Genomic DNA, 55067 nt, shown 5'->3' on the forward strand with positions numbered 1-55067 from the left:
ACCAAAACGGATACGCCAAGGGGGACCTGGTGGATGTTTACGTTCTTTCTGAAGATGGTGCGGTAGTGGGTGTGTACTCCAACGGCAAATCCTTACCTCTTTATAGGGTGGCCATAGCTGTTTTCTCCGATCCGGAGGAGCTTATAAAGAAGGGTGCTAACCTTTACACTTCCATCTCAACACCCACAATAATGATGCCGAGCGGTGCAGAAAAAGTCCGCTCTGGTATGTTGGAGATGTCAAATGTGGATATAGCTACGGAATTTATTAATCTAATATCGGCTCAAAGGTCCTATCAAGCTAACTCCAGGACTATAACAGCTACAAATGCCATACTTGATGATACAATAAACTTAGTTAGATAATTTTTAGAAGCTGGGTTTATGGGAAAGGGAGGCTAGTAAGGGGAAGGTGGGGGAGGGTTTTTAAGCTAGTATATAAAAACTCTAAGTCTTCCTCTGTGTATCTGAGACTTGCTGTAAGTCTGAGCCTTGCTTCTCCTTTTGGCACTGTTGGATATCTGATGGCTTGCAAAAGCACACCTTTTTCGAAAAGTGCCTCGGACAGGCTAATAGCCTTCTCTTCTGAGTATAGCATAATGGGTAGGATGGGTGTGTGATGAAATTTTACAGAAAACCCAATTTTTGATAGTTCTTTGTAGATGCTCTCTGCTAGGTTTTTCACCCTCTGAACCCTCCATGGCTCACGCTCCGCAATCTCAATAGCCTTTTTAGCACCTGCGCAAATTGCAGGCGGTAATGATGTGGAAAAGATAAAACTTCTTGCCTTGTTTATTAAGTATTCAATCAACTTCTCTGAACTGCAAACAAAAGCACCATAAGAGCCTACAGCTTTGGACAGTGTCCCCATCAAAATCACTCTTTCCTGCCATTTTAGGTTAAACTCTTCAAAAATACCTTTTCCCCTTTGTCCAAGTATGCCCGTAGCATGCGCTTCATCCAGAAAGAGCATACAATCGTATTCATCTGCCAATCTTAGTAGGGTGGGAAGGTGCGCCACATCACCATCCATGCTAAAGACGCTGTCTGAGACTATAAGACACCTTCTGTAATGCTTTCTGTTTTCTTTTAAAAGCTCCTCAGCATTCTGATAATCCAAGTGAGGAAAGACCAAAACCTTAGCCTTTGACAACCTACAGGCATCTATTATGGATGCATGGTTTAGCTGGTCGCTGAGTATTAAGTCTCCTTCGGAAGCTAAGGCGGGTATGGTTCCTATGTTTGCAAGGTATCCAGAACCAAAAAGAAGGCAGGAGGGAACTTCTTTGAAGCTGGAAAGCTTTTCCTCTAATGCCTTGTGCTGTTTTGTATATCCAGAAACTAAGGCAGAGGCTCCACTACCCAATCCGTAATCCTTTAAAGTTTTTATTACTTCTTCCTTCACTTCAGGATGGTCCCTCAGAGCAAGGTAATCGTTAGAACAAAAATCCTTTAAACTTTCTCTAAGCTTTCTTTTTCGGAAAAGATGCTGCTCTTGTATTCTTCTTAGCTCTTCTTCTAACCACTGCATCACCTTATAATAAGTTTAGCACCGTTCTCAAGTCTTATAAAGCCTTCTTCTGAGAAAACTAAACGATCCTTTGGAATGTAAATATGAATTCCAGGGGGGATACGATCTCCTCTTATATGGGGGTTTAAGTCTCTAAAGACACTTTCTCTCACGTTTACTCTTTTTGTAACTTTTTCAACTGTTGTCTCTTCTTCTAATTTCTCCGCCTTAAGATTTAAACCCTGGACGTTCAAGCTTAGCCCATATTTCTCCGGATACCTTGCCAAAAGTAGCACCGCAAAGAATGCGGGTACATAGTTTCTGGTCTCTGCTGGTAAAAAACCTTGAGTTAGCCAAAAGTCCATACCACCCGTTCTTCTGATTATACAGTTTTCTCCACAGTTGTACGCCGCAAGAGCCAGCTCCCAACTCTTAAACATTTCATACAGATCCTTCAAGTAAAGCGCAGCCGCTTCTGTAGATTTGATAACATCAAACCTCTCATCCACATCCTGATCTATCCTAAGACCATACCTTCTTCCGGTGGAAGGGATAAACTGCCACAGACCAGCCGCACCTGCACGTGAAACCGCAAAAGGATTAAAACCACTTTCTATTGCAGGCAAAAGTGCAAGCTCTTCTGGAAGGTTGTGTTTTTTAAGGATGGGTTTTATGACTGGCATGTAATAGTTGGCCCTTTGCATCATCCTCTCAAATTCTTGCCTGCTTGCTAAGAAATAATTTACGAACCGCATTATCTCTTGCCTATCTGGAATATTAATGTTGAAAGTTCTGGCTTCTTGCTCTATAAATCTTTCTTCTTCTTCAGAAAATCCAAAAGCACCTTTTTTTACCAGCTCTACGTTGCTGTTCTTTGATAAAAGGGTATTCCTCACAGTAGGTGTGCAGGAGGTTAAAAAAACCGCAAATAAAGTTAGGACAATTCCTAATTTCATAACCCCTCCAGATATATATTATTATTATTGGTGATAGACAAGAATTGTCCAGTTTGTAAAGGCACCGGCTTTGTGGACAAAGGGAAGGTAGTGGAGATATGCACTTGTAGATTTCGGCAAGAAGACTTTCAAAGCAGGCTGAACATTCCAAAGAGGTTTTGGACTGTGGAGCTTGAAAATTACCAGCCTATCTCTCCAGCCCAACGGAGAGCGTACGAAGTATGTAAAGAATTCGTTCATAACTTTGACCCAGAGGAAGGGAAGGGTATTACCTTAGTTGGTCCTACGCAGATGGGTAAAACCCACTTGATGGTAGGCGTTTTGAAAGCCCTATACAGGGAGAAAAGGGTAAGAGGCTTTTTCTTTGATACAAAAGAAATGCTATTCCAGCTCAGGTTCTACATGAACAATGAGGAAGACAAATATAGCAGATTTTTAAAATTCCTCATGAACGTGCCCGTTCTTGTGTTAGATGACTTAGGCAGTGAAAGGCTTTCCGATTGGAGTGTGGAGACAATCTCACTTATTATCACATACAGATACAACCATCAGCTTAGCACCTTAATAACCACAAATTACCAACTAAAAAAATCAGAAGACGATTTCCTAAACAGCTTAGAAGAGAGAATATCCCCAGCGGTGGTAGGCAAAATCTTCCAGATGAACGAAGTGGTTTATCTTTACTGAACGCCTACCAGCTCCTCTCTTAGCTCTTGCGCAACCTCTACCATGTTTTTGAGAGAAGGCACTACCTCTTCCCATCTTCTGGTCTTTAGCCCACAGTCCGGATTGACCCACAGAAGCTCTACCGGTAAAACCTTTATAGCCCTTTCCAGCACCTGTCTTATACTCTGCTTGTCTGGAATGGCTGGAGAGTGAATATCATAAACACCTATACCTATCTGTCTGTCCCAACCCTTAAAGCTCTCAAAGGCAGATATTATCTCTCCTTTACTGCGGGATGCCTCTATGGATATAACGTCAAAGTCCATTTGGTGAATATACTCTATAACCTCGTTAAACTCCGAGTAGCACATGTGGGTGTGTATTTGAGTTTGAGCCTTTGCGTTGGAGCACAGTCTAAAGGCCCTTACTGCCCACCTAAAGTAGTCTTCCCAATCCCTTCTCTTAAGTGGTGCCCCTTCCCTAAAGGCGGGTTCGTCTATTTGAATTACCTTTATACCTGCTTCTTCTAAGTCTTTCACTTCATCCAGTAGAGCCAAGGCTATCTGGTAAGCTATTTCCTCCTTTGGCATGTCCTCTCTGTAGTAGCTCCAGTTAAGTATGGTAACTGGACCTGTGAGCATACCTTTTACGGGCTTTTGGGTTAGGGACTGGGCATAGGTAATTTCCTTTAGGGTCATGGGTTCTGGTCTGTAGACGTCACCGTATATTATGGGTGGACGGTAGACTCTTGAGCCGTAGGATAGGACCCATCCGTGCTTTGTGGTCGCAACCCCTCCGAGCTTTTCCGCAAAAAACTCCACCATATCGGTCCTTTCAAACTCTCCATGAACGAGCACGTCCAAACCTATCTCTTCTTGAACCCTTATTACGTGCTCTATTTGCTTTTTGATAAATTCTTCGTATTCAGCAGCGCCTATCTTTCCGCTACGGTACTCTGTCCTTTTCTTTCTTACCTCTTCTGTTTGTGGGAAGGAGCCGATGGTAGTGGTAGGCAAAAGAGGAAGCTTTAATATTTCTTGCTGTAGCTTTATCCTTTCTGAATAGGGCACGCTTCTTACAAAGTCCTCTTCCCTTAGCTTTCTGATCCTTTCTTTTACCTCCTGCACCTCTCCAAAGTTTGAGGAGAGGATATTCTTAATTCTTTCTACTTCCATCCTTGCCTGCTGATCTCCTTCTATGGCAGACTTTATAATCTTTAGCTCAAAGAGCTTTTCCCTCGCAAAAGCAAGCCTTTCTTTTAGCTCCTGCTCCATATCACTCTCAAACTCTACGCTAACTGGAAGGTGAAAGAGTGGACAGGAGTTGGTAATTATCACATCCCTTGCGTATCTGCTTAGCTCCTCCACAAGCCTTATCTTTTCGTCCAGGCAAGCTCTCCAAACCTGTCTTCCGTTTATCACACCGGCTATCAGCTCCTTTTCCTTGGGAAATCCAAACTTCCTTATGTTTTCAAGGTTTTCCCTGTTGGAAACAAGATCAAAGCCAAGAGCTTTTACGGGAAGGCTTACGTATCTTTGATAGTTAGACACACTATCGTAGTATGTTAGCACGTTAATATCCACATACTTAGACATGCAAGAATACATCTCTTCTACGATGTCCCACTCGTAGTCCTCCAGCTCCAAACATAAAGCTGGGTCTTCTATCAGAATTTCCTTTACCCCCTCTTCTTTGAGTTTTTTCAGAACTTCTTCATAGACGCCAAAGACTGCGTTAAAGTAAGCTTCAAAGTCCTGCTGGCTTTCCAACTTAGAAAGCTCAAAGAACGGAAGCCCCTGACCCTCCACTTTTCTTATAGCCTTTGAAAGTTTTAGGAAGGTAAAGGGAGAAAGCATCTTTGGAACGGTTTCTATCCCTTTTCCTTTGAAATAACGGTATTCTTCAAGGGGATAGTTCTTTAAAAGTTTAAAGTTTGTTCCCTCAAGCTCGGGCACAAGGTAGTGATAGTTTGTGTTGAAGTATTTGGTCATTTCCAGCGCCTGCTTGCCCCTTGCCATTTCAAAGTAGGTTTTGAGTCCCTTATACTCACCAAAGCGGGAAGGTATAGCTCCTAACATGACCGCAGTGTCAAGCACGAAGTCGTAGTAAGACAGCTCGTTGGAAGGTATAACGTCCACGTGCTCTTGGTAGTTTGCCACCATCCAATCGCGCAGGGAGTTCATCCCTTCAACAAACTGAACCTCGTCTATCTTATTCTTCCAAAAGTTTTCAAGCAGAGACTTAAACTCCCTTCTTTCCCCCAACTTGGGAAAGCCATAGGCTAAGGTTTTCATAGCGATCACCTCCTACTTTTAGATGGTCTATAAATTATACCTGAAATTTTCCAAACTCCAGCTTAGGCTTTCTCTGTAGGGTATAGGTTCCCTGTCGCAGAGCTTGTTTATTCCTTCAGTTTCTACATCCTGGTCCAATCCGCACACGTTGTCCCTCCACATCATAAGCATTTGGTCTGAACTAAAAGGTGGAGGGCTAAGAAGCTTCTCCGCTATCTTTCCGGCAAAATACATGAGTGGTTTTGGCGCGGGTATCAGTAAAACTTTCCTGTTCCACTTAGAGAATATATCTTCCAAAAGCTCTTTAAAGCTTACCGTCTCACTTCCACAAAGCTCATAGACCTTACCTTCAGATTCCTGTCTTTCCAAACTATTTACAAAGGCGCATGCTACATCTCTCACATCCACAGGCTGGAAAAGATAACTACCACCACCAGGAAGGGCAATGACCGGTAAAAGCTTGGTGATTTTCCACATGTCAAAGAAAAGTCTTTGCTCTGGACCCAAAATCAGGGAAGGTCTAAAGATAGTGTATTTAAGTCCAGAAGCTTTTAGGAATTCCTCGGCCATATACTTGGTTTTGTGATACTCAGAAGGGGCTTCTTTGTGGGTCCCAAGAGAACTCATGTGGATAACCCTATTTACTCCATGATCCTCACAAACTTCGTATAGGGTTTTTGAAAGTAGATAATGGACCCTGTAAAAGGTTATGTTTTTACGCCTGTCTTCTGTAAGAATGCCTATAAGGTGTATGATTGCATCGGGCTTTATCTCTTCAAGGGCTTTTTTTATACTGTCCTTCTTATAAAAATCCACCTTTACACCCACCACCTTATCGGAAAAAAGACCCTTTAGCTTATCCACATTTCTTACCAAGGCAAAAACCTTGTATTTTCTCTTTAAAAGCTCATCAACTATATACCTTCCTACAAAACCAGTAGCCCCAGTTATAGCTACCCTTTCCATTCTTTTAACACCTCTACAAACCTACTTTTGTGCTTATCATCCTCTGCATGAAGTACGCCAATTATATGCCAACGCTTTTCTTTTCCATAGGTAAAGTAAATTCTGCCACCTTTGGGTTTTAACTTAAATACATTTTTAGCATCCTTGATGTTTTCAAAGACTTCTCCCAAGTCCTTCATGTTTAGCAAGAGCAATTCTTTCAGGAATTCTTTTTTTCTATCCACATCAAGCTGGACAAAGTCTTCAAGAGCCTTTTCTTCCCAGCTTATGTTTTCAAGGGCAATCTCCAAGATCTCTTTGTATATTTCTTTTTTGCTCGTTTGGGATCTTTTATACTGCTCCAACTCTAACTCAAAAAGCTGAAGTTTTCTTACGGTATTCTCTAAATTTTTTTGCGTGCTGTCCCTTTCCTCCCTCAGTTTGGCATTCTCCTTTAAAAGATCGTCTAACATCTGCTCCATATCAAGCATATCTTTTATTAGTCTTTTTCTTTCACTTCTTAGTTTTGATAGCTCTTTGTTTTCAGGCGTGGCAGACCTTTTTTCCTGAACCTCTATCAGTTCAAAAAGCTTTCTGTTTGCCTGGGTGAGCCGTTCTATCTTCTCCTCATAAACCTTCAAAGTTCCCTTATATGAGTCTAGTTTTTTGACTATATCTTCCTTCTCCTTTAAAAGCTGTTGTCTTTCTTTTTCTTGCTCGGATAATCTCTCTATCTTTTTTTCCAGCTCTTCTTTCTCCTTGTTCAACTTCGTTAGGATTTCATCGTATAACTGTCGGATTTTTAGAGCTTCCGTAAGCTCCTGCTGGTTTTTTGCAAGCTCTTCCTCCAATTTTTGCTTGGTTTCTTGGAGTAGCCTAAGGCGTTTTTCTGCTGGAGATTCAAAGAGTTTTATAACAAAGAGTGTTATAAGAAAGGCGGGTATCTGCTCAAGTATAACGCTTGGTTCTTCTTTCAAAATGGCTTGCATAAGCACGTTTAAAACAAAAATAGTTCCTATCCAAGCTACAGTCCTTAGTCTTTCACCAAAGAGCCATGCAACATAAAGGGCGGATAAGAAGAACAGCAAGTAAAGCTTTTCTGAAAGGGAAACAGGATAAAGCCTAAAGCCCAGTATATTTGATATTTGAATGAGTGCAAAGTTGTAAGATACGATCAAAAATGCCAATAGGATGGGTTCTCTTAAAAACTTCAGCATTCATTTAAAATATAAGCTGTGGGACTAAGGTTCGCATGTACGGTAATTGCTATCTTCGTTGCTTTAGCTCTTTTTGCAGATTTTGTAGCTCCTTATCCTTACGATCTTCAAAACAGACAGGCACCATACCATCCCCCTACGCGTATTCACTTTTTCAAGGATGGCAGGATTACCTTACCCTTTGTTCATAAATATGAGCTAAAAGACCCACTCTTTAAGATATACGAAGAGAGCGAGCTAACCTGTAGGATCAAAGTCTTTGGTAAGACTCCCTACGGTTTTAAGTTGTTTTCCGTAGAAGAGCCTTGTAAGCTCTACCTTTTTGGCACGGACAAGCTGGGAAGGGATGTGTTTTCAAGATTGCTGTATGGCGCCCGCGTTTCTATGATAATAGGATTTGTGGGTGTTTTGACTACGTTTATTCTTGGTTCTGTTATAGGTGGTGTGTCTGGCTTTTTAGGTGGCAAGGTGGATACTACTATCATGAGACTTGTGGAAGTGCTCTTGTCCATTCCAACCTTTTACCTTATGCTTTCCCTTAGGTCTGTGTTTCCTTTAAACATGGGCAGCTTTGAGCTTTTCTTGGCTATAGTCTTTATCCTTTCTTTCGTTGGATGGGCTGGACTGGCAAGGGTTATAAGGGGTATGGTGCTCTCTCTTAGAGAAAAAGAGTTTGTTTATGCGGCTAAAACCTACGGGGCAGGCACTTTCCGCATACTTTTTAAACACATCCTCCCAAACACGTATTACTATCTTATCGTCTCCGCCACGCTATCCTTTCCAGGGTTTATACTTGGTGAATCTGCTCTGAGCCTTTTGGGCTTGGGAGTGCAGGATCCAGTGCCAAGCTGGGGAAACATGCTATCGGAAGCCAGAAACATTCCACTCATAAGCGCCTATCCTTGGATATTAACTCCGGGCGTTGCTCTATTTTTGGTAGTTTTCTCCTTCAACCTGCTCGGAGATCAACTACTTAAAAGACAAAGATGAAGGAATTAATTTGTAAAGTCATAAAAAACCAAAAGGTTGGACCTTACACCTATCTAATGGAGTTGGAGTTTCTCAACACAGAAGCCATAAAGCCTGGACACTTTTTGATGATAAGAGCTTGGAACGGTTTAGATCCGCTTTCAAGAAGAGCTTTTGCGGTGGCAGACAAAAGAAAAGACAGCGTGAGTATATACTACGACGTGGTAGGCAAAGGCACAGCCCTTATGAGCAAGCTAAGAGAAGGTGAAAGCATCAGAGTTTTAGGACCATTGGGGAAAAGGCTTTTCCCAATGGATGGGCAAAAGCACCTTCTCTTAGGAGGTGGTATAGGTCTTTCTGGGCTATCTCTTTTGGCAAAAGAGTTAAGAGACCTTGGAAAAGAGGTTTTTGTATGCTACGGAGCGAGAAACTCCGAAGGGCTTTCTATGAAGGAATGGCTCAAAGAGAGTGGTTTAAGTTTTAGGATCTTTACGGACGATGGCAGTGAAGGGGAAAGGGGCTCTGTTTTGGATGCTCTAAAGGACTTTGATAAAGACTGGATAGTGCATGCGTGCGGTCCAATGGGTATGCTAAGAGCTCTACAGCGTATGTTGGAGGGTAGAAAAGTTTATCTTTCCTTAGAGGCTCCCATGGCCTGTGGCTGGGGTGTGTGCCTTGGTTGTGTGGTCAGATCCAAAAATGGTGAGTTCTTGAGAGTATGCTACGATGGTCCGGTTTTTGACGCAGAGGAGGTAGTGCTTTAATGTTCTCTGGTTTGGTGGAAGAAGTGGGAATAGTGGAGGAGCTAAAGCTCCTTTCGGGCGGAGCCAAGCTCACTATTAGAAGCACGCTGGGGGATATAAAAATCGGCGACAGCATAGCAGTTAATGGAGTTTGCTTGACAGTAGTAGATACACACAAAGGCACCATCAGCTTTGACCTATCCCAAGAAACACTAAGCAGGAGCAACCTAAAGCTTTTAAAAAAGGGAGATCCGGTAAATCTTGAAAGAGCTCTAAGGGTAGGGGACAGGATAGGAGGACACTTTCTTCAGGGACACGTGGATTTTACTTCAAAGGTCCTGCTCTTTTCCCAAAGGGGCTCCCACTGGGAATTAAAAACACACATACCAGAAGAATACAGAGAGTATGTAGTAGAGAAAGGCTCCATAGGAATAGATGGTATAAGTCTGACGATAAACTACGTGGAGCAAGATGCAGTAAGTATAAACATAATACCCCACACTTACGAAAAAACGAACTTAAAACACAGAAAAGCTGGAGACCTTGTTAACGTGGAGTTGGACATCTTGGGAAAGTACGTGATAAACTACGTAAAGCTTATAACCAAGGACAGGAAATTAGAAAAGCTTTGGAGGGATTTTTGGGGTTAAATTTTTTAGGTAGGGGACGAAATCTAAAATAAGGAGTGGTTCATGTTTGGGGCGAGCTTTAAGGGTCAGAAGTTTTCATCTTGTTGGACAAAGAAACGCCCAACTTTCCTTAGTTTCATCTCTTGATGAGAAGATAAAGAACAACAACAGAGTAGAGGACCTCTTCCAAGAATTTACGCAGGGTTTGGGAAGTCTGGAATACATAAACGGGTTTTTTAGCAGTTATCAGGACCTTATGAAAAATCCAACCAACGAAGGAGCAAGGTCCAAGTTGGTTAATTCCGCTGGATCTTTGGTTAGCTACTTGAAGGACAGAAAGAGGAACCTAGATAGTGTATTCAATTCTATAGACTACAGCATGCGCCAAGCCATAGATAGGGTAAATACAATAACCAAAAAACTCGCCAAGCTAAACCAGGAAATATTAACGCTCTATGCCCAAACGTATGCAAGGGGACAGGACTACAAAAATATTCTGGACGAAAGGGATAGGCTTTTAAAAGGGCTTTCGGAGTATATCAACGTCAGGGTCCAAGAGGACGATATAGGAAGGATAATGGTAGAAACATCCAAAGGTTTTGTTTTAGTTGAAGACAAATTCAATTGGGAGCTTTATTATGATGGGTCTAACAAGTTAGTTTATTGGAAATCAAAGGATGGCACGCAGGTTAATATATCCAACGAAATATCGGGAGGCAGGATAAAAGGTCTTTTGGATTCTTATGCCGATCTACAAAACTATCAAAATAGGCTTGATCAGCTTGCCAAAAAGCTCATAAGCGAGGTAAAAGTTCCCGTCAGGACTGGAACAACTGAATATTACTGGACATTAAACTACGCTAATCCTACAGACCAACTTGGAGTGTCCGGTAGCCTAACATTGCAGGGAAGTTCTACGGTGGTGATAAACTACAACTCTACGGATACGCTTACCGATTTAGCCAATGCTATAAACACTTCCGGTGCGGGCTTTACCGCCAGTGTTATAACCAACCCAGACGGAACTTACACTTTGCGAATAACTTCTTCTAATCCATCCTACGTTATAGAGGATAGCAAAGGAATGGTTGGAGCAAGGGTTTTTCAGGGTGCAGGGATAGGAGATATTAGTGTGGATTCTAACCTAGCTTTATACCTTTCCAACTTGGATTACTCAAAGGCGGACGAATTTAACGATTTTTCAAGGTCTTGGTGGGATCACTCTAAGGAAATATATCAAAGCCTTACCAACTCTGTAGCCACAAACCTAAATGAATATAAAAGGCAGTACGATATAGAAAGCAACGTGCTCAATTCTATAGAAGCGAAGCTGCGGGAGCTTCAGGGGGTTTCCATAGACAGGGAGTTTATGGAGGTCTTCCAGCTTCAAAGAAGCTATCAGGCTTTGGCAAAGGTGGTAAGTGCTTTGGATGAGCTTTTACAGACCACTTTAAACATGGTTTGAGGTGATTGGCGATGAGGGTGCCAGACAACTTGCTATTTTCAATCTTTCAGGACCAAGAGGCAAGAATAAAGAAGGTACTGTCAGAAAAGACTCTAGATATTGCCACTGGAAGAAGGGTAAGAGCTCTTTCGGATGATCCTTCAACCACCTATAATGTCATTCAATTAAAGAGCGAAATAGCCCAATTGTCTCAACACTCACAAAACAGACTTTTTGCAGACACAAACCTTACCTATGCCGATTTTACCTTGGGGAAGATGGAGGATACGATAAAAAGGCTCTATGCAGAAATAATAAGAATAAAAAACAGCGCCACCATCTCTTCAGACCAACTCATCGCAATGGCTGAGGGCTTTAATCAATCTATAAGACAGCTCCTGGACAGAGTTAACGAAAAGTTGGGTCAAAACTACATCTTTGGTGGCAACGCTTTAACCGTCAAACCTTTTGACGAAAACACTCTAAATTACCAAGCAGGAGCTGGGGATTTTAAAGTGTGGATCTCCGAAAACTCAAAGGTTTCTGTATTCCTTGAAGGAGGAAGAGTGTTTAAAACTAACCTTTATGTATCACGAGCAACCTTTAACTCACCTACGGATAGCTTCTCTTCTGCTGGAAGCATAACCATAAAAATTGGAGCAAACACCTATACCATAAACTATGGAGGAGCTGGAGAGCCCCAAAGCATTCAAGAGCTAGCAAACTATATAAACTCTAACTTGGGGGATGGAATCCAAGCTTTCGTATCAACAAACCCAAATGGGACATACTCTTTGGCTTTATCAACAAAGGACCTAAGCGCAGACATGGAGTTTGTTAGTATAACCGGCGACTTTTCCACAGGTTTTGATAATCCTAACATCTTACAGGCGATAAAACGTGTCAAAGATAAGCTTGAAAATGGCATATATCCAGATGAGTTTGACCTTTTTTCTATAAACAGAAGCTACGATATTGTTGCAATGAGAAGATCAGAGGTAGGGTATGTTCTGAATGTTGTAAAAAACTTACAACCCACTCAGGAAAACCTTGATTTGGTCCTTAAAAAGCAAAAATCCGATCTTGAGGATGCAGATATACCAGAAAGCATGATGGAATACACAAGATACAGAATGGCTTACGAAGCCCTTATGCGTATCGTGGCAGACCAAAAGGACCTAACGATTTTAAGGTACATATAAGCCTCTTAAACTTACCTCTCCAGCGGTAAATTTAACTATGCCGTCAGCGGTTCTAAGCAGTAAGCCCCCATCCCAATCTATGTCCTCAAAGATACCCGCTGTGGCTGTGTCAGATTGAACTACCACCTCCTGCCCAAAAAACAACAGCTTTTCCTTTATGCGGTCTTTAAAGCTTTTAAAACCAGACTTTATGTATTCTTCTAAAACCTTATTGAAAATGTCCAAAAAATCCAGGAGAAAAGCCCTTTTGTCAGACGTCCTGCTACTTAGCATGTAAAGGGAGACAGCGTTTAGATGTGCTGGAAGTTCTCTCTGATTTAAATTTACTCCTATTCCAACTATCAGCCTATCCATGGACCTTTCCACCAGCACACCACAAACCTTCTTTCCTTTTATATAAACGTCATTTACCCACTTTAGCATTGGGCTAAAGCCTTCTTTTTCAAGCATCAGCAGCATGGAATAGCCAACAACCAAAGGAAGAGGAAGGATCTCGTTAAACTCCGTAGCGCTTAGCAAAAGGCTAAGGTAAAGTCCGCCCTCCTGAGAGTACCAAACCCTTCCAAACCTACCCCTACCCTTGCTTTGCCTGTTTGCTACCACAACCGTTCCAAAAGGAAATCTTCCCCCTTTCAAAATGTCCTGCGTTGAAGACACTTCATCAAACCACAGCATAAACTCGCCTATTCTCATGCCTCAAGCAAAGCAAAAAGTAGCATTCTTTGGGATGTTTTATCCCTTCTGTAGGAGGGAAACTTTTCAGTGCATATGGTGCATTGATTGTAGGTGATTATTCTTTTTACTCCAAAGTTTTTTAATCTGTGCAACACTTCCAGCTGAGTGTCCAGAAAAAGCTTGCCATTTTTGTGGTGAAGGAAAATAAAGCTTTCTTCAAACTCTTTTCCCACTTCATAACAGCACGCTTTTGCTGAGGGGCCTACAAAAACCAACGGAGCCTCTTCTATTTTGAGAAACTTCTCCAAAAACTTCTCTACTATGTTAGCCTTTATACCCCTCCAGCCCGCATGCACCACTCCCACAGCTTCTTTACCCAAAAAAGCCATAGGCACGCAGTCTGCGGTTCTTACACCTATGGGAAAGTTTTTTCTAGTCGTGATTATAGCGTCCCCTTCTGAATGCCATTCTTTCTCTAAATAAACTACCCTATCTGAATGTATTTGCTTAAGAGTAAAAACTTTATCTTCTGGTTGGTAAAGCTTGAGACCTGCAAGAGAGTTTTTGTATCTAATGGTTATCCAAGCTCTTTTGAGCGCTGTGTGCTCCTTCGTATGCATTCCATCAATATACCAGAAAAACCGCTCTCTTCTAAGACTTTTAAGCCTTCTACCGTGGTCCCAGCAGGAGAGGCAACTTTGCTTATCCACTCTTCTGGGTGTCCCCCAAAGGTTTTGAGCATGTGCAAAGTCCCCTCTATGGTGCTTAAAACTATGTCCTTTGCTTGATTGTAGCTAAAACCCTCTCTCACACCCGCAAGGCAAAGGGCAGAAATAAACTTCATCACAAAGGCAGGACCTGAACCTGCAATGGCAGTGAAGGCATCCATCAAACCTTCATCTATCTTATACAAGCTTCCACACTGAGAAAAGCCCTCGCAAAACTGTCTTTCTTCTTGCTCACTAACAAGTTGGTTGCAAGTGTAAGCCATCGTGCCCTTTCCAACCACCACCGCAAGGTTTGGCATACACCTTATTATCTTTTCTTGCCCCAAGATACCCTCTATCTTTTTGAGAGAAAGCCCAGCCACTATGCTTACCAAAACCTTATCCTCTAGCTTTCCTTTTAGACTTTCCAAAACTTTTCCTGCATCCTTTGGCTTTACCGCCAGTAGGATAAACTGAGAGTTTCTTATTAGAAAATCCAAACTGCTTGCCCAACCAATGCCAAGTTCTAAAGCCCTATCCGACTTAGAGCTATCCACGTCAAAAGCTATAACTTCCCAAACCTTGCTTAACCCCTCCCCTAAGGCACTACCCATGTTTCCAAAGCCAATTATTCCTATCTGCATGCTAAAGAATTATAATAACTATTCTAAGAATGCCAGTAAGAATACGATATGAGGATAGAAACCAAGAATCCTTACTCCCACCAAAGGAGAGGGTAAGCACTTTTAAAGAGTATGCTCTTGGATACTCTGTATCCGTTGCTTTGGATGAAGCGCAAAGGTGTCTTCTTTGCAAAGATGCAGATCAAAGGTGCATAAAGGCTTGTCCTGCTGGTATTGACATACCGGGGTTTATAAAAGAGATAGCCCAAGGAAACTTAGTGAATGCTTACAAAAAGATCATAGAGTCTAATCCCTTTCCTTCCATCTGTGGAAGGGTTTGTCCTCAGGAAAAACAGTGTGAAGGCTCTTGTATACTCCACTACGACGTGGTAAGAAACAGAAAGAACAAGGGCTTAGCGGTAGGTATAGGGAACTTGGAAAAGTTTGTGGGAGATTTTATCAGAATCTCTGGTTTGGACTTGGAAGAAAGGAACGAGCCAACGGGAAAAAGGGTAGCGGTGGTGGGAGCGGGACCTGCGGGTCTAACCTGTGCCTATGAACTTGCAAAGCTTGGACACAGCGTGGATGTGTTTGAAGCTCTTCCAAAGGCTGGCGGTGTGATGACCTACGGCATACCAAATGCAAGGCTTGACAGAAGCGTTATAGAATGGGAGCTAAAGAGGTTGGAAAAACTTGGTGTGCGTTTTTTCTTTGGTTGGGTAGTAGGAAGGACGATAAGCCTGAAGGAGCTTCTTGAAAAATACGATGCGGTTTTTTTAGGTGTAGGAGCAGGAAGGGGAAGCCTTGGCATCAAAGGAGACACCTTAAAAGGCGTGTATTCAGCTATAGAGGTTTTAACAAGGGTAGGGCTTTTGATGGCAAATCAGTTTCCCCAATCTTCCACACCAATAGACCTTGGCAAGAGGACCGCCATAATAGGTGGGGGCTTTACCGCAGTGGATTGTGCCATAACAGCTCTGAGGCTTGGAGTAGAAACTCACGTGCTTTACAGAAGAACAAGGGAAACCTCTTCCGCAAGGGACGAAGAGTGGGACCACGTAGCGGAAGAAGGAGCTATAATACACTGGCTCACCCAACCTATAGAAATACTGGGAGACAGCAGGGGAAGGGTGGTGGGTGTTAAGTGCATAAAGATGGAGTTGGGAGAGCCAGACGAAAGCGGAAGGCCAAAACCTGTGCCCGTTCCAAACTCTGAGCACGTAATAGAGTGCGATTCTGTGATCTTTGCCATAGGCCAAAAGGCCAATCCTATAGCTTACCAAGACTTAGAAGGTTTAGAACTAACCCGTTGGAGAACCATTAAAGTAGATAAAAACTTTAGAACCAGTGTAAAGGGTCTCTTTGCAGGGGGGGATGTGGTGAACGGAGGGGACACGGTGGTAAGAGCCATATCCCACGGTAAAAAAGCGGCAAAAGCTATACACGAATACATAATGGAGGTTTTACGATGAAGAGAATAGTCCTAATACTTGCGCTGGTGTTGGTAGGCTTCTTTGTTTTTAGGGGTTGTGGCACGAGCCCAGAGGAAGCGTCCAAGGATACCGTCAAGGAGTTTATGTCTGCCATAAGGGAAGGAGAAGGCAAAGAAGCTGTTAAGTTGCTATACCCACCCTTTAGGGATGCTTTAGTGCAAGATGTAAAACTACCTATACAGATCACTGAGATGAAACCTTCAGAACTTTTGGCTTGCGCCCTTAGTTCTATGGGAGAAAATGTAAAGAAAGTAAAGATAATAGACGTTAAGAAGATAGACGATAAGCACGCTGAGGTGTTGGTTAAAGTCATAGATAAAAATGGTGTGGAAAAGCTCTTTTGGTTTATAACCATAAAGGATGAGAAGAGCTGGAAGATAGCCAGTATCTCCAATGTTAAATGAAAGTTTTAATCTGGCAGACTGCCTTTCTTGGGGATGTGGTATTGGCAACATCCCTTCTTCGCATCCTTGAAAGAAGATCTTACAGAGTAGGTTTTGTAGGAAGACCTTTTATAGTTGAGCTTTTGAAGGGATACAATGTAGAACTCATACCCTTTAACAAGGGATTTTGGGAATCATTTAGGATAATCAGTCAGATAAAGCATTACGATGCAGTAATTTCTGTTCATAGGTCTATGCGCACTGCTCTGATACTTTACCTTTCTCGCATACCCTTAAGGATAGGATTTGACAGGTCGGAGCTTTCTGTTTTGTACACCCACAAAGTTCCACACAGGTGGGAAATGCACGAGGTAGAAAGAAATGCACAGCTTCTAAAACCCCTTGGAATAGTCCCAAAAAAAGACGAGCTTTACCCAAAGCTGTTTGTGGATGAGACGGAGGTTAGAAAGGTTAAGGAAAAGTTTAACCTTCCGGAGGATTACGTGGTTTTTTCTCCTTTTTCCAACTTTCCCTTAAAGGAATGGCACATAGACCACTGGGTAGAACTTTCAAGGGCTATTGGTAAAGAGGTTGTGGTAGTGGGCACCAAAAGGGACGAGGAAAGGTCAAAAAGCTTTAAGGATAACGCAATAAACTTAGTAGGCAAAACTTCTTTGCGGGAGTTTATGGCTGTTTTATCCAAAGCTAAGCTTGTTGTATCCTGCGATTCTTCAGCCGTCCATATTGCAAATGCTTTAGGCGTGCCAGCCTTAACCATCTACACAGCCACAGCTCCCATATACGGCTTCTATCCACTAAGAGGTGCATACATCACACCACAAGTTGAATGCTCTCCCTGCTCACCCAATCCAAAGAGGTGTAAGGTTGGCACTTATGAGTGCGTCAAGTCAGTTAGCGTAGAAAAAGTCCTTTCCCTATGCCAAACTCTGATAACCGACTGAGCCAATCCTACCATAATCATTGAAGCTGTCATGCTAGAAACACCGTAGCTAACAAAGGGTAGTGCTATACCTTTTGGTGGAATTAGATTGGTAGCCATGCTCAAATTCCAGAGAAAGGCAAGGGAAAAGTTCATAGCAAAACCAAACATTAAAAGCTTTCCAAAAGGTTCTGTTATTTTCACCGAATAATAAAACATCCTACCTATGAGTATGGCATACAAACTCAGAACTAACATAACTCCAACAAAACCAAGCTCTTCGCCTATTACCGACATTACGTATTCTGTATCAGATTCAGGAAGGACACCCATTTTCTGAATACCCTTTCCTATACCTACACCAAAGGGACCTCCTTTTGCGAAGGCGTATAAAGATTGAATTATCTGATAGCCCTCCTCCTCAGCTTCCGCAAAAGGATCCATCCATGCCGCTATCCTTTCGGAAACATAACCAGTCTTCAAAAGGTTATAGCTAAAGAGAAAAGCTAAAGCCAATAGAGGAAGATAAAGTTTATACGGAATACCCCCAACGTACATTATGCTGAGGGAAAGAATGAGCACAAATACTGCCCCCCCTTTATCAGGTTGTAGGGTAAGAAGTAAAACGTTGGAAAATATCAGAAGAAAGGCCCATGAAATCAACATAAAACTTCTTAGGGAACCTTTAGCCACTATGTAGTACGCTAAGAAAATTACGACAGATATCTTCAGGAATTCTAAAGGTTGCACGCTTTTACCTATCAACCATCTATCCACAGGCTTCCCTGTAGCAATTTTTTTAATTAATACTGCCATAAGTAAAAGAAAGGAAAGAAATATAAAAGAATAGGCTATTTTTTTGCTAAAAAGCTTTTTGTAGTCCATTCTACTCACGAAATTAGCCAAAAAAAGGCCAAAGATAAAGGATATCATTTGCGAGAGGGGCCTCCTAAGAGTTTCGTACTTGAATTCTCCAGCACCGAGCACGTTAGAACTAATTATCGCAACCTCCCCCATTATGAATAGTAATACTACAGAATAAGCTATCCACCTATCTGTAAACATCTCTTAATCCAAAACATATAACAGTCTTTTATCTGCTTTGCATAACCTGCCAAGTCAAAATCGGCTGGAAAACTCACCTGCCCGCTGATTACTCTCGTAGCTACCTCCACCGCTTCTTGAACGCTCTTGACCTTAAAACCCAATCCTTTGGAAAGCACAAAACCCTCCAAGTCCTTTACCTTTTGAGTGTAAGGTCCAAAGACTGTAAGCTTTCTATGACAAACTGGCTCTAATAGGTTGTGTCCCCCTATGCCCTTTGAAAAGCTCCCCCCAACCATGCACAGGTCCCCATGCTTGTAAAGATAAAAAAGCTCGCCCAATGTATCCACCACTACCACTCTACAGTCTGTTCTGCTTGAGCTTCTCAAACAGGGCTTAAAATCTGCCAGCTCCTTCATAAAAAAATCTACCTTTGAAAGGTGGCGAGGAACCAAGACTAAGTTTAAATCTTTAAATCTTTCAGACATTTTTGTGTAAAAGGCTTTTATAAATTCTAACTCAGAAGGATGGATGCTTCCAACCACAATGGTTTTGCCTTTTGGCAGGTTAATCTCTACGTCTTTTTCTTCTCTTTCTAAGACAAACTTTAGGTTTCCGCAGGCTGTAGACTTAGCACCAAAGGACTCAAACCTTTTTTTGTCCTCTTCAGTCCGACATACTATCAAGTCAAACTCCTTGGAAAGCATCTTTTCCAGCACACTTCCCTTTGCATAGGCGTTTAGTAGAATCTTTTTAACTTTCACCTTTTTTATCAAAAAATACCACAGTTCCCTCTCCATGATTAGTAAAGCAACAGGCCGTACCTGTTTTAAGAATCTACCTACTGAAAAGGGAAGGTCTAAGGGTAAAGGATGCAAGGCGTCATAAAACTCCTTCTGTTTTAGCAAAAAAGCCTTAGCCCTCGGGGAAAAGTAGGTCAAAAGTATGAAAAAGTGCTTTTTAAGCTCTAAAAGTATGGGCTTGGCAGTGTTGAACTCTCCTACGCTTGCACAGTGAAACCAAAGAACTGGTTTTTGAGTGGATACTTCTATTTTTGGAAAAAGTCTAATCAACATCGGGGCGAGGGGACTCGAACCCCTGACCTTCGGCTCCCGAAGCCGACGCGCTACCACCTGCGCCACGCCCCGTAAGAAACCTCAGGATTCTTTCTCTCCATTTTTTTGCCACAAACTCCACCTCTTGCACGTCTATGGTTTTGAGCTCTCTCTTTTCCATCAAAACCTTTCCCCTACAAACTACAGTGTCTATATCCTCTGCGCTTGCGCTATACACCCACTGAGAGATGGGATCATACAAGGGCTTCCAGTGGGGACTATCTGTTTTAACCAGTATAAAATCCGCCTCAAAACCCAGCTCTATCCTTCCTGCCTTTATACCAACAGCCTCAAAACCCATCTGTGTGGCTATCCTTAGAGCCTGGCTTGCATCCATTGCCTTAGCGTTTAGACTAAAACCCTTTTGGAGCTTAGCCATCAAAGACATCTCCTCGTGCATGTTTAGGTTGTCGTTAGACGCTGGTCCATCCGTTCCAAGGCAAACGTGAATACCCCTTCTTACGTAATCCCAAATTGGCGCTATGCCAGAGGCAAGCTTTAGGTTACTTTCTGGACAGTGCAGAACTTTAACCTTTCTCTCTTTGAGAAGTTCCCTCTCTTCCTCCGTGGTCCATACCACGTGGGCACAAAGTAGCCTTTCGCTCAAAACTCCTAAGCTTTCTAAATGCATAACGGGAGTTTTCTCATACTGCTCTTTTATCTTTTCCACTTCCTCTCTGGTCTCCGAAAGGTGAGTATGAATGTAGACGTCTTCGGACTGTGCCAACTCTTGAACCTTTTCAAAGGTGGATGGACCGCAGGTATAGGGAGCGTGGGGACAAAGCACAGGAAAGACGAGCTCTTCTCCTTTAAAAACCCTTACAAAATCCTTTGCTCTCTTTATGTACTCTTCTGGTGCTTTAGCAACCTTTGTAGGAAAGTCCAGTATGCCAAAACCCAAACCTACCCTAACTCCCACTTGCTTAGCCACCTCACCCACTTTTTCTTCAAAAAAATACATATCCATAAACAAAGTGGTCCCGCTCTTTATACCTTCCGCCAGTGCTATAAGCGTACCGTCCCTTACAAACTCCCCTGAAACAAACTCCGCTTCTAACCTCCATATAACCTTCTGAAGCCAATCCATAAGTGGTAGGTCTGCCCCAAGGCCTCTCAAAAGGGTCATAGGTAAGTGAGTGTGCATGTTGGCAAAGGAAGGTAAAAGCAGCTTCCTGTTGGCATGTATTACTTGTTTTGCTTCTTTCTCCTCTTGTCCAATATACGCTATCTTACCATCCTTTACTCCAACGTTCAGTCTTTTTCCTAGCTCAACGACGAATGCATCTTTTACCAAAAGGTCCAGCATGAAAACTTAGTATATCACTCCAGCTCTTAGAATGTCATGCATGTGAATGATGCCTATTGGCTTTCTATCCTCGTCCGTAATTATCAATACAGTAATCTTGTAATCTTCCATTCTTCTTAGAGCTTCTGCTGCAAGCTCCTCCATCCTTGCAGTTTTGGGATTTTTGGTCATCACATCCCTGGCAAGACTGTTGTTCAGGTCCCCTCCTCTGTTTATAAACCTTCTTAGATCCCCATCGGTGATGATACCGCAGAGTTTTCCTTCGTCATCCACCACCGCCACCGCTCCAAAGCCTTTGCTAGTCATTTCCACTATAACTTTACCCATCGGATCTAATTCTTTCACTATAGGAACTTCTTCGCCGGTGTGGCAAAGCTCTTTCACAAGCTTTAGCTTTCTCCCAAGCGTCCCCGCAGGATGCCTGTTGGCAAAATCCTTTTCTGTGAATCCTCTTAGCTCCAAAAGAACCATAGCCAGCGCGTCTCCTAAAACCAAAGAGGCAGTGCTTGTGGTGGTCGGAGCTAAGTTTAAAGGACACGCTTCCTTTCCCACACCTAAAAACAAGCATACATCCGAGTGTTTAGCCAAAGTGGAGTTAATGTTATTAACTATGGATATAATCTTAGCTCCTATTAGCTTAACGTAAGGAAGTAGGGCAACCACTTCTGCCGACTCTCCACTATTTGATATGGCAAGTATCACATCCTTGCTTTCTATAACTCCAAGGTCCCCGTGAAGGGCTTCTGAGGGATGTAAAAAGTGGGCTGGAGTGCCTGTGGAAGAAAGCGTAGATGCTATCTTCTGGGCTATATGTCCAGATTTGCCTACTCCCGTAGTTATAACCTTCCCCTCGCAGTTTAGGATAAGTTCTACCGCTTTCACGAAAGACTGGTCTAACCTCTCTGAAAGTTTAGAGAGCTCTCTTACTTCCTCCTCTATTACTTGTCTTGCCCTAAGCAGTATTTGCTCACTTTTCATATATGCCTAAATCTTTAAATTATAACTTACAAAAAAATAGTCTGCTTAGCTCCCGACCCGACCGATAGCATGATATAATTAACAAATTATGAGACTACCAGAAAAATTGGTGGAGCGTATTGCAGATAGGATTATAAAAGAGCTAACAGAAGAAAGAATAATAGAATTGGAAGATCCTTATGTTTTTAAAAAGAAAATAATAGGGATTTTCAAAAAGGCTGAAGAAGAGGAAAGAATGCTTGATGAAAAAACCAGAGAAATACTAAAGGAAAAAATGGATCTTGTGGAAGAAGCAAGCTTAGATTACAGAACTGCTTATAAAGCAATTCGCAATAGACTTGCGGAAGAAATGAACATTAACACCAACAAAAGAGAGAGGATGAATCAAATAGCGGGTATGATAAAGGACCTAATAATGGAAGATGAATCTGTAGAAGTGTACGAAGAACCCTATGTTATAAGAGCAAGGACGAGGAACATACTTATGGAGGCTCTAAAGGAAGAGGAGGACATAGATAAAGAAGTTAGAGAAAGAATAAGGTCCTATTCAAAAAGGATAGTGGAAGGCACGCCCGAATGGAACCATCTGTACAAAAGAATTTACGAAGACGCTTTAAGAAGAAGGGGATTGCTTTAAGGCAAATAGGCTATGGGATTTTGCCTCATCCCGTATTTCAATATCTCGTAATGTAAGTGATTTCCAAAAGACCTACCAGTATTACCAACTTTACCGATTATCTGCGCCTTTACAACTTTATCTCCATAACTTACAGAAATGCTTGAAAGGTGCGCATACAAAGTGGCAAAGCCATGACCATGGTATACGATCACGGTGTACCCGTAGCCTCTCAACCAACCAGCATATACAACTCGGCCATCCGCGGTTACGCTGACGGGAGTGCCGTAGGAAGCGGATATATCTATACCGGTGTGAAATTCCTTCCGCCTACCCATTATGCGCCAGCCGTAATCCGAAGTCACCACCCCAACCACAGGCCATATATCTGGTCTTACCATATCCACAGTTCTGACATCCACAAGCTCCCTAAAAGCTTCTTCGACAGACATCTCTTTTCTAATGATTTCATCCACACTTTCGGTATTGATTTCCTCCAATGGGTCATCGTAATACACATCCTGAGAAGGATAACTTACAGAAGGACCACCCACTCCAAGTTGCATTAAAGATGTATTACCAATTATGGAACAAGTCAGCATTAATAAAAAAAGAATTTTTATCATGCTAACTCCCCTCTACAAAAGAATAGGATAAAATATAAGCCTGTTTCCCTTCCTCAGTCAAGGGATTTTTTCAAGATATCCTCCAAGTGTTGTGTTATTTTTCTGTATAAGGATTCACTTAAGGATAATTCTTCTAAATTCTCAATTCGGTCCTCACGGTTAATCTTATTCAAAATTTCAGCTAAACTATTTTCAAAAATATCCTCTCTGTAAACACCAAGAGATTTAATTAGCTCTAATTTAAGCTTTATTTCAAACACTTTGTAGTTTTTGACGTCTATTTTTAAGTAGTTTTGAAGAAGATTAAATATGAAACTATCATAATAGGAAATCCAACCAACTACAGTTTGAACAACCTTTGTCATCCACGAAAATCTGCGGAAATTCTTCAGAGCTAGGTATGAATAGAACTTTACCTCTATTACATCGTCCAATATCAAAAGCCCTCCCGAATGGTGGCAATATACTTTCAATATGTTGAAGGGTTCAAAGATAGCACAGTATGCATTCTGAGGGTGAAAACCATTTCTTACAAAGATCCTTCCCTTTCCCACTGTTCCGTAAATGTAGGCGAGTAAGTCCCACTCGTTTACGAGCATTTTCTTTAAAACTATAAACTCGGCTTTTGCGCTCATGGTCCTTAAAGTATAATATTCAGATCAATGCATAAAAAGCCAGAGAACTTGCTCCTCGCTTGGGCTGATTTTATAGATACTATACGGAACTTTTTTAAATCAAAAGGTTACTTGGAAGTTACAACTCCAATCTTGCAGATGTATCCAAACGTGGATCCCAACGTAGAACCTCTAAAGGTCAAACTTAATCTGGGTGGAAGGGACAGAATTTTTTGGCTTCATACTTCACCCGAGCATGCAATGAAAAAATTGCTTGCAAGTTTTCCGATTAATATGTTTCAAATAACTAAGGTTTTTAGAGATAAAGAGTATGGAAGATTACACAGACCTGAATTTACTATGTTGGAGTGGTATAGGTTGGAGGCAAGCTATGAAAATCTTATAGAGGAAATCGTAGAGTTGTTGAAACTCTTCGGATTTGAAAGCTACGAAGTGCTTGAGCTTGAGAAGGCTTTTGAAAAATACTTAGGGGTTGTTTTGTCTGAGGATGAAGAAATACTTAAAAACAATCTCGTTTCCTACGGATACGAGTTTGACGATAAAGAAGATTGGGACAGCTTATTTTACCGCCTATACATAGATTTGGAAAAGCATCTTGGCTTTGACAAGCCCACTTTTTTAGTAAAGTTCCCTTCCAAGCTTGGGATTTACAGTGTTTTGAAAGATGGATATGCGGAGAGATTTGAACTGTACATAAAGGGCGTGGAGATAGCCAACGGATGGACAGAAGAGAGGGACCCAAATGAAATAAGAAAAAGAATGGAATCAAACTTGAGGGGTAGAGAACTCCCGCTGGATGGGGAGCTGTTAAAGGCATTAGCCAACATTACAAGCTTTTCTGGCTGTTCCATAGGCTTGGAAAGGCTTTTTATCGTAGTTTATAATATCCAAACTTTAGATGACCTTCCGTGGATTTTTCAGATGCAAAAGGAGGAAAAGGAATGAAAAACTTAAAAGAGGCACTTGAAACACTACTCGAAAAGACATACTCTCCATACCTTGTTTCAAGTCTATATCTGAGACTCACACCAGAAAGCAGAACTGACAGAAAGTATCTGAAAGTATTCAAAGACATGGTAAAAGCTCAGAAGACTAACTTAGAAAAAAGGAAACTCAGCGAGGAAGTCCTTAATTCTCTGATTGAAGACTTTAAAAAAATGGAGGATTTTATCAGCGATCCGGAAAATCTAAAATCTTGTGGGGGTGTAGCGCTATTTTCATGCAGTGGCAAGGATATATTTGTTCCTATAAAGCTTCCCTACGCATACAGAGACAGACTTATGGTGTCTATAAATCCCTTAGTTAGAGAACTAGCAGCCATAGACGAGGAATTAGGTAGAATTGGCGTTGTTCTGTTGGACAGAAAGCATATCAGGTTCTTTTTGATGGATTTTGAAAGCATTGTAGAAGTTTACGATTTTCTTGAACCATTGGCTACTAGGTCTCACAGATTTCACAGTGGTGGTGATGCATTAAAGGGGGCGCAAGGCACTTTCAAATACTCTATGCCTTCAAGGGCTTCATCACCAAACATGGTTCAGCACTCTATGGGTGAATACAGATTTCACATGAGAATTCAGGAGGAAAAGCACAGGATATTTAAAATAACCAACGATGCCCTTATGGAAGCGTGGAAAGAAAACAAATTTGACAAGTTAGTCATAGGAAGCTTAAGGGAAGATATAAAAGATATAGAAAACCACCTACACACCTACCTCTTGGAAAGGTTAGTGGGATATATAAACATTAATCCTTCTGAAGCTAAGGAGCATGAGATCAAAGAGAAAGTTTTGGATCTGCTTTGGCAAAAGGACAGGGAGCAAGAGGAAAGCCTGATAGATCAGCTTGAGCTTTTGGAAGGGCAGGGGCTTGCGGTTAGTGGGGTATCAAAGGTTCTGGAGCAGCTGCAAATGGGAAACGTAAAAACTCTTTTAGTAGCCGACAGTTTTGAAAAGCCTGGATATTACTGTTTAGAATCCCATCTGCCTACCTTAAAGCCCGAATGCCCTGTGGAGGGAGAGGTTGCCTATCCAGTGGAGGACATAGTGGATGAAATAATAGAGCTCGCCTTAGAGGAGAGAGCAGGTGTAGAGATAATAATTAGAGAAGATCTCCAAAAGAGGTTAGATGGTATGGGAGCCTTTTTGAGGTGGCGGATATAAACTTTCTGTATGGAAAGGTTAGTTATATTCATAGATGGTTCCAATCTTTTCCACGCCATAAAACAGCTGAATATAAAAATAGACTACACAAAACTTATAGAATTCTTAAAAGAGGATAGAAGACTTGTAAGAGCTTATTTTTATGGAGCAATACCGCAGGAGAAAGATTTAAAAAAGCACACGCCCGAGTGGGAAAGCTTTTTAAGACAAAGAAGGTTTTTAGAAGAACTATCACTGCAAGGTATAAAAGTTAAGACTGCAAATCTGAAGAGACTTCCAGGAGGAGAGTTTATAGAAAAAGAGGTGGATATAATGTTAGCTACCGACATGCTAAGCCTTGCTTATAAAGACGCATACGATACTGTTGTTTTGGTAAGTGGAGATAGCGATTTTTCTTACACGGTGGAAGAGGTCCAAAGCTTAGGCAAAAGGGTAGAAAACGCATCCTTTAAGAGGACAAGCTCCTATCTTCTAAGAAAGATCTGCGATAGATTTATACTTTTAGATGATTACCTTGATAGATTTGTGGTAGAGGAAAAGGTGCAAGTAAGCCAGGAAGTCAGCTTTTGGGAAAAAGTGCTCAAGCTATGGAAAAAGTAGTTTCTCTTAACATAAACTCTAAATGTTTAAGAGATTTTGAGTGTGTTTATGAGTTGTATGGCCATTGGGCAATCACGGTAGGTGTTTTTGACGGTGTGCACCTTGGGCACAGATATTTAATAGAAAGACTTGTGGAGAATGCAAAAAAAAGGAATCTTAAATCTTGCGTTCTGAGTTTTTATCCTCATCCTTCAAAGACTCTGTCACCAAGCCAGCAACCATGCGAGCTAACAGATCCTCTGGAAAGGGCAGAGAGAATACTAAGGCTTGGTGTAGATGTGGTGGTTTATATACATTTTGATAAAGAATTTTCTAAGGTTAAGGCGGAGGACTTTTTGAGGAACATCATCTACGAGAGGTTAAAATGTAAGTACCTTCTGGTGGGTTATGACTGGAGGTTTGGCTACAAAAAAGAGGGGGAGGTGGAGTTGGCCAAGGAGTTTGGACAGAGGTTGGGTTTTGAGGTAGAAACTGCAGAACCATTCTACAAAAACGGACACCTCATAAGCAGCACCTACATCAGAAGACTTTTGCACAGTGGGAGGTTAGAAGAAGCTTTTGAATACTTAGGAGAAAGGTATTTTATAAGAAGAAAGGTAGTAAGAGGCTCTGGTAGGGGAAGCGTGCTGGGCTATCCTACTGCAAACCTTGGTGGGACAGAAAATTTGTGTCTTAAGGAAGGAGTGTATGCAGTCAAGGTAGAGGATCAGTACTTAGGCGTTGCAAACTACGGCTACAGGCCTACCTTTGATGGAAGGACTAAGGTGCTTGAGGTCCACCTTTTGGACTTCAGAGGCAACTTAAGGGGCAAGAAAATAAAAGTGGAATTTCTGAGCTTTATAAGGGAAGAGAGAAAATTTCCCTCAAAGGAAGAACTGCTAAAGCAGATAGAAAAGGATATCCTTACTGTGAAAGATAGCTTCCGTAAAGAATTTCTCCGCTTTTGAGAAGCACAAAGGACTTTTCCATCTTATCCTTTAGTCCCTTTTTGTTTTCTATAAAGTCAAGGAGCGTCTTTGGCTCTCCGTGGGCTTTTAGTAAGTATTCCCTTTCCTCTCCGTTATCAAAGATTATCTTCACAGGCAGGCAGTAAAACTTTGAGTTCTCACCTTCTGAGCATCTTTGTATCTCGCCTACAATTTCAATAGCCTTGCTTCTGGCAACAATATCCAGCTCTCTCATGTTATAAAGATTATAATCACTCCTCAAGGCGTCCAGCTAAGTAATCTGCAAGGTGCATAACTTCTTGATTTGTTTTGTGAGTTTTTACCCCATCCTTCAGATTAAGAACGCACCCAGGGCAAGAGGTGAGCACTAAGTCAGCACCAGTCTTTTTGACGTCTTCTATCTTTTCTCTCTGTATTCTTTTAGATAGCTCTGGGTTTGTTATTGAGAAAAGTCCCGCAAAGCCACAGCAGGATTTATCCTTCTCTCCCTTTATCAGCTGGTCTGATTCTACTCTTTGGATAATACCGTAGAAAACCTTTTCACTTACCTTCATTGCGCTGTACGAGTGGCAGGGAACGTGAAAGGTAACCTTTTCCCCTTTTCCTTTGAAAGAAAGAGAAGTTTCAAAGACTATTTCAGAAAAGTCATAAACTTTTTTGTCTATGCCGTAATCTTCCTGCATGGCTCCTCCACACGTGGGACAGGCTACCACTATAGCATCAAACTCGTACTTTTCCATCTCTTTTAAATTGTGTTCTTTAAGCCTTTGAAAGGCAGGCGTGTTGCCAGAGTAATAATGAGGCGCCCCACAACACTTTATATCTTCTGGCACTATAACTGTCCAACCTGCTTTGTTCATAAGCTTGATTACGCTTTCCCCTGTTTTGGAATAAAAGGCGTCTATCATACAACCAGTAAAGAACAGTAGTCTTCCTCTCTCCTGCTCAGCTTTGAAGGTTTTACCCCTTAAACTAAAAGCCTTTCCGTCTGGTTTTGGCATAAACTTGACCGCCCCTGTGGGAAAAAACACCTTGATTTCTTTAAAAGAGAATTTATCCATCACCTTACCCAAAAGCTTAACTGTTTTCCTTCCTGCATCGGACTGCAAAACATCCAAAGCCTTAAGCCCAGCCTCTTTGATAAGGGATCTATTTTGTTTTTCTCTAGCACTGACGATGACTTCCTTGTATTCCACGCCGTTAGGACAGATCCACTCGCACCTTCTACACATGGCGCACTGGTCCAAGTGTTTGTAAGCTTCTTTAGTTTCCGGTATTTCTCCATTTAGCAACATCTGCGCCAATACAAGTCTACCCCTTGCAAACCCGCCCTCTTCCTCTATGTGTGGATAGGTTGGGCAAACAGATTTGCACAGAGCGCATTTAACACACTTATCAGCCAAGTCCAAAGAGATCTCCACATGCCTCTTAAACATAGGGTTTAAAGATATGCTAAAGACCTTATCTTTATGTGATTAGTCTCATTATGGCTCCACCACCACACAGTGGTAGCCTTTTTTTAGAGCCTCCCTCACTCTTAGCACATCTTGTAGAGAAACATCTTCTATGTGTTTTACGTAATCTTGCTCCATCCTGTATCCAAACCCCATAATTTCCCAAAAGCCTAAGTAAAAGGCTTGCCTTCCTCTCGTTTGTCTATCCAAAAGATACCCACCTATTATCTTCCTTTTAGCAAGAGCCGCCTCTTCCTCCGTTATGCTTGCATCCTGCACGATCTGTATTAAGTCCTTTATTGCATTCTCTCTTTTTTCTGGAGAGGTGCCTATGTAGGCAAAGAGCCTAGGAGAGTAAAGTCTTATAGGATACATAGAGTAGGTAGCGTATGCGTAGCCCCTTCTTTCTCTTAGTTCATCAAAAAGTTTGGAAGTCATACCATCTCCCAAAATGCTGTTTAACACTCTAATAGCAAAGAAGTCTTTACCCTTTGGCTGGGCTCCTTGAAAGGCACAAAGAACAGTAGCCTGGGAGGAGTTTTTCCTTTGAACCTTCTGTAAAACCTCAGCATCTACAGAAACTTCTTGCATGCTAACCCTAAATTCCCCAGATGGCAATCGGGAAAAAACCTCTGAAAATTTCTTTTCCATCTGTGAAAAATCCACATCTCCCACAACTGCCACCACAATGTTTTTACCTTTTAACATTTCTTCCCATCTCTTCAGAAGGTCATCTCTGTTTATTTTCTCCACATCCTCTTCCTTTCCCAGAGGAGAAACTTCATAAGTTGTTCCTCTGTAAGTCAGAAGCCTTAGCCTCTCCATTGCAAGCTCAAAACCATCTTCCCTTCTTGACCTTATGTTGGATAGTACCCTCCTTTTTTCCACCTGAAGGTTTTCTTCTTTAAAGGATGGTTCAAGGAGCATACTCTCTATAACTTTCAGGGCTTGGTCAAGCCCTTGAGGTCTTGTGGCAAAGCTTATCTCCACATAATCGTCGGCAGCAGAAGAACTTATGAACCCTCCCCAATCTTCAAAGGTGCTGGCAATCTCGTAGGAGCTGTAGGTTTTTGTCCCCTTTGTCAATAGGCTTGCCATTAGGTTTGTAGTTCCCCTCTTTTCTTCCCCATGTGTGCCACCTTTAACGAAGATATAACCAGAAATGATCCCTCTACCCTTCGTTTCCTTTAGAATAAGCTTTACGCCGTTTTCCAAAACAACCTCTTTCAAGTTCTGACCTCCGTAAGCTAAGCTAAAAAGAGTAAAAATTATAAAAATCAACTTCATTTCTGTGGTAGCATGAGTATCTCAGAGTATGGTTTGTTGAGTATGTATTTTTGTAGAACATCCACCACGTCCTTTTTCCTAACGGACCTTATGTTGTTTTCAAAGTAAAGATAGTAGTCCAAAAGTCCCACCACTGTCAAGGAATAACCAATGTAGTAAGCTTCCCTTTGAACCCTTTCTAAGGAGAAGGTTTCTGAGTTTATTATCCTCTGCTTTGCCTTTTGCACTTCCTCATCAGTTAAGCTTTGAGGCAGAGCCTGAAGTATTTCAGAAACTTTTCTTTTTACTTCCTCATATTTTTTTGGATCAAAGCTGGCTGATATTACAAAAAGGTTGTCCCTTGGCCTTGCAAGGTCTCCCGCATATATAGAGTAGACAATGCCCTTCTCAACCAACTCTCTGTATAAAATTGAAGTCCTTCCGCCACTCAAAATCTGGTCCAAAACTAAAAGAGAGTAGTATTCTTTAACTCCGACGGGCATTACCCTCCAACCTATTATCCAGTAAGATCTTTCAATTCTCTTGTCTTCTATTTTCTTAAACCTTGTTTCCAATTGCTCAGGCTCTGGCACATATTGGGCTCTTGCCACAGGCCTTCCTCTTTCTTTACCAAACATTTGTTCAACATAATCTTTTACTTCCAGAGGTTCCACATCTCCCACGACTACGATCACCATGTTTTGAGGCTGGTAATAATTTCTAAAAAACTCAAGCAAGCTTTCTCTGTTGAATCTACTTATGGTTTCTTCGTAGCCTATTATAGGATGCCTGTAAGGCGAGGCTTTGTAGGCAAGCTTTTCAAACTCTTCCCAAAGCACGTTTGTAGGATCATCCTTTCCTCTTCTTAGTTCTTCTATAACTATAGGTTTTTCTTTTTCTATCATATCCTCATCTAGCTTGGGCTTTTGTGTAAGCTGATATAAAACCTCCAAAGCCTCCTTCCAGTAAGGCTTGGCTATGTTTATGTAGTAGAAAGTATATTCTTTAGAAGTTCCGGCATTCATTCTCCCACCCAATCCTTCAACAATCTTATCTATTTCACCGTAAGCGTACTTTTCAGAACCATTAAAAAGCATATGCTCAAGAAAATGGGCAATACCCTTTTGCTGATAATTCTCTTCTATAGAACCAACCTTAAACCACACGTGCAAAGATACAGCATCTGTATCATCCCTTCTCTTCACAACTAAGGTAGCCCCGTTGCTTAACTTATACTTCGCTATATCCTGCAGAGCCAAAGCCTGAGCCATAAAAAGCACCTCCAGAAGTAGAATAAGAAAAACTATCACAAGATAATGATTTTAATTTTTTTCGTTGGTTTTGCAAGCCAGCAAATCTCTAAGCTTTTGCGGTATAGAAACTATTTTTGCTTCTCTGGTGAAGCAGTGTTTGGTTTTTCCCGCTGCCTTTAGCCTACCTTCAACCCAAACTTGGTAGCTAAAATGGAAAAAATACCTGTTCATTTCTGTTAGATTGATCTCCACATTCACCTCCTGATCGTAAAGTATAGGTTCTCTAAATTGACAGTATGCTTCCAGCAAGACAACCTCATAACCTTCTTCCCTAAGCTTAGAGTAGGGCACACCTATGTTCCTTAAGAATTCTCCCCTTGCCTCTTCAAAGAGCCTAAGGTAGTTTGAATGATGGACTATTCCTTGAGCATCCGTTTCGTAAAAGTGAATGCGCCTTTTGTATATCACTTTGCTAAAACTCTCTCCACCTCCGCTATATCCGTTATACCTTTACGCACTTTAACTATCCCGGCTTCATACAGTGTCCTCATACCCTTCTTTTTTGCCAAATCCCTTATATCTTCAGCAGTAGCACCTTTGACAATAAGTTTTCTCATTTCTTCATCCACTTCTAGAATTTCAAAAACTGCAATCCTTCCTCTGTAGCCTGTACCATTACATTGCTCACATCCACCGGGTTTTGCCTTATAGATAGCAATCTTTTCATCCATACTTTTCAGCACACCCAATCTTAACAATGCTTCCCTCGGAGTATCATCTTGGATTTTACAGTTAGGGCACAGTTTTCTTACCAATCTTTGAGCAACTACAAGTATTAGAGAAGAACCCACTAAAAAGGGTTCTATACCCATATCAATAAGTCTAGTTATAGAAGAGGATGCATCGTTGGTATGCAAAGTAGAAAATACTAAATGCCCAGTAAGAGATGCCCTTATACCTATTTCTGCTGTTTCAGCGTCTCTTATCTCTCCTATTAGTATTATGTCTGGATCTTGTCTTAAAAAAGCTCTTAACGCCGAGGCAAAAGTGAGTCCTATTCTTTCGTTTATCTGCACTTGGTTTAATCCAGGAATAGAAACCTCCACCGGGTCCTCTGCGGTCATTATGTTAACATCTGGATGGTTTCTTTCCATCAGTGCGGCATACAAAGTAGTGGTTTTTCCAGATCCCGTAGGACCAGTAACAAGTATCATACCCCAAGGAGTCCATATAGCCTTTCTAAACTTCTGCAAGTCATCAGGTTCAAAACCAAGATCGTCCAGTTTTACATTGAGATACTTTTCTGCCTCTTGAATCCTCATAACTATCTTTTCACCATAAACCGTGGGGACAGTGGAGACCCTGAGGTCTATCTTTTTACCACTGATCTTTACCCTTATCCTACCATCTTGAGGTCTGCGTTTTTCTGATATATCCATATTTGACATTATCTTAAACCTTGCAGCAACCGCATCTTTTATATGCACCGGGAATTCGTGAAATATTCTTAATACTCCGTCTACTCTGTATCTAACTATTAACTTTTTTTCTTGAGGTTCTATGTGTATATCCGACGCTCCTACGTTCACCGCTTCCCTTATAATAAAATTAGCCAGCCTTACAATTGGTACCTCAGATACTTCTTTCCCTAAAATATCAGGAGACAGCTCAACTTCTGTTGCTTCTATTTCAATATCACCTGTTTCACCTATTTCTTCAAGAATTGTCCCCTCCGGTGGAAATAGCTTATTAAGAATGTCCTCTACAACCTTTTTTGAACTTGCATAGGGCAGTATGTTGTCAATCTTACTAGCAAACCTGAGCTCATTTATTGCAGATTGATTAAATGGGTTTGTCATAACCACGATAAGCTTGTTATCTTCATAACCAACAGGAGCTATCAAGTGTTTTCTTAGTATGTTCTGAGGCAGTTTGTTCAGTATTTCAGCAGGTAGCTTTACATCCTGTGGATTGCCTTTCCATAGCTTGTTAGATGCGTATCTTTTGTAAAAATCCAAAAGTTTATTATCATCCAGAAAACCAAGCCTTAAAAGTGTGCTTACGATATCCTCGTCCTTTTCTTTAGAAGACAGGGCTTTTGCAACCTGTTCCTTAGTTATGTAACCTATTCTACTAAAGAACTCCAGAAGTTTAAATTCATCCATAGCTTTCTCCTTCTGTGGGGAAGCGCCCTTTTTCTACGTCTTCTTTAAACTGGCTTAGAGCTTTTCTAAACAATTCTGCTCCGTTTAAATACCTTCTCACAAACTTCGGCTTTATCTCCTCTACCAAGCCTACCAGGTCGTGGAAAACAAGCACTTGCCCGTCACAGTATGGTCCAGCCCCTATTCCTATGGTTATAGACTTAGCACCTTCTGTTATCTCTCTGGCAAGGGAAGAAGGAACTGTCTCAAGCACAATCATAAACGCTCCAGCCTCTTCTAAAATTTTAAAATCTTTTTTAACTCTTTCACCCTCTTCCTCCCTGCCAACTACTCTGTAACCACCTATGGTGTTTATCTTTTGAGGAGTAAATCCTATATGTCCCACTACGGGAATGCCTATACTTACCAGTTTGTAAACCAAGTCTGCAATCTCCTCACCTCCTTCCAACTTAACGGCGTTTGCCCTAGCTTCCTTAATCACCTTACCACAGTTTTCCAGGGCTTTTTCTAAACTCACTTGATAACTCATAAAAGGCATATCGGCTATAACAAAAGCCTCTTTAACCCCTCTTCTAACAGCTTTTGTGTGATAGATCATCTCTTCTAAGGTCACCTCTAAGGTAGAATTTTTTCCTTGAAAAACCATTCCTAACGAATCACCCACCAAAATACAATCAATACCAACCTGATCGCAAAGTTTGGCAGAAAGATAGTCGTAAGTTGAGATCATTGTTATTTTTTCCTTATTTTCCTTCTTCCTAAAGAGAGTTCGAACGGTAATCATTGCTTATCCTTTTCCTTCTTTTAAAGGAGCTTCTTCCTTCAATCCATTCAATGTCTGGAGGAGTTCAAAGGCCAACGCTCTAACTTTTTCCATATCTTGAAGCTCTCTCAACTCCCTTATTAAGGGAAAAAGGATACTTAACAGTTTATCTTTATTTGGTCCCTCTCCAACTTTTATCTGATAAGCACTTGCTACTATTGGGTTGATAATTACCTGAACTGTTTCCTTAGCAAGCTTTCTATCTTCTACTTTACTTAGAGCCTCTAGGTGTTCGTGTATCTTGTTCAGCAAACTTAAACCTAACTCATACTCTTTTGTCATCTTTAAAACTCCTCCTTTGGTATAGACAAGGAAAATTATAATATCGGAGGGGGAGGGATTCGAACCCCCGGTGGGCTGTAAACCCACAGGTGATTTCAAATCACCCACCTTCGGCCACTCGGTCACCCCTCCTAAAAAATATAATATTAAACCAATGCCAAAACTTTGTATAGCATTAGATACAGATTACGACAGAGCCGTTGAGCTTATAAAAGCCCTTAAAAATAAACCGATCATTTTTAAAGTAGGTTATAAGCTTTTTATATCTTATCACAGAAGGATAACAGACTTAATAAAACGAGAAGGTTTTGAACTCTTCTTAGACCTAAAGCTTAATGACATACCAAATACTATAAAAGACGGCGTTATGTCTGCGGCGGAATTGGGAGCTGATTATCTCACAGTTCATATAACCTCGGGAAAAGAGGCATTGGAAGAGGCGGTAAAAGTGGCAAAGGGTATTAAACTTTTGGGTGTGACCCTGCTTACCAGCTTAGAAGAAGATCATGTGAAGGGGTGGGGAGTGTGTATCTCTAAGGAGGATTACATACTAAATTTAGCCTCTTTGGCTCTAAGTTGTGGCATTGAAGGCTTAGTGTGCTCGGGTAAAGAGCTTCCTCTACTCAAATCCAAATTCAACTTTTTTGCGGTTGTTCCGGGAGTAAGACTTTATGGAGAGCCACAGGATGACCAAAAGAGGGTAGTAGGAATTGAAGAAGCTATAAAAAATGGAGCAGATATGATAGTAATGGGGAGGAGTATTTTAAAGGCTGAAGATCCTATCAGGAAGGTTGAAGAAATTCTTGCTTTACTATAACCCCGTCTCTAACTTCCACAATACGTTTAGTTTGCTTTGCCAAATCTAACTCGTGAGTTACCATAACTATTGTTGTGCCGTTCTCGTTTATTTCCTTGAAAATTTCCATTACTTTCTGGGTGTTGGTTGAATCTAAATTTCCCGTAGGTTCGTCTGCCAAAATCAATTTTGGTTTGTTTATAAGAGCTCTGGCTATAGCCGCCCTTTGCATCTCGCCACCAGAAATTTGGTAAGGTTTTCTGTTCTCTTTACCTTTGAGCCCTAATCTTTCCAGCAACTCCAGAGCCCTCTTTCTTGATTCAGTTTGTGATAAACCGCTTTTCAAAGCTGGTAGGATTATATTGTCTAACACACTCAACTCCTGCACAAGATAATGGAACTGGAAAACAAAGCCTATTTTCCTATTTCTTAAGTATGCTAATTCCTTGTCTTGAAGGTTAATTATCTTTTTACGTTCAAAAAAAACTTCCCCTTCAGAAGGTTTATCCAACAGTCCCATTATGTATAAAAGGGAGCTCTTTCCAGACCCAGATGCACCCACTATAGATACAAACTCCCCTTCAGAAATTTCTAAATCAATCCCTTTAAGTATCTCTTCAGAAGCTATCCTCTTTTTGATGTTTTTCAGCCTTATGATAGCTTCCATTTTTCCTTATTGTGTTATTATATTAAAGCAGAAGGCGCGTAGCTCAGATGGAAGAGCGCCGCCCTTACAAGGCGGAGGTCGGCGGTTCGAGTCCGCCCGTGCCTATTTAACATTTAACAAGGAGGTAGAGTCATGGAGAAGAATTTAGCAACATGGGACAGAGCTGTAAGAGTTGTTTTGGGGCTTATACTTATTTACCTTGCCTTTACTAACGGTGGTCTCTGGTGGATACTTGGAATAATTGGGCTTGTGTTAATAGGGACAGCTATTACAGGCTTTTGTCTACTCTACAAGGTAGTTGGTTTCAGGACCGGTTGAAGGTCTTAAGCGTAGACTGGGGAAGTAAGAAAATAGGTCTTGCTTTAGGGGATACGCGCCTAAAGTTAGCCATACCTCTTAAGTCGCTTAAAAACGGGGAAGGGGTTTTTCGAGATTTACTAAGTATAATAAAACAGCACAGTATAGATGTTGTCCTTGTTGGTCTTCCTCTCACACCCAGCGGTAAAGAAGGTCAGAGGGCTCTGGAAGTAAGGAAGTTTGCTCAGGAGCTCAAAAAACTCTTACCAGAGGAAGTGTCCGTTGAATTTTGGGACGAACGCTACACTACAGAAGAAGCTTACAGGTTAATGGCAAACGCAGGTGAAACTAAGAAAAGAGAGCTCAAGGACTCCCTTTCCGCATATGTGATTTTAATGGAGTTTCTTGAAAGTGTATGAAATAATGCATTCGTATTGCCCAAACTGCTATAATGAAAAAGTTTAAAGCTAATGCTCCGGGAAGCTTGATATCAATTTACGCTTAAATCATGAGGTACTTGAAGATTTTTGCACCTTTGGGTTTGATTTTTGTTTTTCTAATATACACTTTCCTGCCTGTTAAAACGAATAAGACTGTGGAAATATCCTACGGCAAGAGAAGCCTGGACGTAGGCACGCTGCTTTACAAGGAAGGTATTCTTAGAAGCCCTTTATCTTTTATGGCCATTCACGTTCTTGTAAGAGGTAAGCTTGAAGCGGGTGAGTATGAATTTAGCGGTTTGGTGTTTCCGTGGGATGTTTATTTGAAAATAAGCAGAGGTCAAAAAAAGCTTTACAAAATAACCATACCTGAAGGATACGATATATACGATATAGCAAATACGTTGGAAAAACATTCAATATGCAAAGCGGAAGACTTTATCAAGCTTGCCAATTCTCCAGATACGGCAAAAAAGTATGGATTAAGAACTTACACCATTGAGGGCTTTTTATTTCCAGACACATATTACTTTTCCAAAAACACCCATCCCATAAAAATCATAGATACCATGTTTAGAAACTTTCTCAGAAGAACTGAGTCCTTGAGAGCCCAGCTTGATGGAAAAAAACTAACATTAGAGGAGTGGGTGATTATTGCATCCATGATAGAAAAGGAAACAGGAACGGATGAGGAAAGATCCCTAGTATCGTCGGTTATACACAATAGAGTGAAGAAAAATATGCCACTACAGATAGACCCAACGGTTATATACGCTTTAAAAAGAAGGGGTGAGTGGAATCGGTGGCTTACAAGAAAACATCTTCAGTTGGAGGATCCATACAATACGTACTATTACAAAGGTTTGCCACCATCTCCTATATGCAACCCAGGAATAAAGTCCTTGGAGGCTGCCCTAAATCCGGCAAAAACCAATTACTTATACTTCGTTTCTATGGGAAACGGTAGGCATGTGTTTAGTTCCAGCTATGAGGAGCACTTGAAAAATATTGCCATGTACAGAAAATAAGATTTATATTTTACTTTCATGATACCTAGAATCTATTTGGGTGTGGAATGGTTTGGGGTGGATAAAGTGCTTTCTTCTTACGATGTGCCTGCAGACTGCGGGGCAAACGTGGTGTTTTTGGGTATAGCCAGGGAAGATAACGGAGTTAAAGAACTTCACTATGAGGCGTTTCCTGAGATGGCTATAAAGGTTATGCAGGAAATAAGGCAGGAGGCTTTTGATAAGTTTCCCGTTAAAGAGATCTTTGTTCATCATAGACTGGGTGTGGTAAAGGTAGGAGAGCCCTCTTTCATGGTGGTAGTCTACGGTGGGCATAGAGAAGAGACCTTCTCAGCCTGTAGGTATGTGGTGGACGAAGTTAAAAAAAGGGTACCTATTTGGAAAAAGGAAGTTTTTGCCAATGGAAAGGCGGAGTGGGTTTTGGGAGCATAAAAAATAAGGAGGTATTCTGATGCTAAGAAAAGGTGCAGACATAATTATAGAAACGCTAAAGAAAGAAGGTGTGGAAGTTATATTTGGTATTCCTGGTGGAGCCATAATGGAAGTATACGATGCCCTCTATAGAGACGGGTCTATAAAACACATACTGGCAAGACACGAGCAGGGTGCGGGTCATATGGCGGAGGGTTATGCAAAAGCTACGGGTAAAGTAGGAGTGGCTATGGCTACTTCTGGACCTGGAGCTACCAACTTGGTTACACCCATAGCAGATGCGTACATGGACTCCGTGCCCGTGGTCTTCATCACTGGACAGGTGCCTACCCATCTTATAGGTAACGATGCCTTTCAGGAAGTGGATATAGTCGGTATAACAAGGCCGATAACGAAACACAACTTTTTAGTGAAGAAAATAGAAGACCTCCCGCTTATCATAAGACAAGCTTTCTACATAGCATCTACTGGAAGACCAGGTCCCGTGCTTATAGATATACCAAAGGATATAACTCAAAAAATGTCTGACGTGCCCATACCTACCGATGAACAGGTTAGGGAATCTTTGCCTGGCTACAAGCCTCACTTAGAAGGTAATCCCCAGCAGATAAGAAAGGCAGCAAAACTTATCTTAGAAGCAAAAAGACCTGTGCTGTACGTGGGTGGTGGTACGGTCCAGTCCGAAGCTCAAAAAGAGCTTATAGAGCTGGCGGAGCTTACAAAGATACCAGTGACTACCACCAATATGGGTAAGGGTGCCTTCCCCGAAGATCACCCCCTAGCTCTTCACATGCTAGGCATGCATGGCACCTATTATGCTAACATGGCGGTTTATAATTGCGACCTTTTAATAGCTGTGGGTGCCAGGTTTGACGACAGGGTAACCGGAAAGGTGGAAGAATTTGCACCTCAGGCTCAAATAATACACATAGATGTGGATCCTGCATCCATATCCAAAAACATAACCGTGGATGTGCCAATAGTGGGGGATGTGAAAATAGTCTTAAGAAAGCTCTTAGAAGAGCTAAAGCGAGAAGGGGTCAAACTTCTCTTTCCTAAGGAAAGACAGGCGTGGTTAGAACAGATAGAAATGTGGAAAAAGAACTATCCACTGAGGTATAGAAACTCAGAAAGCGTCATAAAGCCCCAGTATGTAATAGAGCAGATATGGGAGGCAACAAAAGGAGATGCCATAATTACTGCGGGTGTAGGTCAGCATCAGATGTGGGCGGCGATGTTTTATAAGTATAAGTTTCCAAGACAATTTATAAACTCCGGCGGGCTCGGCACTATGGGCTTTGGATTTCCTGCAGCTATAGGGGCTAAGATAGGAAGACCTGACAAAGAAGTTATAGCTATAGATGGGGATGGTTCTTTTCTGATGACCATGCAGGAGCTTGTAACTGCAGTGCAGTATCAGGTGCCGGTAAAAGTAGCCATAATAAACAATGCTTATTTAGGTATGGTTCGTCAGTGGCAGGAGCTTTTCTATGATAAAAGATACGCAGAGGTGGATCTGAGTTTACAGCCCGATTTTGTAAAGCTTGCGGAGGCCTGTGGAGCAGTAGGTTTCAGAGCAGAGAAGCCAAAGGAGGTAAGGGAGATAATAGAGGAGGCTCTTAAGATAAAGGACAAGCCGGTAGTGCTTGATTTTGTGGTGGACAGGGAAGAAAACGTCCTGCCCATGGTTCCGGCAGGCAAGTCCTACAGGGACATGATTCTGGAGGATGGTAAGAAGGCAGTAGAAGCAGAAACTATGTACTTAGTAGGTTAAAATAATCTATCTGTGGCAAATTACATTTTTGTAACGGGTGGCGTTCTTTCTTCTTTGGGAAAAGGGGTTTCCTCCGCAGCTATAGCGTCCCTTCTGGAGGAGATGGGTTACAAAGTGACCCTTCAGAAGCTGGACCCTTACCTAAACGTAGATCCCGGAACTATGAGCCCATACCAGCACGGTGAGGTTTACGTTACGGAGGATGGTGCAGAAACAGATCTTGATCTTGGGCACTACGAAAGATTCACCAATGCAAAGATGGGAAGGGATAACAACATAACATCCGGTAGAGTTTATTTCAATGTAATAAACAGGGAGAGGAAAGGGGACTATTTGGGGGCTACTGTTCAAGTCATACCACATGTAACGGACGAGATAAAGAGGCTCATAAGAGCAGTAGAAAAGGACAACCAGGTGGTTATAGTTGAAGTAGGCGGAACTGTGGGAGACATAGAAAGTCTTCCTTTCTTAGAAGCCATAAGACAGCTTGGTATGGAGCTTGGCAGAGAAAACTGTGTTTATGTGCATGTAACCTACGTCCCCTACATAAAAAGCGTGGGAGAGTTAAAGACTAAGCCAACACAACATTCGGTAAAGGAGCTCAGGGCCATAGGCATTCAGCCAGACGTTTTGATATGCAGATCCGAATATGAGATCCCAGAAGATTTAAGACGGAAGCTCTCCCTTTACACGAATGTTAGCCCTGAGGCAGTTATATCTGCCCACGATGTGGATTACATATACGAAGTGCCCCTTCTTTTTAAGAAGCAGGGGCTGGACCGGTGGCTGGCAAGAAGGCTTGGTTTAAACTTCGTAGAGTCCAAGAGTAAGTGGGAGAGGATAACCTACGTGCTAAGGAACGCTCAAAAAACGGTAAAAGTGGCAATAGTTGGCAAGTACGTAAGCTTAAAAGACTCTTACAAAAGTCTGACCGAAGCCCTGATCCATGGAGGTATAGCAAACGGTGTAAAGGTGGATATTCTTTGGGTTAACTCTGAGGACATTAGGGAAGAAGTTTTGGAAGAGGCGGATGCTGTGGTGGTGCCAGGTGGCTTTGGGGAAAGGGGGATAGAGGGTAAAATAAGAGCTTTGAACTACGGAAGGCTGAGCAGAAAGCCCACGCTGGGTATATGCCTTGGTATGCAACTTATGTGTGTGGAGTTTGCAAGGAACGTGTTGGGCTTAGAAGATGCTAACTCTACGGAGTTTGATCCAAACACCAAACATCCTGTAATTGACATTATGGAAGAGCAGAAAAATATAGAAGAATTAGGTGGAACTATGCGCCTTGGTGCCTATCCGTGCGTGTTAAAGGAAGGCACAAAGGTAAGAGAAATATACGGAAAAGAAGTGATCTATGAAAGACACAGACACAGGTATGAGTTTAACAACTCTTACAGAGAAGCCTTTGAAAAGGAAGGTATGGTATTTTCGGGTCTTTCTCCTGACGGTAGGCTCGTGGAAGTTATAGAGCTAAAGGACCATCCTTGGTATATAGGCTGTCAGTTTCATCCAGAATTCAAAAGCAAGCCTTTTGAACCACACCCTCTGTTTGTTTCTCTGATAAGAACAGCAAAGGAAAAGAAAGAACTATAATCTTGCTTTCTGAAAAAGCCCCCGGAGGGGCATGGGATTATTAATTGGGTGGGAGTATGACCTTGTCTATTACGTGGATCACGCCGTTGGATGCTTCTATGTCCGTTTTTACTATGTTAGCGTCGTTTATCTTTGGTCCGCCCTTAAGAGTTACCTTTGCGTTCTGTCCTTGTAGAGTTTTAACATCTCCTTCCTTTAGCTGTTTTGAATACACCTTACCTTCCACTACGTGATAAAGAAGCACTTTTTTGAGGGCTTCCTTGTCCTTTAGCAGAGCATCGAGGTCTTTCTTTGGGATCTTTGCGAAAGCTTCGTCGGTGGGGGCAAAGACTGTAAAGCAACACTTGGTGGCTAAGGTCTCTTCTAAGCCAGCTTCCTTGAGAGCTGTGAGAAGGGTGTTGAACTGACCTGCCTGTTTTGCAGTTTCAACTATGTTGGCTTGGGCCTTCTTTTGGTGCATACCAGCGTGCACCACACCGTAGCTTAGAGCTACCATTGGCAGCCCAACAGCAAAGCCCAAAAATATAGCCTTCTTAAGAAGCATGCGCTTCTTTGCTCTGATAAGGTGTCTAAGCATGGCTCACCTCCTTTTGTAGTTTTCTTTAAAGAATATCAGTTTAGTGTCTGCTTTTGGAGCTTGATTTTTACCGTTTAACAAAACTTTATATCCTTACAAGCCTTATGTTTCCCACATCTTCAAAGTTTGGATCTTCCAAATGGATATAGTTTTCAGTAAGAGCCCTACCTTTCTCTATGATCAAAGCTCTTAATGTTTTTCCTTCCATAGCCTTTTTAAACTCTCGTCTTTTCTTTTCATCCAGAGCCTTCAGCAGTTTCACCCTTTCTTTTATAACTTCTTGCTTTACTTTTGGTGACATTCTGCTTGCTTTGGTATAGGGCCTGTCTGAATAGCTAAAGATATGAAGGTATGCAAAGGGAAGAGTTTCAACCAAGCGATAAGTTTCCTTAAAATCTTCTTCACTTTCTGTGGGAAAGCCTACGATTATGTCCGTGCCAATGGCAGACAGAGGTCTTTTTTTCAGTATTTTTTCCACAAGCCTTTTATAATCCTCAACTGTATAGCCCCTTTCCATGCGGTCTAGGATTCTGTCAGAACCACTTTGCAGGGAGAGGTGAAAGTGTGGAGCTATTCTTTCTTCAGTTAGTATCAAGTCAAGGAGTTTGGGGTCTATTTCCGAAGGATACAGAGAGGAAAGTCTGAAGATTTCTATACCATTCACAGTAAGTAGCTCTTTTATGAGCTCGTACAGGTTTGTGCCCAAGTCCCATCCGTATTGAGTAAGCTGGGTGCCGCTTAACACCACCTCTTTAAATCCTTTCTCTGCAAGTAGCTTTACCTGCTGTATGACCTTTTGCACAGGCACGCTCCTTAGCTTTCCCCTCGCGTAAGGTATAACGCAGAAAGTACAAAAGTTGTTGCATCCTTCCTGAACCTTTAGAAAGGGTCTTGCTTTCTCAAAAAAGACAACAAGGTCAAAGTTTTTTAGACTATTCTGTTTAAAGATGTTTTCCACAAATACCGCTTTACCCTTTGATTGCAGGTATTCTTCTAGTATTTCTACCAGCATATCCTTGTGGGAGTTACCTATTACAAGATCCACCTCTTTTAGGCTTGCAAGCGCCTGCGGGTTTGTTTGAGCATAACATCCTGTGGCTACAACTATCGCCTCTGGGTTTTCCCTTTTGACTCTGTATATCTGCTGACGGGAAGATCTATCCGCTTCTGAGGTTACCGTGCAGGTATTTATTATGTAAATGTCCGCCTCACCGTTAGTTCTTACGTAGCCTTTTTGTAGTAGTCTTTGGGCTATAAACTCACCGTCAAAGTAGTTGCTTCTGCACCCAAGATTTATGACAGAAAATCTCACAAAGATTAAAATATAATACCATGGCAGGGCACAGTCATTGGGCACAGATCAAGCACAAAAAGGCAAAGGCAGACGCACAAAGGGGAAAGTTATTTACCAAACTTATAAGGGAAATAACCGTAGCGGTCAGGCAAGGAGGGCCAAACCCAGAAACTAACCCAAGGCTTAGAACAGCCATAGAAAACGCCAAAAAAGCCAACATGCCTATGGAAACCGTAGAGAGAGCCATAAAGAAGGGAACTGGAGAACTGGGAGGGGAAAACTACGAAGAGGTGATCTACGAAGGCTACGGACCGGGTGGGGTGGCCCTTATGATATTGGCTACTACAGATAACAGAAACAGGACAACTTCTGAGATAAGGCACGTGCTTTCCAAGCACGGAGGAAACCTTGGCTCTTCTGGGTGCGTATCCTTTTTGTTTGACAGGGTAGGTCTTATAGAGGTTCCAAAAGATAGCATTTCGGAAGATGAACTTTACGAAAAGGCTTTGGAAGCAGGAGCAGAAGACATCTTAGTTGGGGATGTAGCCTATACGATCTACACCCTTCCGGAGGAGCTTTACCAAGTAAAGGAAAAGCTTCAATCCTTGGGGGTTCAAATAGAGAAGGCAGAGGTTACCTACAAGCCAAACAGCACGGTGTCCATAACAGACCCAGAAACTGCTAAAAAGCTTTTAAAACTTTTGGATGCTCTTGAGGAGCTTGACGACGTCAAAGAGGTCATAGCCAACTTTGACATGGCGGAGGAGCTGATAGGGGGTGTTTAACTGCTGGAGAATTTCTTCAAGCTTTTAGGGGTTCTAATACTTGTATTAGCCTTTTACCTTGTCTTTAGCCACTACAGAAGGACCATCAAATTCTACAGGAGGCTCGGGGCGAATATAACTTCTTACATCCTTCTGAGGGCTCGTCTTAAGCTTGAGGGCAGAACCTTTCGGATGAGTTTTTTTCCTCGTGGCTACTTCTTAACCATAAGCACCCCAATATCTATTGATGGTTTCCTATCCATAGAGAAGGGACTTCTTTCTAAGGAATTTAAAACTTTTTACGACGATGAAAATTGGGCAAAAATGGTTTTGGAAAACTCTAAGATCAAACTCCTTACAGAGCGAGGAGAACTTCCTAACCTCTTTTCGGTAAAGATAAGTGGTAGGACATTAAAGCTAAGCTTGAATGCAAAGAGAATAGATGAAGGTTTAGAGGACGAGGTGAAAAGAGCAATAGAGTTATTGCTTGATGTAATACCAAGCTTAGAAAGCTTGCCCAGCTCTTCTGTTGGCTCAGAAAAAGAAAGGCTCAGGAACTGGATCCTTTACTATACGCCGGCGGGCATATTCATTCCTCTGTCTGCCCTTGGGATCTATTGGATGATCAAGGGATACAGAGGTGCCCTATGTGAGGACGAGCTATTTTTGTTGGGCTTTAAAGTTCTAACTCCCCTATTCCTTGCTCACCTTTTTCTGGCTATTCTCCTGTTGGGAAAACATCTGCATCTAAGAGCCCACTTATTGTCTTTACTCATTCTTTACTTTGCAGGATATTACCTTACACCGCTGGTAGTACTTGAGCCTTTTAACGCAAGGTTTGATAACTCTGAGCCAAAGGTGATTGAAACTAAGATTTTGGAGAAATATAGTGCTCATAGGGGAGGGTTTAGGGTTGTGCTTGAGCTCACAGGATGTTCCTTTCGCGTATCAGAAAGGTTTTACAATAGGGCGAAGGTGGGAGACGTGTTGGTCCTACAAGTTAAGGATGGAGCCTTTGGCATAAAGTGGGCTTACAGATACTATCTTAAGGATTAGCTTCAAGGGGCAAACCTACCACCGAGATCTTATACCTGTCTGCAAGCTTTAAAAACTTTTCTTTATCCACTACATAAACCTTTCCCGCTTCCAAAAAGAGGGCATCTGCCTTTATAGACCTAAGGGCTTCTAAGGTCTGAAGTCCCACCGTGGGTACGTCTATCCTAAGGTCTTGGTGCTTCCTTGCCACCTTTATAACTCTGCAACCTTTGCCCGCAACCTTTCCAGCTCTTAGTATAGCCTCCTGCGTCCCCTCCATAGCTTCCACGCTCACCACCGCCTTTTGCTTTACCACCACTGTTTGCCCTACATCCAAACTGGCGATCTCCTTGGCTATATCATATCCAAATAACCCATCCTCCAGTGCCTCTTGGGATGGCTCCACCGTGTTTAAAAGCCCTCTTCCCGCTAAGATGTCCTGAAGGTAGGGGGTAGGGTCTATAAACTCAAAGCCCATAGTCTCCAGCTCTTCAATCAGAGCCTTTATAATGCTCTGCGCCCTCTTGTCCTTTGCTTTGGAGAGTATCTTAAGAGCCAATCCGTCTAAGGTCAAAAGATGTGAAAAAAGCAGTTTGTGCTCAAACTTGCCCAAAAGGACTATCTTGTTTATTGCCTGTTTTTCCAAAAGCTTAACCAAAGAACCAACCTTTCCAAGGGGGAAATAAGCTTGAGCATCTACGTCCGTAATACCCCTTACACCAACTACGAAAACTTCCTCTCCAAGCTTTTCCGCACTCTTTTTAAAGACCGACGGCAAACTGCCAGACCCTGCTACTAGGCAGATTTTCAAAGGAGCATCTCCTCCAAAAATCGTACGTGGTGTTTTGCGGTTCTAAACTCCCTTGTTGCCAACAGCCTTTTGTGAAAATCTATATTAGTCCTTAGTCCTTCTCCTTCTATGATAAACTCCTCTATGGCCCTTTTTGCCCGGTTTATGGCTTCTTCCCTGGTTGCGCCCCATACTATGAGTTTGGCAATCAGAGAATCATAAAAGGGAGGGATTTTGTATCCACAGTAGATGTGAGTATCCACCCTTACGCCCGGACCACCAGGAAGAAAAAGTTTATCTATCCTGCCCGGAGATGGTAAAAAGGTGTTTGGGTCTTCAGCGTTTATTCTAAGCTCTATGGCATAGCCCTGTCTTTCCACCCTCTTTATGCTAAGCCTTTCCCCCTGTGCTATTTTAATCTGCTCTTTTACAATGTCTATGCCCGTTATCATTTCAGTTACTGGATGCTCTACCTGGATCCTTCCGTTCATCTCCATAAAGTAGAAGTTTCCCTCCTGGTCCATCAAAAATTCCACTGTTCCAGCACCAACGTAGTTTATAGCTTTACAGAACTCTACGGCCATCTCCTCTAACATTTTCCTTTGTTCTTCTGTAATGCTTGCACTTGGTGCTTCCTCTACAAGCTTTTGGTATCTCCTCTGAATTGAACACTCCCTTTCCCCTAGGGCTATTACGTTTCCATACCTGTCTGCTAGCACTTGCACCTCTATATGTTTGGGATTTACCAAATACTTTTCTATATACACCCTGTCGTCTCCAAAGGCTGACTTTGACTCTTGCATAGCCAAGGGTAATTTTTCTCTTAGCTCTTTTTCGTCATAAACCACCCTTATGCCCCTTCCACCACCACCGCCTGCAGACTTTACAACCAAAGGATACTTTATTTCCTTTGCTATATCCAAAGCTTTTTGAAAATCTACTGGACCGTCGCTTCCGGGAACTAAAGGAATACCAACTTTCTTAGCAACTTCCTTAGCCCTTATCTTGTCCCCTATAAGCGCCAGCGTTTCCGAAGAGGGACCGATAAATATTTTCTTGCTTACCTCCACTATCTGTGCAAACTTTGGGTTTTCAGAGAGAAAACCATAACCGGGATGAACCGCATCCGCAGAAGATACCTCAATGGACGCCATAATTCTCGGAATGTCAAGATAGCTCTTTAAGGGTTCCGCAGGACCTATACATATGCTTTCGTCTGCCAGTTTTACATGCATAGACTCTTTGTCTGCTTCAGAATAAACTGCCACAGTTTTTATTCCCAGCTCTTTACAAGCCCTTATGATCCTTACCGCAATTTCTCCTCTGTTGGCTATTAGGATTTTGTTTATCATCGGTTAAAATTTTAATAAATTAGACTTGCAAAGAATGAAAGAGAAATTTAGAAAGGTCCTTGAAAAGCTAAAGGACCTTAAAATCCTCGTAGTGGGAGACCTGATTTTAGACAGATACATATTTGGAACTGTAGAGAGGATTTCGCCAGAAGCACCCGTGCCTGTGGTAGAGGTGGAAAGGGAGGAGTTTAGGTTAGGTGGTGCAGCTAACGTGGCTAATAATCTTTCTTCCTTAGGGGTGAAAACTTACCTGGTGGGGATCACAGGTTCAGACTACGGCAAGCACATACTGAAAGGCCTTATTCGATCTGCCTTTATAGAAGACCTTACGTTAGAGGACAGCCAAAGACCGACCACCGAAAAGACAAGGGTGGTTTCTATGTCCCAACAGCTTCTAAGAATAGACTGGGAAGACAGAAAACCCATCTCTGGAAGAGTCTTAGAAAAGCTTCTTGAAAGGCTTGACGTAGAAGTGGATGGGGTTATACTGTCCGATTACGCAAAGGGAGTGGTGTGCGAGCCTGTGGTAAAGAAACTTAAGGAGAAAGAGGTTTTTCTCTCTGTAGACCCAAGGCCTGTAAATAAATCCCTTTACTATGGTGCGGATCTGATGACCCCCAATGAGAAAGAGGCAAGGCAAATGGCTGAGGGAACATCGTTGGAAAGCTTAGGTTGGACGCTAAAAAAGGAGCTTAATCTTAAAACTTTGGTGATAACCCTTGGACCCAAGGGTATGGCTCTCTTTGATAAAGAATATACCAACTTTCCAGCAAGGGCAAAGCAGGTTTACGATGTTTCTGGTGCTGGAGATACGGTTGTTGCAGTATTGACTGCTTCTTACCTTGCCAGCGGGGACTGGTATTTAGCTTGCGAGCTTGCCAACCTGTGCGCTGGTATAGTGGTAGGTAAGCTGGGCACAGCATCCATAACTCTATCGGAGATTCTAAACGCCATTGAAGAAAGGTAAATACTTTGAAGACTTAGCATGCCAATATCTAACAAGCTTAGGATACGAAATTCTTATTAGAAACTTCCACTGTAGGTATGGAGAGATAGACATTGTAGCCCTTGAGGGTGAGACGTTAGTATTTGTGGAGGTGAAGGGAACCCATACAGGCCTTGAGCCTGCGGAAAGAATAGATTATAAAAAACTTTCAAAAATCTACATGTGTATAGATGAATTTTTAAAGGAATACCCCGCACGGGAGTGCAGGGTTGATGCAATCATAATAAAGGGCAATCAAATTGAGCACCTAAGGAATATATCACTCTAATATTTCTAAGACCACCCTCTTGTTCGTTTTTCTTCCCATAGCGGACAGGATGGTCCTTAGGGCTCTGGCAATTCGGCCCTGTTTGCCTATAACTTTTCCGATGTCTGCCTTATCCACCCTTAACTCAATAACTATGGTCTTTTCTCCTTCTATCTCTACCACGTTTACCCCATTGGGGTTATCTACTAAGGACTTAGCGGCTATCTCCACCACATCTCTGAGTTGGCTCATGGCACTACCTCCTTCTTAAAGTATGTTAGCATTCTTAAGCACACTTTTGGCTCTATCGGAAATTTCAGCTCCTTTTTGCACCCATTCTTTAACTTTTTCCGGTTTTATGTCCAAAAATATCTTTTTTTTAGGATCATAAGTGCCAAGTATGTCAACGTATTTCCCTTCCCTTGGAGAGCTTGATTCTACGACGACTATTCTGTAGATCGGATAGTGAGCCCTACCAAATTTAGAAAGTCTTATCCTCAAAGCCATACCATTCCTCCTATAAGGTGTTATATTATAGCATACTTTTCAGCTCTTTGTTCATATTATCTACCTTCTCTTCAAGTCCTTTTGTGTATTCTTCCAGCTTACGCTGGAGGTCTGCATACTTTATGGAAAGTATTCTAACCGCCAAAAGGCCTGCGTTAGTTCCGTTGCCTATACCTACGGTGGCTACAGGCACCCCTGGGGGCATCTGGACTATGGAATACAGAGAATCTACTCCGTTTAAATGCTTGGAAGGCACTGGCACGCCAATAACTGGGAGAGTGGTCATAGACGCTGTCATACCTGGCAGATGGGCTGAACCTCCCGCACCTGCGATTATTACCTCTATTCCTCTTTCTCTTGCACTTTTGGCATACTCGTACATTACCTGTGGTGTGCGATGGGCAGAAACTACTTTCACTTCACACCTGATTCCAAACTCCTTGAGAACCTCATAAGCTGGCTTTAGGTATTCCCAATCGGATATGCTCCCCATTATGATACCTACGAGAGGTCTATCCATAATACAATATGATAAGCGATGCATCACAAAACCCCAGAAGAGGTCTTTAAGGAGTTAAAAACTTCTCCTTTGGGCTTATCGGAGGAAGAAGCTAAGAAAAGGCTTGGCATTTATGGACCCAACGAAATAGAAGAAAAAAAGGAAAGCCTGTTAGGCATATTCCTCAGACAGTACACAAACCCGTTAATATTGGTTCTTATAGCAGCTGGTATACTTGCCCTTTTTTTTGGAGATTGGCATGATAGCGCCGTCGTGTTGGGGCTCGTGTTTATAAACGGCATCGTAGGATTTTACCAAGAAGTAAAAGCTAAAGCTTCTATAGAGAGCCTCAAGCTTCTAACCAGGCAGAAGGTAAGGGTTATCAGAGAAGGAATAGAAAAAGAAATAGATGCATCTCTTTTGGTGCCTGGCGATCTGATATTACTCTCAGAGGGGGACGTAGTGCCGGCAGATGGAAGACTTTTGGAAGAGTCTGGTCTTTTGGTAGATGAGGCTATTCTGACGGGGGAATCTTTGCCCGTGGAGAAGTATTCCCATCTTGTGTTGGAAGAGGACACTCCCATATACGAAAGGCTAAACTGTGTATTTAAGGGAACGGTAGTGGTCAGAGGTAGAGCTAAGGCAGTGGTTTATGCAACCGGAAAAAATTCTCAAATGGGACTTTTGGCATCCAAGCTTGAAGAAAAGCCACCAGAGAGTCCGCTGACTGTTGCCATTGGGAGCTTTGCGAAGAAGTGGATGGTAGCTCTGATAGTGATAATTTCTCTGTTGGTCCTCGTAGGTATAGCTCAGGGTAGGGATTGGAAGTTTTTGGTCTTTTTCGGTATTGCTCAGTTGGTCTCTGCGGTCCCAGAGGGGCTCCCTATCGTAATTACCATAGCTTTGGTGGTAGGTGCTTTAAGATTGGTAAAGAACAAAGTTCTGGTCAGGCACCTTCCTGCTGTAGAAACCTTAGGAAGTGCTACCTTTATATGCTCAGACAAAACTGGCACCATAACTGAAGGAAGGCTTAGAGTAGAGGATTACTATTCTTTGGATGAAGAAGCTCTTATTTTCTGCGCCGCTTTGTGCAACGATTCAGATGGAAAGAAGGGAGATGCGGTAGACCTTGCCCTTTTGGAATGGTTGGACAGAATAGGTTTTAACTGGTTGGGTATTAGGCGAGTTTTTGAAAGAGTTTGGGAACATCCCTTTGACACCAGAAGAAGGCTTATGGCGGTGGTGGTAAGAAACGGTTCGCATTATGAGCTATACGTGAAGGGGGCCCTTGAAAGTCTGTCAGACATGACGGATAACGTAGCGCAAGATTTGATCAAAACACACGACCGCATGGCAGAAAACGGGCTTAAAGTCTTAGCCTTTGGTAAGGCTGTGCTGGACAGAGTACCAGACAGCATAGACTCTCTAAAGCTTGAAATCGTAGGACTGGTGGGCTTTTTGGATCCACCAAAAGAAGGGGTAAAGGAAGCAATAGAAAAGGCAAGAAGAGCAGGTATAAGGGTTATCATGATAACCGGAGATAATCTGCTGACTGCAAAAGCTGTGGCAAGCATGGTAGGTATATACAGAGATGGGGATTTAGCCATTGAAGGAAGGCAGATGGCTGAATATTCAGACGATGAGCTTTACGAGCTTTTAAAGAGGGTCAGCGTGGTGGCAAGAGCTCTGCCAGAGGACAAGTACAGGATAGTAAAGGTTTTACAGTCTAAGGGGGAGATAGTAGCAGTCACTGGGGATGGTGTGAATGATGCGCCAGCTCTCAGGGTGGCTAACCTGGGGGTGGCCATGGGCTCTGGTGCTCAAGTTTCAAAGGACGCTTCAGCCATGATAATAACAGACAACAACCTATCCGCTATCGTCCAAGCCATAATGCTTGGAAGGCAGATATCCACCAACATAGCCAAGGTTATAAGGTATCTTCTTTCTACCAACATGTTTGAGATCTTGTACAACAGTCTGGCCATACTTACGGGCAAGCCTTTGCCTCTTTATCCAACCCACATCCTTTGGATAAACTTAGTAACGGACGGCGTTCAGGACAAGGCCTATCCCTTTACAAAGCACGAAGACGATCCTTTTAAAGAAAAGCCCAAGAAGCCCCAGGAGGTTTTTTTGGGTAGAAGACAACTTTTTTATATCATCTACAACGGGACCATAATGGCCTTTGGACACTTCATCCTCTTTAGTTATCTTTTGGAAAAATACCCCTATCAGACTGCGCTCACCATAAGCTTTATTTCTGCAGTATTTTCCCAGTGGTCTGTGGGCATACAGGAGATAAGCAAGAAACCCTTCCTAATAAACCCAATAAGCTACGTAAAACTAAATCCTTACATATATCTCGGCATTTCCATAGGCATGTTCCTTCAGTTTTTAGCTATATTTGTATTTAGTGAGTTTTTCCAGATTATTGAACCAAACATACAACAGCTGGGCTATGCCCTTATTATGCCTGGTATAATATTTATTGCCGTAGAAACAAGAAAAATAGTAGAGTATCTACTTAGGAGAGTATCATGAAGCTTATAGCAGCTAATTGGAAGATGAACAAAACAACGCAGGAGACAAAGGATTATTTGGAAAAATTTTTGGGATTGGTGGAGGGGATAGATGGAGTGGATATCTTAATTTGCCCGCCCTTTACCTCTCTGTGCGTAGCTTGGGAGATACTAAAAGACAGTAAAGTCAAGCTTGGTGCCCAAAACTGCCACTATGAACAGAAGGGGGCTTTCACGGGAGAGATATCCTTAGACATGCTAAAGGACCTTGGAGTTTCTTATGTGATAGTGGGCCACTCGGAAAGGAGATGGATCTTTGGAGAAACAGACGAGCTTATAAACAAAAAGATAATAGCCTGCCTTGAAAAGGGTATAAGACCTATACTTTGCGTGGGGGAGAAGATAGAGGATAGGGAAGCGGGTTTGACTCTGAAAGTAATAGAAAGCCAGCTAAAGCTTGCCCTTTCTGGACTGGAGGACGTATCAGACAAAATAGACGTAGCCTACGAGCCCGTTTGGGCTATAGGTTCAGGAAATCCAGCCATGCCTGAGGATGCCCAGCTTGTTCATAGCTACATAAAGGAACTTTTAGGAAAGGTTAGAGTGCTTTATGGGGGTAGCGTAAATCCCAAGAATGCGTCAGACTTTCTCTGTATGCCAGACGTAGATGGGCTTTTGGTAGGTGGTGCAAGCTTAGACCCCCTATCCTTTGCTCAGATAGTAAAGGCTTCTTGCGCAGATAAAGCTTAACACTAAGAAGGGAACAAGCCCTATTAAAGGGTTCTTCCCAAACTCCTCCGCCGCTATCTTTACCGAGTTTAGACTGAAAATATAAATGGACCCGTAAATCAAAAGAAAGGTAGAGGGTTTTAAAAAGGCTCTCTCTCTAACCAAAGCCAACAGCATAGGGCTAAGTATTACTACGTTAGAAAAACTCACCACTAACCTTCTTAACAACTCCGCAAGGTAGAGCTCTCTGTTCATTCCTATTTTGCCTGCCAAGAAGTATAAGGAAATAAGGCGACCCATACTCAGATGATTTAACTTCTCCCCAAAAGCCTTGGCCTCTTCCAAAGGGATAAACTTTATGCTGACGTCTGCCTGCTTTTGGAGCTCCTTTTCAAAAAGGTTTATCTGTGCGTTCTTTAGCCTTAGGTTCTCACCTTCCCAATAGCCTTCCTCTGCTGTTATCAACTCCGTTATGTAGCCCTCTTCCAAAGATACTAAAAGAATATCATGCACCTTTTTATTCCTTAAATCCGCAAACCCTATCCTGATGTAAGCATTGTTCAAACTTAGCCAAAGGTCGTTTAGCAGAAGCTCCTCCTGTGGTTTACCCTTCCTGAATTCCCTTTCCAACGAGTAGGCAGTTTTGAAAATGTATGGGTAGAAACTATAGCTTAGTGCAAACTGGATAAGAGATAGAAATAGGGAGAAAATTAGGATGGGCGCAAAGAACCTGAGGGGAGAAATGCCAAAGGTGCTAGCTATTTTATCGTAAGACTTGCTGAAGACCCTCTTCAAATAAAGCATTAGAGAGAGGTTGTTTATTATGGGGGCAGTGTAATAAAAGCTAACTAGTACAGTTGTAAGCATAGCCTCTGGGATTATTCGCAGGTTGGCTGTTTTGTATAACAAAAGAACGTCAAGCACGGAATAGAGGCTTAGAATGAATGCAAAAACGAGGCTCAAAAGAGTAAAGGCTTTTAGAAATTCCTTCAGGTTGTAAAAGAAGAGCATTTAAAGTAAACCTTTGTTTATCAATCTTGCCACATCCTTTGCAAAGTAAGTTATTACCATGTCCGCACCAGCCCTCTTTATAGAAAGGAGGGTTTCCAACATAACCTTTTGCTCGTCTATCCAGCCAAGCCTTCCTGCGGCCTTTATCATGGCATACTCACCGCTTACGTTGTATGCACACACTGGAAGCAGGATAGCTTCCTTTACCTTTGCGATTATGTCTAAGTATGCCAAAGCTGGCTTTACCATGATGATGTCTGCACCTTCCTTTACATCCAATAGAACTTCCTTTATAGCTTCCCTTGCGTTGGCTGGGTCCATCTGATAGCTCCTTCTGTCTCCAAAGGCTGGAGCAGACTCCGCAGCTTCCCTAAAGGGTCCATAAAAGGCCGAAGCAAACTTAGCGGAGTATGCCATTATAGGTATGTGATAGTATCCAGATTCGTCTAAGGCGGACCTAATAGCTTGAACCATCCCGTCCATCATACCAGAAGGTGCCAGCATGTCCGCTCCACTTTCTACGTGGGAAATGGCCTGCTTTTTTAGATTTTCCAAGGTTAAGTCGTTATCTACGGTGTTTCCTCTTATCACCCCGCAGTGTCCGTGCGTAGTGTATTCACAAAAGCACACATCGGTTATCAGATAAATATCTGGAACGTGCTTTTTTATTTCTCTAAGAGCCCTTTGGATGATCCCATGCTCGCTCCAAGTGTCTGAGCCTACTTCGTCTTTGTGCTCGGGAATGCCAAAGAGTATGATGGCGGGAATGCCAAGGTCTCTAACTTCTTTAACCGCATCAACCACCTTATCCACACTGTATCTGAAAACTCCAGGCATGGATGGGACTTCTTCCACTATCTTTTCCCCATATCTTACAAAGATTGGGTATATAAGGTCGTCAAGGGAAAGCTTAGTTTCCCTAACAAGCCTTCTTATGTTTTCGTTAGCCCTAAGCCTTCTTGGTCTTAGCTTTGGAAACTCCATAATAGAACTATTTTAATGCTCAGATTTGATCTTGTAGTAGAATATAAGCACGCCAA

Annotated in this window: 60 protein-coding genes, 3 tRNA genes and 1 pseudogene (1 of these 64 running past the window's edge); 29 read left to right on the forward strand and 35 right to left on the reverse strand. The window is 42.1% G+C overall.

The annotated features are described in order from the left end of the window. On the forward strand, positions 1-365 hold a 365-nt coding region (locus V7P40_RS03510; protein WP_333784590.1), incomplete at its 5' end, for a flagellar hook-basal body complex protein. Between the two features lie 16 nt (positions 366-381). Here the strand turns inward: V7P40_RS03510 and bioF are convergent. Further along, on the reverse strand, positions 382-1530 hold the full coding sequence (bioF, locus tag V7P40_RS03515; RefSeq protein ID WP_333784591.1) for an 8-amino-7-oxononanoate synthase: 1149 nt from the start codon (positions 1528-1530) through the stop codon (positions 382-384). After that, complete coding sequence (locus V7P40_RS03520) at positions 1530-2465, reverse strand: lytic transglycosylase domain-containing protein (RefSeq protein WP_333784592.1); 936 nt, start codon at positions 2463-2465, stop codon at positions 1530-1532. The genes bioF and V7P40_RS03520 overlap by 1 nt, the downstream gene beginning before the upstream one ends. Positions 2466-2495: 30 nt before the next feature. Between V7P40_RS03520 and V7P40_RS03525 the strand changes: the two genes are divergently transcribed. Beyond that, positions 2496-3152 (forward strand): ATP-binding protein, encoded by a 657-nt coding sequence (locus V7P40_RS03525; protein ID WP_333784593.1) that lies wholly within the window; start codon positions 2496-2498, stop codon positions 3150-3152. On the opposite strand, the gene metE is transcribed toward V7P40_RS03525, so the two are convergent. Genes metE through V7P40_RS03540 form a run of 3 tightly spaced genes read right to left on the reverse strand, consistent with a single transcriptional unit; the run spans position 3146 to position 7587 of the window. Further along, positions 3146-5425, reverse strand: a complete 2280-nt coding sequence (gene metE, locus V7P40_RS03530) for a 5-methyltetrahydropteroyltriglutamate--homocysteine S-methyltransferase (protein WP_333784594.1) — start codon at positions 5423-5425, stop codon at positions 3146-3148. The two genes, V7P40_RS03525 and metE, sit on opposite strands and share 7 nt — an antisense overlap. A gap of 27 nt (positions 5426-5452) precedes the next feature. Beyond that, positions 5453-6391, reverse strand: a complete 939-nt coding sequence (locus tag V7P40_RS03535) for a complex I NDUFA9 subunit family protein (RefSeq protein WP_333784595.1) — start codon at positions 6389-6391, stop codon at positions 5453-5455. Continuing rightward, the gene (locus tag V7P40_RS03540; protein WP_333784596.1) at positions 6379-7587 is read right to left on the reverse strand and encodes a hypothetical protein; all 1209 of its coding nucleotides are present in this window, start codon (positions 7585-7587) and stop codon (positions 6379-6381) included. The genes V7P40_RS03535 and V7P40_RS03540 overlap by 13 nt, the downstream gene beginning before the upstream one ends. A gap of 18 nt (positions 7588-7605) precedes the next feature. On the opposite strand from V7P40_RS03540, the gene V7P40_RS03545 reads away from it, so the two are divergent. The 5 genes from V7P40_RS03545 to flgL are packed head-to-tail and all read left to right on the forward strand — an operon-like array spanning position 7606 to position 12574. Beyond that, a complete protein-coding gene (locus V7P40_RS03545) occupies positions 7606-8577 on the forward strand; it encodes an ABC transporter permease (protein ID WP_333784597.1) in 972 nt (323 codons plus the stop codon). Next, a complete protein-coding gene (locus V7P40_RS03550) occupies positions 8574-9320 on the forward strand; it encodes a dihydroorotate dehydrogenase electron transfer subunit (RefSeq protein ID WP_333784598.1) in 747 nt (248 codons plus the stop codon). The genes V7P40_RS03545 and V7P40_RS03550 overlap by 4 nt, the downstream gene beginning before the upstream one ends. After that, a complete protein-coding gene (locus tag V7P40_RS03555) occupies positions 9320-9949 on the forward strand; it encodes a riboflavin synthase (RefSeq protein WP_333784599.1) in 630 nt (209 codons plus the stop codon). The genes V7P40_RS03550 and V7P40_RS03555 overlap by 1 nt, the downstream gene beginning before the upstream one ends. A 46-nt stretch (positions 9950-9995) precedes the next feature. Then, a complete protein-coding gene (flgK, locus tag V7P40_RS03560) occupies positions 9996-11393 on the forward strand; it encodes a flagellar hook-associated protein FlgK (protein WP_333784600.1) in 1398 nt (465 codons plus the stop codon). A gap of 11 nt (positions 11394-11404) precedes the next feature. Further along, the gene (gene flgL / locus V7P40_RS03565; RefSeq protein ID WP_333784601.1) at positions 11405-12574 is read left to right on the forward strand and encodes a flagellar hook-associated protein FlgL; all 1170 of its coding nucleotides are present in this window, start codon (positions 11405-11407) and stop codon (positions 12572-12574) included. On the opposite strand, the gene V7P40_RS03570 is transcribed toward flgL, so the two are convergent. The 3 genes from V7P40_RS03570 to proC are packed head-to-tail and all read right to left on the reverse strand — an operon-like array spanning position 12560 to position 14600. Continuing rightward, positions 12560-13249 (reverse strand): biotin--[acetyl-CoA-carboxylase] ligase, encoded by a 690-nt coding sequence (locus tag V7P40_RS03570; protein WP_333784602.1) that lies wholly within the window; start codon positions 13247-13249, stop codon positions 12560-12562. The genes flgL and V7P40_RS03570 overlap by 15 nt on opposite strands. 14 nt (positions 13250-13263) lie before the next feature. After that, positions 13264-13869, reverse strand: a complete 606-nt coding sequence (pgeF, locus tag V7P40_RS03575) for a peptidoglycan editing factor PgeF (protein WP_333784603.1) — start codon at positions 13867-13869, stop codon at positions 13264-13266. After that, on the reverse strand, positions 13827-14600 hold the full coding sequence (gene proC / locus V7P40_RS03580; RefSeq protein ID WP_333784604.1) for a pyrroline-5-carboxylate reductase: 774 nt from the start codon (positions 14598-14600) through the stop codon (positions 13827-13829). The genes pgeF and proC overlap by 43 nt, the downstream gene beginning before the upstream one ends. Before the next feature lie 29 nt (positions 14601-14629). On the opposite strand from proC, the gene gltA reads away from it, so the two are divergent. The 3 genes from gltA to V7P40_RS03595 are packed head-to-tail and all read left to right on the forward strand — an operon-like array spanning position 14630 to position 17417. Further along, positions 14630-16051: an NADPH-dependent glutamate synthase gene (gltA, locus tag V7P40_RS03585; RefSeq protein WP_333784605.1), complete on the forward strand. Its 1422-nt coding sequence runs from the start codon at positions 14630-14632 to the stop codon at positions 16049-16051. Continuing rightward, the gene (locus V7P40_RS03590) at positions 16048-16476 is read left to right on the forward strand and encodes a DUF4878 domain-containing protein (RefSeq protein WP_333784606.1); all 429 of its coding nucleotides are present in this window, start codon (positions 16048-16050) and stop codon (positions 16474-16476) included. The genes gltA and V7P40_RS03590 overlap by 4 nt, the downstream gene beginning before the upstream one ends. Further along, entirely contained in the window at positions 16473-17417 is a 945-nt protein-coding gene (locus tag V7P40_RS03595) for a glycosyltransferase family 9 protein (RefSeq protein WP_333784607.1), read from the forward strand. Before V7P40_RS03590 ends, V7P40_RS03595 begins: the two co-directional genes overlap by 4 nt. Here V7P40_RS03595 and V7P40_RS03600 read toward each other — a convergent pair. From V7P40_RS03600 to V7P40_RS03620, 5 genes and pseudogenes are all read right to left on the reverse strand, one after another. Then, entirely contained in the window at positions 17348-18460 is a 1113-nt protein-coding gene (locus V7P40_RS03600) for an FtsW/RodA/SpoVE family cell cycle protein (protein WP_333784608.1), read from the reverse strand. The two genes, V7P40_RS03595 and V7P40_RS03600, sit on opposite strands and share 70 nt — an antisense overlap. Next, positions 18439-19515: a glycosyltransferase N-terminal domain-containing protein gene (locus tag V7P40_RS03605; RefSeq protein ID WP_333784609.1), complete on the reverse strand. Its 1077-nt coding sequence runs from the start codon at positions 19513-19515 to the stop codon at positions 18439-18441. The genes V7P40_RS03600 and V7P40_RS03605 overlap by 22 nt, the downstream gene beginning before the upstream one ends. Then, positions 19515-19587 (reverse strand) — tRNA-Pro (locus V7P40_RS03610). The genes V7P40_RS03605 and V7P40_RS03610 overlap by 1 nt, the downstream gene beginning before the upstream one ends. Before the next feature lie 151 nt (positions 19588-19738). Next, positions 19739-20860, reverse strand: a pseudogene (locus tag V7P40_RS03615) (amidohydrolase); the annotation flags it as partial. Positions 20861-20866: 6 nt separating this feature from the next. Further along, complete coding sequence (locus tag V7P40_RS03620; protein WP_333784610.1) at positions 20867-21838, reverse strand: KpsF/GutQ family sugar-phosphate isomerase; 972 nt, start codon at positions 21836-21838, stop codon at positions 20867-20869. Positions 21839-21926: 88 nt separating this feature from the next. Between V7P40_RS03620 and V7P40_RS03625 the strand changes: the two genes are divergently transcribed. After that, the gene (locus V7P40_RS03625) at positions 21927-22475 is read left to right on the forward strand and encodes a DUF507 family protein (RefSeq protein WP_333784611.1); all 549 of its coding nucleotides are present in this window, start codon (positions 21927-21929) and stop codon (positions 22473-22475) included. On the opposite strand, the gene V7P40_RS03630 is transcribed toward V7P40_RS03625, so the two are convergent. Together V7P40_RS03630 and V7P40_RS03635 are read right to left on the reverse strand one after the other, a co-directional pair. Continuing rightward, complete coding sequence (locus V7P40_RS03630) at positions 22472-23080, reverse strand: M23 family metallopeptidase (protein WP_333784612.1); 609 nt, start codon at positions 23078-23080, stop codon at positions 22472-22474. The genes V7P40_RS03625 and V7P40_RS03630 overlap by 4 nt on opposite strands. Positions 23081-23133: 53 nt before the next feature. Continuing rightward, on the reverse strand, positions 23134-23715 hold the full coding sequence (locus V7P40_RS03635) for a hypothetical protein (RefSeq protein WP_333784613.1): 582 nt from the start codon (positions 23713-23715) through the stop codon (positions 23134-23136). A gap of 27 nt (positions 23716-23742) precedes the next feature. On the opposite strand from V7P40_RS03635, the gene epmA reads away from it, so the two are divergent. The 4 genes from epmA to V7P40_RS03655 are packed head-to-tail and all read left to right on the forward strand — an operon-like array spanning position 23743 to position 27424. Then, on the forward strand, positions 23743-24660 hold the full coding sequence (gene epmA / locus V7P40_RS03640) for an elongation factor P--(R)-beta-lysine ligase (protein ID WP_333784614.1): 918 nt from the start codon (positions 23743-23745) through the stop codon (positions 24658-24660). Continuing rightward, positions 24657-25877, forward strand: a complete 1221-nt coding sequence (locus V7P40_RS03645; protein WP_333784615.1) for a peptide chain release factor 1 — start codon at positions 24657-24659, stop codon at positions 25875-25877. Before epmA ends, V7P40_RS03645 begins: the two co-directional genes overlap by 4 nt. Positions 25878-25886: 9 nt before the next feature. Next, positions 25887-26477, forward strand: coding sequence for an NYN domain-containing protein (locus V7P40_RS03650; RefSeq protein WP_333784616.1), 591 nt, complete (start codon positions 25887-25889; stop codon positions 26475-26477). Then, positions 26465-27424 (forward strand): bifunctional riboflavin kinase/FAD synthetase, encoded by a 960-nt coding sequence (locus tag V7P40_RS03655; RefSeq protein WP_333784617.1) that lies wholly within the window; start codon positions 26465-26467, stop codon positions 27422-27424. Before V7P40_RS03650 ends, V7P40_RS03655 begins: the two co-directional genes overlap by 13 nt. On the opposite strand, the gene V7P40_RS03660 is transcribed toward V7P40_RS03655, so the two are convergent. The 9 genes from V7P40_RS03660 to V7P40_RS03700 all read right to left on the reverse strand — a co-directional run bounded on the left by V7P40_RS03660 (position 27381) and on the right by V7P40_RS03700 (position 34799). Next, the gene (locus tag V7P40_RS03660; protein WP_333784618.1) at positions 27381-27659 is read right to left on the reverse strand and encodes a hypothetical protein; all 279 of its coding nucleotides are present in this window, start codon (positions 27657-27659) and stop codon (positions 27381-27383) included. The two genes, V7P40_RS03655 and V7P40_RS03660, sit on opposite strands and share 44 nt — an antisense overlap. 16 nt (positions 27660-27675) lie before the next feature. Next, positions 27676-28860: a (Fe-S)-binding protein gene (locus V7P40_RS03665; RefSeq protein WP_333784619.1), complete on the reverse strand. Its 1185-nt coding sequence runs from the start codon at positions 28858-28860 to the stop codon at positions 27676-27678. A gap of 48 nt (positions 28861-28908) precedes the next feature. Further along, entirely contained in the window at positions 28909-30165 is a 1257-nt protein-coding gene (locus V7P40_RS03670) for a pitrilysin family protein (protein WP_333784620.1), read from the reverse strand. Next, entirely contained in the window at positions 30162-31454 is a 1293-nt protein-coding gene (locus tag V7P40_RS03675) for a pitrilysin family protein (RefSeq protein WP_333784621.1), read from the reverse strand. The genes V7P40_RS03670 and V7P40_RS03675 overlap by 4 nt, the downstream gene beginning before the upstream one ends. 12 nt (positions 31455-31466) lie before the next feature. Next, positions 31467-31865: a thioesterase family protein gene (locus V7P40_RS03680; RefSeq protein WP_333784622.1), complete on the reverse strand. Its 399-nt coding sequence runs from the start codon at positions 31863-31865 to the stop codon at positions 31467-31469. Beyond that, entirely contained in the window at positions 31862-33562 is a 1701-nt protein-coding gene (locus V7P40_RS03685; RefSeq protein ID WP_333784623.1) for a GspE/PulE family protein, read from the reverse strand. Before V7P40_RS03685 ends, V7P40_RS03680 begins: the two co-directional genes overlap by 4 nt. Continuing rightward, positions 33555-34346, reverse strand: coding sequence for a 3-methyl-2-oxobutanoate hydroxymethyltransferase (gene panB, locus V7P40_RS03690; protein WP_333784624.1), 792 nt, complete (start codon positions 34344-34346; stop codon positions 33555-33557). The genes V7P40_RS03685 and panB overlap by 8 nt, the downstream gene beginning before the upstream one ends. A gap of 3 nt (positions 34347-34349) precedes the next feature. After that, on the reverse strand, positions 34350-34667 hold the full coding sequence (locus V7P40_RS03695) for a hypothetical protein (protein ID WP_333784625.1): 318 nt from the start codon (positions 34665-34667) through the stop codon (positions 34350-34352). A 44-nt stretch (positions 34668-34711) separates the two neighbouring features. After that, a tRNA-Ser gene (locus tag V7P40_RS03700) sits at positions 34712-34799 on the reverse strand. Positions 34800-34821: 22 nt separating this feature from the next. On the opposite strand from V7P40_RS03700, the gene pyrF reads away from it, so the two are divergent. Further along, positions 34822-35484 carry an orotidine-5'-phosphate decarboxylase gene (gene pyrF / locus V7P40_RS03705; RefSeq protein ID WP_333784626.1) on the forward strand — a complete coding sequence of 221 codons (663 nt, stop codon included), beginning with the start codon at positions 34822-34824 and terminating at the stop codon, positions 35482-35484. On the opposite strand, the gene V7P40_RS03710 is transcribed toward pyrF, so the two are convergent. Then, complete coding sequence (locus tag V7P40_RS03710) at positions 35450-36130, reverse strand: ABC transporter ATP-binding protein (RefSeq protein WP_333784627.1); 681 nt, start codon at positions 36128-36130, stop codon at positions 35450-35452. The two genes, pyrF and V7P40_RS03710, sit on opposite strands and share 35 nt — an antisense overlap. Before the next feature lie 32 nt (positions 36131-36162). Here V7P40_RS03710 and V7P40_RS03715 point away from each other — a divergent pair. The 7 genes from V7P40_RS03715 to V7P40_RS03745 all read left to right on the forward strand — a co-directional run bounded on the left by V7P40_RS03715 (position 36163) and on the right by V7P40_RS03745 (position 41697). Continuing rightward, positions 36163-36235 (forward strand) — tRNA-Val (locus V7P40_RS03715). Between the two features lie 27 nt (positions 36236-36262). Then, positions 36263-36448 (forward strand): DUF2892 domain-containing protein, encoded by a 186-nt coding sequence (locus tag V7P40_RS03720; RefSeq protein ID WP_333784628.1) that lies wholly within the window; start codon positions 36263-36265, stop codon positions 36446-36448. Beyond that, the gene (gene ruvX, locus V7P40_RS03725) at positions 36445-36846 is read left to right on the forward strand and encodes a Holliday junction resolvase RuvX (RefSeq protein WP_333784629.1); all 402 of its coding nucleotides are present in this window, start codon (positions 36445-36447) and stop codon (positions 36844-36846) included. The genes V7P40_RS03720 and ruvX overlap by 4 nt, the downstream gene beginning before the upstream one ends. Positions 36847-36935: 89 nt before the next feature. Further along, complete coding sequence (gene mltG / locus V7P40_RS03730) at positions 36936-37895, forward strand: endolytic transglycosylase MltG (protein ID WP_333784630.1); 960 nt, start codon at positions 36936-36938, stop codon at positions 37893-37895. 18 nt (positions 37896-37913) lie between these two features. Next, positions 37914-38327 (forward strand): molybdenum cofactor biosynthesis protein MoaE, encoded by a 414-nt coding sequence (locus tag V7P40_RS03735; protein ID WP_333784631.1) that lies wholly within the window; start codon positions 37914-37916, stop codon positions 38325-38327. 19 nt (positions 38328-38346) lie between these two features. Beyond that, complete coding sequence (ilvB, locus tag V7P40_RS03740) at positions 38347-40101, forward strand: biosynthetic-type acetolactate synthase large subunit (protein WP_333784632.1); 1755 nt, start codon at positions 38347-38349, stop codon at positions 40099-40101. Positions 40102-40113: 12 nt separating this feature from the next. Continuing rightward, a complete protein-coding gene (locus V7P40_RS03745; protein ID WP_333784633.1) occupies positions 40114-41697 on the forward strand; it encodes a CTP synthase in 1584 nt (527 codons plus the stop codon). A gap of 40 nt (positions 41698-41737) precedes the next feature. On the opposite strand, the gene V7P40_RS03750 is transcribed toward V7P40_RS03745, so the two are convergent. Both V7P40_RS03750 and mtaB read right to left on the reverse strand, forming a co-directional pair. Then, positions 41738-42274, reverse strand: coding sequence for a fasciclin domain-containing protein (locus V7P40_RS03750; RefSeq protein WP_333784634.1), 537 nt, complete (start codon positions 42272-42274; stop codon positions 41738-41740). A gap of 85 nt (positions 42275-42359) precedes the next feature. Next, positions 42360-43586, reverse strand: coding sequence for a tRNA (N(6)-L-threonylcarbamoyladenosine(37)-C(2))-methylthiotransferase MtaB (gene mtaB / locus V7P40_RS03755; protein ID WP_333784635.1), 1227 nt, complete (start codon positions 43584-43586; stop codon positions 42360-42362). A 20-nt stretch (positions 43587-43606) separates the two neighbouring features. Here mtaB and V7P40_RS03760 point away from each other — a divergent pair, with 20 nt between their 5' ends. Together V7P40_RS03760 and V7P40_RS03765 are read left to right on the forward strand one after the other, a co-directional pair. Next, the gene (locus V7P40_RS03760) at positions 43607-44353 is read left to right on the forward strand and encodes a YebC/PmpR family DNA-binding transcriptional regulator (protein WP_333784636.1); all 747 of its coding nucleotides are present in this window, start codon (positions 43607-43609) and stop codon (positions 44351-44353) included. A gap of 171 nt (positions 44354-44524) precedes the next feature. Beyond that, positions 44525-45388, forward strand: coding sequence for a hypothetical protein (locus V7P40_RS03765; protein ID WP_333784637.1), 864 nt, complete (start codon positions 44525-44527; stop codon positions 45386-45388). On the opposite strand, the gene lpxI is transcribed toward V7P40_RS03765, so the two are convergent. Further along, positions 45378-46178, reverse strand: a complete 801-nt coding sequence (gene lpxI / locus V7P40_RS03770) for a UDP-2,3-diacylglucosamine diphosphatase LpxI (RefSeq protein ID WP_333784638.1) — start codon at positions 46176-46178, stop codon at positions 45378-45380. The genes V7P40_RS03765 and lpxI overlap by 11 nt on opposite strands. After that, positions 46175-47509, reverse strand: coding sequence for an acetyl-CoA carboxylase biotin carboxylase subunit (accC, locus tag V7P40_RS03775; protein WP_333784639.1), 1335 nt, complete (start codon positions 47507-47509; stop codon positions 46175-46177). The genes lpxI and accC overlap by 4 nt, the downstream gene beginning before the upstream one ends. A 34-nt stretch (positions 47510-47543) precedes the next feature. Between accC and V7P40_RS03780 the strand changes: the two genes are divergently transcribed. Continuing rightward, positions 47544-48476: a PfkB family carbohydrate kinase gene (locus tag V7P40_RS03780; RefSeq protein WP_333784640.1), complete on the forward strand. Its 933-nt coding sequence runs from the start codon at positions 47544-47546 to the stop codon at positions 48474-48476. Next, positions 48463-48783 carry a YraN family protein gene (locus V7P40_RS03785; protein WP_333784641.1) on the forward strand — a complete coding sequence of 107 codons (321 nt, stop codon included), beginning with the start codon at positions 48463-48465 and terminating at the stop codon, positions 48781-48783. The genes V7P40_RS03780 and V7P40_RS03785 overlap by 14 nt, the downstream gene beginning before the upstream one ends. On the opposite strand, the gene V7P40_RS03790 is transcribed toward V7P40_RS03785, so the two are convergent. The 3 genes from V7P40_RS03790 to purE are packed head-to-tail and all read right to left on the reverse strand — an operon-like array spanning position 48775 to position 49789. Beyond that, positions 48775-49014, reverse strand: a complete 240-nt coding sequence (locus V7P40_RS03790) for a KH domain-containing protein (RefSeq protein WP_333784642.1) — start codon at positions 49012-49014, stop codon at positions 48775-48777. The two genes, V7P40_RS03785 and V7P40_RS03790, sit on opposite strands and share 9 nt — an antisense overlap. A gap of 15 nt (positions 49015-49029) precedes the next feature. Continuing rightward, positions 49030-49269, reverse strand: coding sequence for a 30S ribosomal protein S16 (gene rpsP / locus V7P40_RS03795; protein WP_333784643.1), 240 nt, complete (start codon positions 49267-49269; stop codon positions 49030-49032). Positions 49270-49294: 25 nt separating this feature from the next. After that, a complete protein-coding gene (gene purE / locus V7P40_RS03800) occupies positions 49295-49789 on the reverse strand; it encodes a 5-(carboxyamino)imidazole ribonucleotide mutase (protein ID WP_333784644.1) in 495 nt (164 codons plus the stop codon). A gap of 18 nt (positions 49790-49807) precedes the next feature. Here purE and V7P40_RS03805 point away from each other — a divergent pair, with 18 nt between their 5' ends. Together V7P40_RS03805 and tpiA are read left to right on the forward strand one after the other, a co-directional pair. Continuing rightward, complete coding sequence (locus tag V7P40_RS03805) at positions 49808-52309, forward strand: cation-transporting P-type ATPase (RefSeq protein WP_333784645.1); 2502 nt, start codon at positions 49808-49810, stop codon at positions 52307-52309. Next, entirely contained in the window at positions 52306-53037 is a 732-nt protein-coding gene (gene tpiA / locus V7P40_RS03810; protein WP_333784646.1) for a triose-phosphate isomerase, read from the forward strand. The genes V7P40_RS03805 and tpiA overlap by 4 nt, the downstream gene beginning before the upstream one ends. Here the strand turns inward: tpiA and V7P40_RS03815 are convergent. The 3 genes in view from V7P40_RS03815 to V7P40_RS03825 are tightly spaced (at most 12 nt apart) and all read right to left on the reverse strand, a layout consistent with a single transcriptional unit that may run on beyond the window. Beyond that, positions 52990-54027: an LptF/LptG family permease gene (locus tag V7P40_RS03815; RefSeq protein ID WP_333784647.1), complete on the reverse strand. Its 1038-nt coding sequence runs from the start codon at positions 54025-54027 to the stop codon at positions 52990-52992. The two genes, tpiA and V7P40_RS03815, sit on opposite strands and share 48 nt — an antisense overlap. Then, on the reverse strand, positions 54028-55011 hold the full coding sequence (gene hemB, locus V7P40_RS03820; protein WP_333784648.1) for a porphobilinogen synthase: 984 nt from the start codon (positions 55009-55011) through the stop codon (positions 54028-54030). Between the two features lie 12 nt (positions 55012-55023). Continuing rightward, positions 55024-55067, reverse strand: partial view of a YqhA family protein gene (locus V7P40_RS03825; protein ID WP_333784649.1) — the 3' portion only. It continues 418 nt past the right edge of the window; 44 of the gene's 462 nt are visible here — the last part of the coding sequence; its start codon lies off the right edge, out of view — the gene reads right to left on this strand; it ends in the stop codon at positions 55024-55026.

Source organism: Thermocrinis sp. (genome assembly GCF_036781485.1).
GTDB lineage: Bacteria > Aquificota > Aquificia > Aquificales > Aquificaceae > Thermocrinis.

What these genes read in the sequence shown, in the direction of transcription:
- V7P40_RS03665 (WP_333784619.1), bottom strand. Translation starts at nt 28,860, where the DNA reads ATGTTTAAGAGGCATGTGGAGATCTCTTTGGACTTGGCTGATAAGTGT.
- V7P40_RS03620 (WP_333784610.1), bottom strand. Translation starts at nt 21,838, where the DNA reads ATGAAAAGTGAGCAAATACTGCTTAGGGCAAGACAAGTAATAGAGGAG.
- hemB (WP_333784648.1), bottom strand. Translation starts at nt 55,011, where the DNA reads ATGGAGTTTCCAAAGCTAAGACCAAGAAGGCTTAGGGCTAACGAAAAC.
- V7P40_RS03550 (WP_333784598.1), top strand. Translation starts at nt 8,574, where the DNA reads ATGAAGGAATTAATTTGTAAAGTCATAAAAAACCAAAAGGTTGGACCT.
- ilvB (WP_333784632.1), top strand. Translation starts at nt 38,347, where the DNA reads ATGCTAAGAAAAGGTGCAGACATAATTATAGAAACGCTAAAGAAAGAA.
- epmA (WP_333784614.1), top strand. Translation starts at nt 23,743, where the DNA reads ATGCATAAAAAGCCAGAGAACTTGCTCCTCGCTTGGGCTGATTTTATA.
- V7P40_RS03750 (WP_333784634.1), bottom strand. Translation starts at nt 42,274, where the DNA reads ATGCTTAGACACCTTATCAGAGCAAAGAAGCGCATGCTTCTTAAGAAG.
- V7P40_RS03695 (WP_333784625.1), bottom strand. Translation starts at nt 34,667, where the DNA reads ATGACAAAAGAGTATGAGTTAGGTTTAAGTTTGCTGAACAAGATACAC.
- flgL (WP_333784601.1), top strand. Translation starts at nt 11,405, where the DNA reads ATGAGGGTGCCAGACAACTTGCTATTTTCAATCTTTCAGGACCAAGAG.
- V7P40_RS03815 (WP_333784647.1), bottom strand. Translation starts at nt 54,027, where the DNA reads ATGCTCTTCTTTTACAACCTGAAGGAATTTCTAAAAGCCTTTACTCTT.
- metE (WP_333784594.1), bottom strand. Translation starts at nt 5,425, where the DNA reads ATGAAAACCTTAGCCTATGGCTTTCCCAAGTTGGGGGAAAGAAGGGAG.
- panB (WP_333784624.1), bottom strand. Translation starts at nt 34,346, where the DNA reads ATGATTACCGTTCGAACTCTCTTTAGGAAGAAGGAAAATAAGGAAAAA.
- V7P40_RS03650 (WP_333784616.1), top strand. Translation starts at nt 25,887, where the DNA reads ATGGAAAGGTTAGTTATATTCATAGATGGTTCCAATCTTTTCCACGCC.
- bioF (WP_333784591.1), bottom strand. Translation starts at nt 1,530, where the DNA reads ATGCAGTGGTTAGAAGAAGAGCTAAGAAGAATACAAGAGCAGCATCTT.
- V7P40_RS03635 (WP_333784613.1), bottom strand. Translation starts at nt 23,715, where the DNA reads ATGAGCGCAAAAGCCGAGTTTATAGTTTTAAAGAAAATGCTCGTAAAC.
- V7P40_RS03625 (WP_333784611.1), top strand. Translation starts at nt 21,927, where the DNA reads ATGAGACTACCAGAAAAATTGGTGGAGCGTATTGCAGATAGGATTATA.
- V7P40_RS03645 (WP_333784615.1), top strand. Translation starts at nt 24,657, where the DNA reads ATGAAAAACTTAAAAGAGGCACTTGAAACACTACTCGAAAAGACATAC.
- pgeF (WP_333784603.1), bottom strand. Translation starts at nt 13,869, where the DNA reads ATGCATACGAAGGAGCACACAGCGCTCAAAAGAGCTTGGATAACCATT.
- V7P40_RS03535 (WP_333784595.1), bottom strand. Translation starts at nt 6,391, where the DNA reads ATGGAAAGGGTAGCTATAACTGGGGCTACTGGTTTTGTAGGAAGGTAT.
- rpsP (WP_333784643.1), bottom strand. Translation starts at nt 49,269, where the DNA reads ATGGCTTTGAGGATAAGACTTTCTAAATTTGGTAGGGCTCACTATCCG.
- V7P40_RS03520 (WP_333784592.1), bottom strand. Translation starts at nt 2,465, where the DNA reads ATGAAATTAGGAATTGTCCTAACTTTATTTGCGGTTTTTTTAACCTCC.
- V7P40_RS03790 (WP_333784642.1), bottom strand. Translation starts at nt 49,014, where the DNA reads ATGAGCCAACTCAGAGATGTGGTGGAGATAGCCGCTAAGTCCTTAGTA.
- V7P40_RS03600 (WP_333784608.1), bottom strand. Translation starts at nt 18,460, where the DNA reads ATGTTTACAGATAGGTGGATAGCTTATTCTGTAGTATTACTATTCATA.
- purE (WP_333784644.1), bottom strand. Translation starts at nt 49,789, where the DNA reads ATGGATAGACCTCTCGTAGGTATCATAATGGGGAGCATATCCGATTGG.
- V7P40_RS03590 (WP_333784606.1), top strand. Translation starts at nt 16,048, where the DNA reads ATGAAGAGAATAGTCCTAATACTTGCGCTGGTGTTGGTAGGCTTCTTT.
- V7P40_RS03670 (WP_333784620.1), bottom strand. Translation starts at nt 30,165, where the DNA reads ATGAAGTTGATTTTTATAATTTTTACTCTTTTTAGCTTAGCTTACGGA.
- V7P40_RS03555 (WP_333784599.1), top strand. Translation starts at nt 9,320, where the DNA reads ATGTTCTCTGGTTTGGTGGAAGAAGTGGGAATAGTGGAGGAGCTAAAG.
- V7P40_RS03660 (WP_333784618.1), bottom strand. Translation starts at nt 27,659, where the DNA reads ATGAGAGAGCTGGATATTGTTGCCAGAAGCAAGGCTATTGAAATTGTA.
- V7P40_RS03570 (WP_333784602.1), bottom strand. Translation starts at nt 13,249, where the DNA reads ATGCTGTGGTTTGATGAAGTGTCTTCAACGCAGGACATTTTGAAAGGG.
- V7P40_RS03710 (WP_333784627.1), bottom strand. Translation starts at nt 36,130, where the DNA reads ATGGAAGCTATCATAAGGCTGAAAAACATCAAAAAGAGGATAGCTTCT.
- mltG (WP_333784630.1), top strand. Translation starts at nt 36,936, where the DNA reads ATGAGGTACTTGAAGATTTTTGCACCTTTGGGTTTGATTTTTGTTTTT.
- pyrF (WP_333784626.1), top strand. Translation starts at nt 34,822, where the DNA reads ATGCCAAAACTTTGTATAGCATTAGATACAGATTACGACAGAGCCGTT.
- V7P40_RS03765 (WP_333784637.1), top strand. Translation starts at nt 44,525, where the DNA reads ATGAGTTTTTTTCCTCGTGGCTACTTCTTAACCATAAGCACCCCAATA.
- V7P40_RS03595 (WP_333784607.1), top strand. Translation starts at nt 16,473, where the DNA reads ATGAAAGTTTTAATCTGGCAGACTGCCTTTCTTGGGGATGTGGTATTG.
- V7P40_RS03685 (WP_333784623.1), bottom strand. Translation starts at nt 33,562, where the DNA reads ATGGATGAATTTAAACTTCTGGAGTTCTTTAGTAGAATAGGTTACATA.
- V7P40_RS03780 (WP_333784640.1), top strand. Translation starts at nt 47,544, where the DNA reads ATGAAAGAGAAATTTAGAAAGGTCCTTGAAAAGCTAAAGGACCTTAAA.
- V7P40_RS03735 (WP_333784631.1), top strand. Translation starts at nt 37,914, where the DNA reads ATGATACCTAGAATCTATTTGGGTGTGGAATGGTTTGGGGTGGATAAA.
- V7P40_RS03655 (WP_333784617.1), top strand. Translation starts at nt 26,465, where the DNA reads ATGGAAAAAGTAGTTTCTCTTAACATAAACTCTAAATGTTTAAGAGAT.
- V7P40_RS03630 (WP_333784612.1), bottom strand. Translation starts at nt 23,080, where the DNA reads ATGATAAAAATTCTTTTTTTATTAATGCTGACTTGTTCCATAATTGGT.
- proC (WP_333784604.1), bottom strand. Translation starts at nt 14,600, where the DNA reads ATGCAGATAGGAATAATTGGCTTTGGAAACATGGGTAGTGCCTTAGGG.
- V7P40_RS03720 (WP_333784628.1), top strand. Translation starts at nt 36,263, where the DNA reads ATGGAGAAGAATTTAGCAACATGGGACAGAGCTGTAAGAGTTGTTTTG.
- V7P40_RS03605 (WP_333784609.1), bottom strand. Translation starts at nt 19,515, where the DNA reads ATGTTGATTAGACTTTTTCCAAAAATAGAAGTATCCACTCAAAAACCA.
- V7P40_RS03760 (WP_333784636.1), top strand. Translation starts at nt 43,607, where the DNA reads ATGGCAGGGCACAGTCATTGGGCACAGATCAAGCACAAAAAGGCAAAG.
- gltA (WP_333784605.1), top strand. Translation starts at nt 14,630, where the DNA reads ATGCCAGTAAGAATACGATATGAGGATAGAAACCAAGAATCCTTACTC.
- V7P40_RS03540 (WP_333784596.1), bottom strand. Translation starts at nt 7,587, where the DNA reads ATGCTGAAGTTTTTAAGAGAACCCATCCTATTGGCATTTTTGATCGTA.
- tpiA (WP_333784646.1), top strand. Translation starts at nt 52,306, where the DNA reads ATGAAGCTTATAGCAGCTAATTGGAAGATGAACAAAACAACGCAGGAG.
- V7P40_RS03805 (WP_333784645.1), top strand. Translation starts at nt 49,808, where the DNA reads ATGCATCACAAAACCCCAGAAGAGGTCTTTAAGGAGTTAAAAACTTCT.
- accC (WP_333784639.1), bottom strand. Translation starts at nt 47,509, where the DNA reads ATGATAAACAAAATCCTAATAGCCAACAGAGGAGAAATTGCGGTAAGG.